Annotated in this window: 33 protein-coding genes and 2 pseudogenes; 22 read left to right on the top strand and 13 right to left on the bottom strand. The window is 60.8% G+C overall.

Features of this window, described 5'->3' with window-relative positions:
- Both VIZ63_RS08700 and VIZ63_RS08695 read right to left on the bottom strand, forming a co-directional pair.
- A partial coding sequence (locus tag VIZ63_RS08700; RefSeq protein ID WP_331609172.1) for a molybdopterin cofactor-binding domain-containing protein occupies positions 1 to 649 on the bottom strand: 649 nt, incomplete at its 3' end.
- Positions 646 to 1,119, bottom strand: a complete 474-nt coding sequence (locus VIZ63_RS08695) for a (2Fe-2S)-binding protein (RefSeq protein WP_331609171.1) — start codon at positions 1,117 to 1,119, stop codon at positions 646 to 648. The genes VIZ63_RS08695 and VIZ63_RS08700, both read right to left, overlap by 4 nt.
- 265 nt (positions 1,120 to 1,384) lie before the next feature.
- Between VIZ63_RS08695 and VIZ63_RS08690 the strand changes: the two genes are divergently transcribed.
- The 6 genes from VIZ63_RS08690 (at position 1,385) to VIZ63_RS08665 (ending at position 6,425) form a co-directional block, all read left to right on the top strand.
- Positions 1,385 to 2,227, top strand: coding sequence for a helix-turn-helix domain-containing protein (locus tag VIZ63_RS08690; RefSeq protein ID WP_331609170.1), 843 nt, complete (start codon positions 1,385 to 1,387; stop codon positions 2,225 to 2,227).
- 178 nt (positions 2,228 to 2,405) lie between these two features.
- Positions 2,406 to 3,200: an SDR family NAD(P)-dependent oxidoreductase gene (locus VIZ63_RS08685; protein WP_331609168.1), complete on the top strand. Its 795-nt coding sequence runs from the start codon at positions 2,406 to 2,408 to the stop codon at positions 3,198 to 3,200.
- A 438-nt stretch (positions 3,201 to 3,638) separates the two neighbouring features.
- Positions 3,639 to 4,568, top strand: a complete 930-nt coding sequence (locus tag VIZ63_RS08680; RefSeq protein ID WP_331609167.1) for a polysaccharide deacetylase family protein — start codon at positions 3,639 to 3,641, stop codon at positions 4,566 to 4,568.
- 105 nt (positions 4,569 to 4,673) lie between these two features.
- Complete coding sequence (locus VIZ63_RS08675) at positions 4,674 to 5,153, top strand: TonB-dependent receptor domain-containing protein (protein ID WP_331609166.1); 480 nt, start codon at positions 4,674 to 4,676, stop codon at positions 5,151 to 5,153.
- Positions 5,154 to 5,187: 34 nt separating this feature from the next.
- Entirely contained in the window at positions 5,188 to 5,589 is a 402-nt protein-coding gene (locus VIZ63_RS08670) for an aldo/keto reductase (RefSeq protein WP_331609165.1), read from the top strand.
- Positions 5,590 to 5,702: 113 nt separating this feature from the next.
- Complete coding sequence (locus VIZ63_RS08665) at positions 5,703 to 6,425, top strand: SDR family oxidoreductase (RefSeq protein WP_331609164.1); 723 nt, start codon at positions 5,703 to 5,705, stop codon at positions 6,423 to 6,425.
- Between the two features lie 139 nt (positions 6,426 to 6,564).
- On the opposite strand, the gene VIZ63_RS08660 is transcribed toward VIZ63_RS08665, so the two are convergent.
- Together VIZ63_RS08660 and VIZ63_RS08655 are read right to left on the bottom strand one after the other, a co-directional pair.
- Entirely contained in the window at positions 6,565 to 6,933 is a 369-nt protein-coding gene (locus VIZ63_RS08660) for a hypothetical protein (RefSeq protein WP_331609163.1), read from the bottom strand.
- Between the two features lie 26 nt (positions 6,934 to 6,959).
- The gene (locus tag VIZ63_RS08655) at positions 6,960 to 7,841 is read right to left on the bottom strand and encodes a hypothetical protein (RefSeq protein WP_331609162.1); all 882 of its coding nucleotides are present in this window, start codon (positions 7,839 to 7,841) and stop codon (positions 6,960 to 6,962) included.
- Between the two features lie 490 nt (positions 7,842 to 8,331).
- Between VIZ63_RS08655 and VIZ63_RS08650 the strand changes: the two genes are divergently transcribed.
- The gene (locus VIZ63_RS08650; protein WP_331609173.1) at positions 8,332 to 9,522 is read left to right on the top strand and encodes an alpha/beta hydrolase; all 1,191 of its coding nucleotides are present in this window, start codon (positions 8,332 to 8,334) and stop codon (positions 9,520 to 9,522) included.
- 58 nt (positions 9,523 to 9,580) lie between these two features.
- A pseudogene (locus VIZ63_RS08645) lies at positions 9,581 to 9,864 on the top strand (flagellin); the annotation flags it as partial.
- Positions 9,865 to 10,422: 558 nt separating this feature from the next.
- On the opposite strand, the gene VIZ63_RS08640 reads toward VIZ63_RS08645, so the two are convergent.
- Both VIZ63_RS08640 and VIZ63_RS08635 read right to left on the bottom strand, forming a co-directional pair.
- Complete coding sequence (locus VIZ63_RS08640) at positions 10,423 to 10,773, bottom strand: DUF2490 domain-containing protein (RefSeq protein ID WP_331609160.1); 351 nt, start codon at positions 10,771 to 10,773, stop codon at positions 10,423 to 10,425.
- Between the two features lie 335 nt (positions 10,774 to 11,108).
- Positions 11,109 to 11,297, bottom strand: a complete 189-nt coding sequence (locus VIZ63_RS08635) for a hypothetical protein (RefSeq protein WP_331609159.1) — start codon at positions 11,295 to 11,297, stop codon at positions 11,109 to 11,111.
- On the opposite strand from VIZ63_RS08635, the gene VIZ63_RS08630 reads away from it, so the two are divergent.
- Positions 11,290 to 11,517 (top strand): helix-turn-helix transcriptional regulator, encoded by a 228-nt coding sequence (locus VIZ63_RS08630; protein ID WP_331609158.1) that lies wholly within the window; start codon positions 11,290 to 11,292, stop codon positions 11,515 to 11,517. The genes VIZ63_RS08635 and VIZ63_RS08630 overlap by 8 nt on opposite strands.
- A gap of 167 nt (positions 11,518 to 11,684) precedes the next feature.
- Here VIZ63_RS08630 and bsh read toward each other — a convergent pair whose 3' ends face one another.
- The 4 genes and pseudogenes from bsh to VIZ63_RS08610 all read right to left on the bottom strand — a co-directional run bounded on the left by bsh (position 11,685) and on the right by VIZ63_RS08610 (position 17,387).
- Entirely contained in the window at positions 11,685 to 12,656 is a 972-nt protein-coding gene (bsh, locus tag VIZ63_RS08625; protein ID WP_331609157.1) for a choloylglycine hydrolase, read from the bottom strand.
- A 557-nt stretch (positions 12,657 to 13,213) separates the two neighbouring features.
- Positions 13,214 to 15,196, bottom strand: coding sequence for a TPM domain-containing protein (locus tag VIZ63_RS08620; RefSeq protein WP_331609156.1), 1,983 nt, complete (start codon positions 15,194 to 15,196; stop codon positions 13,214 to 13,216).
- 567 nt (positions 15,197 to 15,763) lie between these two features.
- Positions 15,764 to 16,308: pseudogene (locus tag VIZ63_RS25385) on the bottom strand (AMP-binding enzyme); the annotation flags it as partial.
- 119 nt (positions 16,309 to 16,427) lie between these two features.
- On the bottom strand, positions 16,428 to 17,387 hold the full coding sequence (locus tag VIZ63_RS08610; protein WP_331609155.1) for a hypothetical protein: 960 nt from the start codon (positions 17,385 to 17,387) through the stop codon (positions 16,428 to 16,430).
- A gap of 946 nt (positions 17,388 to 18,333) precedes the next feature.
- Between VIZ63_RS08610 and VIZ63_RS08605 the strand changes: the two genes are divergently transcribed.
- The 7 genes from VIZ63_RS08605 to VIZ63_RS08575 all read left to right on the top strand — a co-directional run bounded on the left by VIZ63_RS08605 (position 18,334) and on the right by VIZ63_RS08575 (position 31,554).
- The gene (locus tag VIZ63_RS08605; protein WP_331609154.1) at positions 18,334 to 20,580 is read left to right on the top strand and encodes a tetratricopeptide repeat protein; all 2,247 of its coding nucleotides are present in this window, start codon (positions 18,334 to 18,336) and stop codon (positions 20,578 to 20,580) included.
- 169 nt (positions 20,581 to 20,749) lie between these two features.
- On the top strand, positions 20,750 to 22,825 hold the full coding sequence (locus tag VIZ63_RS08600) for a sulfatase-like hydrolase/transferase (RefSeq protein ID WP_331609153.1): 2,076 nt from the start codon (positions 20,750 to 20,752) through the stop codon (positions 22,823 to 22,825).
- Between the two features lie 305 nt (positions 22,826 to 23,130).
- The gene (locus VIZ63_RS08595) at positions 23,131 to 24,873 is read left to right on the top strand and encodes a class I SAM-dependent DNA methyltransferase (RefSeq protein ID WP_331609152.1); all 1,743 of its coding nucleotides are present in this window, start codon (positions 23,131 to 23,133) and stop codon (positions 24,871 to 24,873) included.
- Positions 24,874 to 25,030: 157 nt separating this feature from the next.
- Positions 25,031 to 26,566, top strand: coding sequence for a restriction endonuclease subunit S (locus VIZ63_RS08590; RefSeq protein WP_331609151.1), 1,536 nt, complete (start codon positions 25,031 to 25,033; stop codon positions 26,564 to 26,566).
- Between the two features lie 49 nt (positions 26,567 to 26,615).
- Positions 26,616 to 27,863, top strand: coding sequence for an ATP-binding protein (locus VIZ63_RS08585; protein ID WP_331609150.1), 1,248 nt, complete (start codon positions 26,616 to 26,618; stop codon positions 27,861 to 27,863).
- Between the two features lie 123 nt (positions 27,864 to 27,986).
- Complete coding sequence (locus VIZ63_RS08580; protein WP_331609149.1) at positions 27,987 to 31,094, top strand: type I restriction endonuclease subunit R; 3,108 nt, start codon at positions 27,987 to 27,989, stop codon at positions 31,092 to 31,094.
- 268 nt (positions 31,095 to 31,362) lie between these two features.
- The gene (locus tag VIZ63_RS08575) at positions 31,363 to 31,554 is read left to right on the top strand and encodes a hypothetical protein (RefSeq protein ID WP_331609148.1); all 192 of its coding nucleotides are present in this window, start codon (positions 31,363 to 31,365) and stop codon (positions 31,552 to 31,554) included.
- Positions 31,555 to 31,650: 96 nt separating this feature from the next.
- Here the strand turns inward: VIZ63_RS08575 and VIZ63_RS08570 are convergent, their stop codons facing one another.
- Positions 31,651 to 32,115, bottom strand: a complete 465-nt coding sequence (locus tag VIZ63_RS08570; RefSeq protein ID WP_331609147.1) for a hypothetical protein — start codon at positions 32,113 to 32,115, stop codon at positions 31,651 to 31,653.
- A gap of 361 nt (positions 32,116 to 32,476) precedes the next feature.
- On the opposite strand from VIZ63_RS08570, the gene VIZ63_RS08565 reads away from it, so the two are divergent.
- Together VIZ63_RS08565 and bla are read left to right on the top strand one after the other, a co-directional pair.
- Positions 32,477 to 33,034, top strand: coding sequence for a hypothetical protein (locus VIZ63_RS08565; RefSeq protein WP_331609146.1), 558 nt, complete (start codon positions 32,477 to 32,479; stop codon positions 33,032 to 33,034).
- A 328-nt stretch (positions 33,035 to 33,362) separates the two neighbouring features.
- Positions 33,363 to 34,253, top strand: a complete 891-nt coding sequence (gene bla, locus VIZ63_RS08560) for a class A beta-lactamase (protein WP_331609145.1) — start codon at positions 33,363 to 33,365, stop codon at positions 34,251 to 34,253.
- 237 nt (positions 34,254 to 34,490) lie between these two features.
- Here the strand turns inward: bla and VIZ63_RS08555 are convergent, their stop codons facing one another.
- Positions 34,491 to 35,417, bottom strand: coding sequence for a phosphatase domain-containing protein (locus VIZ63_RS08555; protein WP_331609144.1), 927 nt, complete (start codon positions 35,415 to 35,417; stop codon positions 34,491 to 34,493).
- Here VIZ63_RS08555 and VIZ63_RS08550 point away from each other — a divergent pair.
- Positions 35,401 to 36,297, top strand: coding sequence for a lipase family protein (locus VIZ63_RS08550; protein WP_331609143.1), 897 nt, complete (start codon positions 35,401 to 35,403; stop codon positions 36,295 to 36,297). The genes VIZ63_RS08555 and VIZ63_RS08550 overlap by 17 nt on opposite strands.
- Here the strand turns inward: VIZ63_RS08550 and VIZ63_RS08545 are convergent.
- On the bottom strand, positions 36,279 to 37,622 hold the full coding sequence (locus VIZ63_RS08545) for a DUF418 domain-containing protein (RefSeq protein ID WP_331609142.1): 1,344 nt from the start codon (positions 37,620 to 37,622) through the stop codon (positions 36,279 to 36,281). The two genes, VIZ63_RS08550 and VIZ63_RS08545, sit on opposite strands and share 19 nt — an antisense overlap.
- A 169-nt stretch (positions 37,623 to 37,791) precedes the next feature.
- Between VIZ63_RS08545 and VIZ63_RS08540 the strand changes: the two genes are divergently transcribed.
- The 3 genes from VIZ63_RS08540 to VIZ63_RS08530 all read left to right on the top strand — a co-directional run bounded on the left by VIZ63_RS08540 (position 37,792) and on the right by VIZ63_RS08530 (position 45,051).
- On the top strand, positions 37,792 to 43,437 hold the full coding sequence (locus VIZ63_RS08540) for a phospholipase effector Tle1 domain-containing protein (RefSeq protein ID WP_331609141.1): 5,646 nt from the start codon (positions 37,792 to 37,794) through the stop codon (positions 43,435 to 43,437).
- Positions 43,410 to 44,147: a hypothetical protein gene (locus VIZ63_RS08535; protein WP_331609140.1), complete on the top strand. Its 738-nt coding sequence runs from the start codon at positions 43,410 to 43,412 to the stop codon at positions 44,145 to 44,147. Before VIZ63_RS08540 ends, VIZ63_RS08535 begins: the two co-directional genes overlap by 28 nt.
- 181 nt (positions 44,148 to 44,328) lie before the next feature.
- Positions 44,329 to 45,051 carry a glutaredoxin family protein gene (locus VIZ63_RS08530; RefSeq protein ID WP_331609139.1) on the top strand — a complete coding sequence of 241 codons (723 nt, stop codon included), beginning with the start codon at positions 44,329 to 44,331 and terminating at the stop codon, positions 45,049 to 45,051.
- Positions 45,052 to 45,232: the final 181 nt, after the last annotated feature.

The following is a 45,232-nucleotide window of genomic DNA, read 5'->3' as shown; positions in this document are numbered from 1 at the left end:
ACGTGCCGTCGACGATGGAGCGAACATGCAGGCGCGCGGGACTTTGCTTCGTCAGCACTCGCCATTCTTCACGACGCTTGAGTGTCGGCTCCTCGGCCAACTCGACGGAAGCGGCCAGTGCGGCGAACTCGCCATAACGCGATTCGCGCTGTGTCGCGGCATGCGAGAGCACACCTTGGCGAGCAACGACTTCGTTCAAAGGCACGTTCCAGCGTGTAGCGGCGGAGAGTCGCAGGCGTTCTCGCGCGCTCGCACCTGCTTGCAGCATCGTCTGCATGATGCCTGGCTGCGTGCCCCCGCCCGCGAAGGTCGACCAGATGCCCGACTTCTTGATGTAAACGTCTTCGCGTGCGTCTCGAGCGAACGGCACGGGCTCGATACGGATTTTGTGCCAATCACAATGCAGCTCTTCGGCGACGAACATCGCTGCCTGCGTGGTGTTGCCGGTGCCGGCTTCGGGTGCTGGCATTCGAATAGTGACGGAGTCATCGGCCCCGATGACGATCCACGGATTGATCTCGGGCGACGCGGCGGGCGCCTTCGCCATCGCGATCGAACGCGGCAGGACAGTGAGCGCGAAGCCGCCGGCAATGGATGCAGTCGCGACGATGAACTCGCGCCGCGACAGGTTCGGTGTCGAGGCATTCATCGCGACACCTCTTTGCTGCGCAGCTGGGCGGCCGCTTTGTGAATCGCGGTGCGGATTCGCGGGTACGTGCCGCAACGGCAGATGTTGGTGATCGCAGCGTCGATCTGCGCGTCGCTGGGATTCGCATTCTCTTTCAATAGTGCTGCCGCTGCCATGAGCATGCCTGCCTGGCAGTAGCCGCATTGCGGTACGTTGTCCGTCATCCACATCTGCTGCAGCGGATGACTCGCGTCTTGCGACAGTCCCTCGATCGTGGTGATCCGCGCATTGTCGACGGCCGCGAGCGGCAGAAGACAGGATCTCGTCGCGGAGCCGTTGAGGTGAATCGTGCAGGCTCCGCATTGTCCGATGCCGCATCCGAACTTGGTACCCGTCATGCCGAGGTGATCGCGCAACACCCAGAGCAGCGGGGTCTGCGGCTCAGCATCGACGTTCCGTAACTGGCCATTGACGTACAAGGCGGCCTTCATGGGCTGAATCGTCCTGATATTCGGAAGCTCGGAAGATCGACTCGGAAACTATCGAACCGGACAGGCATCGAAGTATCGAAATGGACGGGCAGGGTATCTTGCAAAAAAGTGGACACGCTCGGCACTCAGTCGGAGTATCGAGCTGGGCATGCATCGCGTCTTGGAAAAAACCGACATGCGTGACATACAGGCGAGGGGGCCGGTCGGCTCACGAGGGATCGAAATGCAACCGACGATGGTTCGGGACGGAATGCGGTACTGGTGCATGCGGCCCCATGCACGGTTGCAGCCGTGGGTCGTGTGCTACTACTACGTCGAGCCCGATCCGGAAGTCCCGGCAACATGGATTCTGCCGGTCGATGAGCGGCAGCTGATCCTGCCGGATGGACATTCGGAGATCGTATTCGCGCTGGCGGGCGCGTTCGAGCGCTGGCGTGTCGATGATGCCGTGGTCAGTACCACTATGAGCTCGAGCTATGTCATCGGCGGTCGCTCGCACTCGGTCAATACGCGCTCGATCAGGCGGATCAGGCTCGCCGGTATCAAGCTCCAGCCCGATGCGCTGTGGCATGTCACGCAGACGCCGCTCGGTGAATTCCGCGACGCGACGCTTGCGCTCACGGAGCTCAATCACCGGCCTCTGTTACGTCTCGAGAACGCGGTGGCCGATGCGCGGTCTGTCGCCGCGATCCGGCAGCTATTCGATGACTTTCTGCTGCACGAGTTGCGCGATTCTGTTGCTCAGGATCCACTGGTGAATGCGCTGAGACGCCACGTCGGACGCACGTGCGGATCCTTGCTGATCTCCCAATGGCTGCGCCACCATCAGATCACCGAGCGCACGCTGGAACGTCGGTTCATTGCCAGAATGGGAATCACGCCGAAGCAATATGCACGCGTGGTGCGATTCAAGCACAGCTATCTGCAGTTCATGTCCGACTCACCGCGTGGCGCCAGCAAGCGGTACCTCGAGAGCTATTACGACCAATCGCACTTCGATCGTGAGTTCACCGCTTTCTTTGGAGTGACCCCGGCTGCGATGGCATCCCGAAGCGCGATCTACAGGACGACGGTCTCGGATCATCTGCTGAGTTCCGAGGCGAAGTGACCGCGCTGCGCAAGCGGTCGGCACAGCTTGAGCCAGGTGCATCGGTGCAGCGTTACTTGATTCTGGAAATCGATGCGTGTCCCAAGAGCCGCGCCCACGACTGGCGGTGTCGGTTACCGGCTTCGTCGGGAGGGCGGCTCACCGATGTAGAATACTGCCACACGATCAGGAGCAGCTCATGGAACTAGGACTCACGGCGAAGCGCGCGCTCGTCACCGGCTCGAGCGCAGGGATCGGGTTCGCAACAGCCGTCGCGCTTGCTCGCGAAGGAGCGCATGTCATCGTGAACGGGCGCACGGCCGCGCGCGTCGAAGCGGCGCTCGCTCAATTGCGCAAGGCCGTGCCCGAAGCGCAGGCCTCAGGTATTGCCGCGGACGTGAGCGGGGCCGCTGGTTGCGCCCAGGTCATCGCCGCGCATCCCGAGATCGATGTGCTCGTCAACAACATGGGCATCTTCGAGCCGAAGCCTTTCGCGGAGATTTCCGATGCGGACTGGCTGCGTTTCTTCGAAGCGAACGTCATGAGTGGCATCCGCCTGGCGCGCCATTACGTAAACGGCATGCGTGCCCGCAACTGGGGACGCATCGTGTTTGTTTCGAGCGAGTCGGGCGTACAGATCCCGACGGAGATGATTCACTACGGCGTCACGAAGACGGCGCAGATTGCCGTCGCGCGCGGACTCGCCGAAACGCTCACCGGCACGCAGGTGACGGTGAATACCGTGCTGCCCGGTCCCACGGCATCGGAAGGCGTCGGCAACTTTGTTGCGCAACTCGCGGCGGGCCAGGGTAAGGACGCTGCGACAGTCGAGCGCGAGTTCTTCAGCACCGCACGTCCGTCTTCGATTCTGCAGCGCTTTGCCACTCCGGAAGAGGTGGCAGCGCTCATCGCCTTCGTCTGCAGTGCTCAGGCCTCCGCGACCACGGGAGCGGCTCTGCGTGTCGACGGCGGCGTGGTGCGCGCGATCCTCTAGCGTGCCGTCCAATTGGAAATGAGCGGAGCGTGGCGGCCAATGAATGAGGAGCGCAGAGCGCGGAGTGGGCGCGTGAAAGCGCGCTTGCCGGCAGCCTCTTGCACGATCAAGCCGACCGCATCTTCGGCCTCGCCATGGTCACGAAGCACAATGCAATTCCCCCGACGGAGATGCAGAGGTCCTGGCCGATGCTGACCTGTTCTTGCGAGCGTTCCCGAGTGTCGCACTCTGCTCCTGAGATTTGCGTGCTCGGCGGGATACGCCCTGACGAGACCGTCCGGCTGGCTATCACACAGCCCGCATCTGCCGCTGGCTCGATAACGAAATAGCCCCCTCGGGTATTCGGGTCGCTATCGGTCGTTCTGGCTTTTGCCGACCGCACGCGCAAGGTCGGATCCGAGTAGGATCATGGCCGTGTTCAGCGCTTCGGATACGCTTGTGGCACATAAAATTCTCATGCAATTGCGCTGGTTGGTCGTATCGCTGGCGCTTTTCACGAGTACCGCCTTTGCGGCGGGAGAGGGGAGGCAAGTCGCCATCACCATCGATGACCTGCCTCGTGGGGGCGACGCAGGACCGTACGATCTGGCAGGCGTGCGTGCGATGACGACGAAGCTGTTGCGCCCGTTTCGCGAGCAGCGCATTCCTGTCATTGGGTTCGTGAATGCCGGTCGAGCGAAGTTCGATCCCCAGGGACTTCAGGAGATATTGGATCTGTGGCTGGATGCGGGCGCGGAGCTGGGGAATCACTCCTACTCGCACGCGGACATCAACAGCGTTCCGCTGGATGTCTACACGACCGACATCGTGCGCGGCGAGACCATGATTCGCCAGGCGCTGGCGCCGCGCACCAGGACGCTCGAGTTCTATCGTCATCCATATCTGCACACGGGGCCAACACCGGAAATAAAGAAGGGACTGCAGAATTTTCTCGACCAGCGCGGCTATCGTGTGGCGCCGGTCACCCTGGATAATTCCGACTATGCATTCGCCGTGGCGTATCTTCAGCATGAACTGCGATCGCGCGTGCGACGCGAGCATGTCCCCTACATGGAATCGATAGTCGAGTTCTTCGAGCAGCGATCGGTTCTGTTGATCCACGCTAACGAGATGAATGCAGACTTGATGCCGGAGTTGCTCAGTATGTTCCGGCGTCGCGGTTATCGGTTCGTTACATTGACGGTTGCGCTGGCCGACCCGGCTTACCGGGCGCCTGAAGATTACGCGGGGCGCGCCGGATTATCCTGGATCTACCGCTGGTCGAGCACGAAAGGAATGGCCCCGAAGAATGAGCCGGATCCCGCAGAGTGGGTTATGAAGGCTTTCGAGGCCGGGCGGAGAGCCGGCGCACAGCCACCCTCACATTAAGGCTAACGAGGACACGCACCGTTTTCCGGCGATGGCGGGCAGCGGCTCGGGACACCCAGGTTCCGGTATGCCGGTGGACGCAACACAATCGGCGGCGCGATCAATGTGATCACCTCGCAACCGAAACTCAGCGGTCCTACCGAAGGCGGCGTATCGCTGCGCATCGGTGAAGATGACCGACTCGATGCACAAGGCCACATCAATACAGCGACGGGCAGCGTTGTGAACGTGACGCAGAACGGCGGGGACGCCGAGCTATACGGCTTCGAACTCGAATCCGTGCTGCGTCCGACGTCTGGTCGGACGTTCAACCTGGGCCTCGGTTACACGCACAACGAATTCGTGCGACTGGCCGGCGGTGTGGTCGGTGTCACGTATGACACGAAACTTCCGCACGTCCCCGAGTGGACGGCTTCGCTGGACGGACAGTTCGAGCTGCCGACGAGCATCGGCGACTGGATATTCCGCGCCGATGCCAGCTACCGCAGCGATCAATCCTCACGATCGCCGACCCAACGTCGCTGGAAGAAAGTTACACGCTCGTCAATGCGCGCGTCGCGTTCGAACCGTCTGCTCTGCCACTGACTACGGCAGTTTGTTCGCCACGAATACGCCCGCCTTGTGCGCAGCCTTTGTGCTCGAGGGCGGCATACTCGCCGGACACCTGGATCGGGATCGCGTGAACCCGAGCGACTTCGCCCGCGGCGAACGACCGCGCGAGCGCAACATCGCACGTGACGCCGGTGGGATTCGCGAACAGATCCGCGCTGTGCAGCCGCGGCTGCAGGAGATCGCTGCGGATTTTAGTGCGACCACGGCTCAGCTCGCGATTGCCTTCGCTCTCGCGCATCCCGCTGCTGCGACCGCGCTGATCGGCGTCACGCGACCCGAAGACCTCGAGGAGGATCTGCGCGCAGTCGACTTGCTGTCTTCGCGCTCTGCCTGGCTCCCGCTTCTGGAGAGCGTGCGCGTTCGCGGCGTCGCACATCCGCGTCTGTTCGATCCGGTCAAGCATGAGTGACATGCGGTACCTGCGATTGGGCCGCTCAGGGCCTGTCGTATCGCGGCTATGGGTCGGATCGGCGAGTTTCGCAGCTCTTACGACACAAGCATTGCGAGAGACGGAGATCGCGCGTGAGTGAATTCCGCGATCGTATCGCCGTCGTGACTGGCGGTGCTCATGGCATCGGCGCGAGCGTCGTGCGCGGACTCGCGGGCGAGGGTGCTCGCGTCCATATTCTCGATCTGGACGCGCAAGCAGCAAGCTCGCTCGCAGCGGAAGTGGATGGCGTCGCGCACTGCGTCGATGCGCGTGATGCGAGCGCGTTGCAACGCGCGTTCGTGGCGATCGATCGGGAGGAGCCTGGCATCGATGTGCTCGTCAGCAATGTCGGCGGCGGCGCCCGGCGCACGCTCGAGAACATGTCCGTTGAAGATTGGGATGAAGCGATGGCGCTGAACCTGCGTTCTGCATTTATAGCCACGCGCGAAGTCCTGCCCGGCATGCGGCGACGCGGCGGTGGATCGATTGTCAATGTGTCGTCGATCGCGGCGCACAGTGTTTCTCCCGTGTCCGGTGCCGCTTATGCGGCCGCCAAGGCCGGCCTGCTGGCGCTGACTCGTCAGACCGCCTTCGAGTGGGCTGCGCAGCGCATCCGCGCAAATGCAGTATGTCCAGGCCCGACACGTACCGCACTCACGCATAACTCGCTTCGCAGCGATGCGGACTTTCCGCTCGGCCGCTGGACCGAGGCCGGCGACGTAGCGGCAGCCATTCTGTTTCTCGCATCGTCCCGCGCCAGCATGTGCTCCGGAACAGTAATGACCGTGGACGGCGCATTCAGCCTCAGGACGTAACGCTGCGCGGTGACCGGCGGAGATAGAGCAGCGGGCCTGCGAGGACGGGCCTGCGAGGACCCACCGATCTCAAGCCCTGCACCGGGTAATTGGTCGACTCTTCGGTGCTGCGCCGGAACCGCCGCGTTGCCGCGGCAGATCAATTGCCGGTATTGACCGTCAGGATGACGGTGCCGTTCGAACGCAGAACGGTGACGATGCCACTGGAGGTGTTCACAGACAGCGTCACAGTGGTGGAGCCCATGGAGATGGGGGGACTGGTGACGATATTGCCACTGACAGTCGCGCCGGCAAGGGCACCGATCGCCGTGGCCAGTCCAGAAGCGCCGCCTGAGTTCGTTACGAGGCTGGTTACTGTGGCGGCAGCACTGACGGTGCTCGTCGTGCTGGGCGTGGTCGTAGCCCCGGAAATCTGTGCGCCCGGGCCAGGAGGATTCAGGCCGCCAGCAAAAGCTGGGCTGCACGCGAGTGATAGCGCCGCGGCTGCGGTGAGTGTGCTGGGTGTCATGGGTTCTCCTTGGGTTCGCAGGGCCGTCAAAAGCGATTGGAGTAGCCGAGGCCGAAAGAGAACGTGGAGTCGGCACGCTTCTCCTCGAGGTCGCTCCAGCCGAAGACCGTAGCAATGGGAATGGTGCGCCAGGGCACGATGGACACAGCGACGTTCGTCGTCTCACCGCCGTAGTCGACGATGGTGCTGAACTGCCGCGTCCAGGCGTATCCAACGGAGACGAACGGCGTGACCTGTTTCGGATCGTCCACCTCGCCGAGCCGGCCATCGCCGGCGCCGAGCGTGACCATCAGGCCGCCCGGATTCCGGGGGCTGTTGCGCAGCTGGAAATAATGGCTGTAGGAAACGAACTTCGTGCTGGTGGTCTTTGCCACATAGTCCTTGGCTTCACCCCACGCCAGGTCGTTCTCGGTACCGATGGACAGAGCGCCACGCTCCCCGATGTTGCGATGGACCTTGATCGCCGCCGAACCGGAGTCCCCGAATTCGTTGGTCAGGCTGATGACGTTCACGGCCACCTCGACACCCACGGCGGTGGCGGGATTGCCGATGCCGAAGCCCGCGGCGAACGAGCCATCGATATCCAGATCGCCGATGAAATCGGGCTCGACACCGTCGGCCTTGTTGCCGGAGGTGGTTGCACCATTGACGCCGAAGAAATAGTCGCCGCCACGTGCGCCGAAGCCGACTGGCGAGCCGAATGCGACACCTGGTGATACCCGTGGCTGGGTCATGATGGCCAGCAGCAGTTCGCGTATTTCCGGGGGCAGGTCGGCCACCGTGACCGCTCCCTGGTCCGCTGCGGTTGGCAGGGAGGGCTCCGCGCCCTGCGCTGCAGAGGCGAGGCCGATGAGCGAGGCGGCAATCGAAGCAGCGAGGCCGATGAGCCTCTTCGGATGACATGACATGCGGAAATTCCTCAAACGTGTGGCCGCGACCGAGGGCGACCTGGCGCGCCCCGGTGTCGCGCGAGCAGCAATGCATGGTGCTCGCAGCAGTTTAGAGCTGCCCTATGGAGCCGTGCGGGCGGATGGATTCATCTCGAATCTATCTCCCGTCGCTGATGTGCGGATGTTGCCGTAAGCGCGGGACGCAGCTGGCCGCAGGCTCGTTGGTTCGAAGCGTTCTGCCGGGCGCTACGCGATATCGATCCGGTGAGCATCCAACTCGATCCGCCGTGGTGTCGTGTCACTGCAGTGGGGTTCATCGCGAGGGCCCATGAGGACACGCATCGATCTCCAGCCATAGGACGTCCCGGCTGTCGGTGTTGCCAGCCGTCACACGCTCTGAGAATCTGGGACTCGCGACCCGCCTGACTTTTTCTGGCGGGTAGAGGAGGCGCTCGTGAATCGCCGTCAGATTCTCAGCAGTGTCGGGGCGCTACTGGCGCAGACCGCGATGTCACGAAGCATGGCTCAGTCAGAGAAGGTGGAGTGCGGGAACGGCGACGTCCTCTATGGGCGGGATACACTGCCTGGCGGCATCCGTTCCCGCCAGATCGCCACTCGCACTGGTGTGAATCTGCATATCCTCGAGGCAGGCCACCTGGGCACCGCACGACCCTGCGTGGTGCTACTGCACGGATTCCCCGAGCTTGCCTACTCCTGGAGGAACCAGCTGCTGCCTTTGGCTCACGCGGGGTTCCATGTGGTGGCTCCCGATCTGCGTGGGTACGGCAGAAGCGCTACGCGAGCGGTTGCTTACAGTGATGATCTCTTGCCGTACTCGATGCTCAACCGCGTGAGTGACGTCCTTGGGGTGGTGCGCGCACTTGGGTATGCCGAGGTTGCATCCGTCATTGGTCATGATTGGGGTGCTCCGACCGCGCAATGGTGTGCACGGCTGCGACCGGATGTTTTTCGATCTGTCGTGTCAATGAGCACACCCTTCCTGCCAGCACCCGCGTTACCACGAGGCGCAGATAGTGGTTCCCGATCCGAACCCGACATCGACAACGAACTGGCAGCGCTCAAGCGTCCACGCCAGCACTACTTCTCGGTTAACGCCACAGATCGGGCCAATGAAGATATGTGGCGAGCGCCCCAGGGAGTGCACGATCTCTTACGTGCGCTGTACTACTTCAAGAGCGCGGATTGGGAAGGCAACCAGCCGTTTCCGCTGGCATCCTGGACGGCGTCCGAGCTTGCCAGGATGCCCGAGTACTACATCATGGATTCCCACATGGGAATCGCGGCAACAATGGCTGCGCATATGCCATCGAAGGCGTACATCGATGAATGCAAATGGATGACCGAAGGGGATCTTCGTGTTTACAGCACGGAGTTTTCCCGAACCGGGTTCCAGGGTGGACTCAACTACTACAGACGGGGCAACGATCCGAGGTTCTCGACTGAGCTGAAAGCGTTCTCGGGTCGAACGATCGCCGTCCCCGCTTGCTTCATCGGGGGAGATCGTGATTGGGCGACATATCAATCTCCGGGAGCGTTCGAAGACATGGGGTCCGTGTGTACCAGGCTTCTGGGTGTGCATCTCATAGATCGCGCCGGTCATTCCCTCGCGGAAGAACGGCCGGCGCAGGTCAACGAAGTACTGCTGGAGTTTTTTCGGCGAACGATGCCTGGACGGTGATGAGACGGACGCCTCGCAGTGTCTTTACGTAATCAGGACAGATCGCTGGCAGCGGCAAAGCAGTGCAGGGCAAATCCTTGCCAAGATGGACCGGGCGTTGGACTACATCAATGCGCGTCGCGCAGACTTAGGCGCGCAGCTGAATCGTCTCGATTCCGTCATCCCAATCTGTCGACCGATGGCGAATCGCTGGCGGCGAGCCGCTCGCGCATTCAGGACACCGACTACGCCGCCGAGACTGCGAATCTCACGCGCGCGCAGATCCTGCAGCAGGCCGGCACGGCCATGGTCGCGCAAGCGAACACGTCGCCGCAGATGGTGCTGCAGCTCCTGGGTCGATGACCCTCAGCTTGCAGCGCCGGCCTCTGGGTCCGAGGTGTGCGGCAGGCCCAGAAGGTTGTTCACCGTCAATCCCTCTCCCGCTCAGGTCCGACCGCCAAGACGCGACCAGCGGCCATGCTCGAGCCAGTGCATCCGTGCGCCTTCACTAGATTCTGGAAGTCGATGCGGGTCCCGGGAGCCCAGCCGCCAGCCGCCAGCCGCTATCGACAGGTATTGCTTTGGCTCAAGGAGCCGTTGCAACACGTTTCTTCTGAGAGCAGAGGAGTAGCTCGTTGAGAGCCTCGGCTGGCGTCTTCCATCCGAGCGCCTAGCGCGGTCTGCTGTACAGAGTCAGATACCCGTGTAAAGGGCTGCTCAAATCCTCGTCCTTCGATCAGGGCGCTATCACAGATTCGGCGAGCCGCCGCAGCGGGCCACGAGCATCTCCATCGCAGCGCGCGTGGAGAACGAATTGCTGCTCGAGAGTCGGTCGCCAGGTGTCGACAGGCTCGCTGCGAAGATTCACTGCGTGCCGCCCCTGGTGATCAACGAGGGTCGACCGATCGTTGCAACCGGTAATCAGAACCTCGAGTACAAACCGAATTGAACGATGTGATTCATAGAGTCCACGGTGCGCCCGTTGACGTATTGATTGACGTAGCCGAGCTCCGCGTCCACACCTCGGCTCAAGCGATATCCCGCACCGAGCAGCAATCGGTTCTGGTCGAGCAGTTTGCCGTTGGCGTTCTGCTCATGCTGGACGTTGAAGAGCAACTCATTCTGAAGCGCGACGAACGGTCCCACGGTGAAGCTCGCCTGCGTGTCCTTGAGGGGGATGACGCCGCGGGCGAAGTGGCGTAGGCGTTGCGACAACAATCGATCGCCGCTGTTCTGGCGCTCGACGAATCGCTGCTCCAGGCCCGATAGCATCCGGTGAGATCGCAGGTTGATCCATAAGTGCCTGAGCTGCCGATCGCGAGGCTTCGTCGGTCACGGAGTCGAGCAGATTGCCGGTAATGCTCATACACATCTCCATCGTTCGAGGATCGCGCCTCGCTGACTGCAGGCCTGCAAAGACGTGCGGCACGCTAGCGCGCAGCCCCTTCGGCAAACCGGGAGACTGCGATCCGACAACAAAGACGTCCAAGGCTGAAGGATGCAGTGATAGTCTGAGTTCGTTTCGCGATCATCGGAAGCAAGGATGTTGTGACCTTTGGATTCCGATGCGCTGTATCACGTCACGCGTTCGGGTCCAGCTGCTTGTCTCACTGCGACGCGGTCGCATCCATTCTGCCGCGCTGGATCTCGACCCGCAGCGTAGTGCCCGGCGCCGCCGACTGAAGCTCGCCGATCTGCGCGCGGGTGAGTTCATGCTCGTCGCGCGCGTGCTCGCGGACGCGTACGTCATCGCCGAAGAACATAAGCAGATCATCTAGTGAGCGCTGCATGGCCATCGTCGTCCGTCTCGATGTCATGCTCGCCTTGCGCAAGGTCCGATCGAAGGAGCTGGCCGCGCACCTCGGCATTACCGAGGCGAATGTGTCATTGCTCAAGTCCGGCAAGGTGAAAGGCGTGCGCTTCGATACGCTCGAGCGCATCTGCGAATTCCTGCAATGCCAGCCCGGAGATCCTTTGGAGTACGTTCCGGAAGCCGAAGGCGCGCAGCGTGATTAGCGTGCGCGCCGAACATGGCGCTGGCACTCCAAGTTCTAACATTCTGCACACCACTGTGGATCGTGCAGCGAACCGAGAGCCTCCTTCGGTGAGGTGTCCAAACTGTCCATCGGGATGCCGTGCAGAATGTGGTGCTTGACCTAGACCGCGTTGTCGCAGCTGTCGAGTCAGTTCTGCATGTTGATCTTCTGGCCCTTGATCAGAGGGAAGCTCACGAGCTCGCGGCCGTCGAGATCTGCGTGGTGCATATCGACGCCGGTGATCTGGCTGTTCTCATAGGTCGTGTAGTAGTAGACACCCTTATCGGTGTTGCAGCACGAGGAGTAGATGGTGATCTCGAACTTGTCGCCCACCTTCACCAAGCCTCTCTGCTGAGCGACGGACCCAAGGATGTGGAAAAACTGACTGATGGATTCGGATTCTGAGTCACCGGACAGCGAGTTGCCCTTGGTGAAGGCTGCTTTCACGAAACGGGAAGCGGATGACAGATCTCCTGGCAGTCCCATGGCTCCCATTCCCCTGCTGTAAATATCCAGCTTCAGGTCGGGGAAGAAGTGGTTCTCCGGGGGCTCGATCGACAGACTCATGAAATCGTTCAGGCGGAAACGCTGGATGTCGAAGGGTGGATTGTTCGTCAGAACGCCGATCGGGTTGTCGTAAACCTTCAGCCCCTCCTTCACTGACTCGACGGTGATGGATGCGTTTCTGTCGGAGATGATCCAATGCAGTGGGGACGGGGGAAACTTGTCGCTGAACGCGATATTCACCAAGTTCAGGTCGGCCAGGGCTTGCTTCGCCTCATCCACCGTTGCACATCGGCCGAGTATCCACGGGATGAACTCGAATGATGCGATGTTCGTCTTGCTGGATGCCTCGGGCTTGTAGTCGCAGTTCTCCGGAAAGTTCAGGCCCGCCATGCTGAGCCCACGTTCATTGGTGGCGTCGTAGTAGAGGGGATATCCGTCTGCAACTGTCGCCATGCCGATGATGGCGTAGTGACTCTCCAATGAAGGCACTTTCCGCAGCTCGAAAACGTAGTTCCTCGGCGTGATGCACACTGATTCGTTGTAAGAGAATTCGAGATCGAGATTGCGACCGAAGTAATGATCCTTGGTTGTGTAATTGGCTGCGGTGCACATTGGACGATCTCCGACTTTCTAGCAATCGCGGTTCACAGTTCCTCTTGAGCCTAGGCCTCGACTAGGGCAGTCGCAAGAAGGTCATCGACGACTCTTCGCCAGCGTTTGGCGGTGTGCGGCCTCCTTCCTGGCGCATGGCACCGCGGGCTTTATCGATCATGCCGATCTCGACTCATGCGTGAGCACGTTCATCCTGGGGAAAGTAATTGCTCTTGCGCGCACCGGAGGTAAGCGAGTGGGGTCAGGTCTTGCACGGGCATATCCCAGCAAAGGCCGGTCGAGTGGTTGCAGACCTACCCAAGGCTTGCATGAAGGGAGGACACGCACCGATTTCCGGCAGGCCCAGAAGATGTACTCGCGCTGATCTGATTCGCCATTCCTGGGTGACGTTGTGCACCCGTCAGGCCATCACTCCCTGGTTCACCACCCAGACGCGACCGGCGGCCATGCTCGAACCAGTGCCTCGGCGCAGCTTCACTTGATTCTGGGAGTCGATGCGTGTCCCGGGAGCGGCGCTGCGGCCAGCAAGTGATGATGCTTTGGTCAGCGCTTCGTCCTTACGGCTCCACATCCAGCCATTGTGTCCGGCACTGACGCAACGTCGTGCCAGTGCCGTGCCAGCACACGCGGAACACATAGCGAACGTGCTGGTGGCCGGTGTCGACGACGAAGCCCCAGACCTTCTTGAAGTAGACCGTTTCATCCGGAAGCAGGTGTCCCTGGCCCGCCGGATACTTCCAGTACTTTTTGATGTCACCCAGGCCGCTTGCGGCTGCTGTACCCATGCTGGTCAGCATGATGCTGTCGATATCGACGGGTCGGCTACTGTAGTTGCGCATCTGCACACCGAATTCGCTGTGATCGAAGACCTTGGTGTCTTCGACATCGAGCGTTGATTCCGGGTTGTACTTGGGAGATCGCGGATCGAAGTACAAGTGCACGGGTTGTGCCTTGCGCTCAGGATCGTTCTCGAGCATCTCTATCGTTGCAGCGGCCTCCAGCATGTCTGCCTCACGTCCATCCTTCTTCGCGAGAAATTGCTGCCAGCGCAGTGCATACAGGTCGTATGGGTTTTCCTCGAGCGCAACTGATACCCAGCGCTGCGCGCCTGCCGTGTCACCCAGATCGCTGTATGCCTGCGCGAGTTTCCACTCGATACCGCGTCCGATCTTTTCGTAAGCAGGGATCGCCAGTTCCGGAAAGCCCAGGTACATCGTGCGATCAGCGTAGATTTCCAACACGATTGGATCGTTGGGTGCGGCTTTGCGCGCCGCTTCGTACTCGAGAAATGCTTTCGGGAATACAAAGGCATTGCGTAGCCACAGCTCTGCTCTCCAAGTGGCGGACAGCGCGTCGGGCTGGTCGCCCAGCTTGACGAGGGCTTGCTCGATGGAGAGTTTCCCCAATGAGTAAGCAGTCAGATTGTTGTAACTGCCCTCACCGAATTGGGTGAGTAGCGGCGCATATGGGGTGTTGGAATTGCGCAGGTAATAATTGCCTTCACCGTTGAAAAACAGGTTCTTCCAGGTCTCGACCAGATCGATCCGCCACAACCCCTTCTCACGATGCAGCAGGATGGGTACGAATCCCTTTACCGGTTTGTCGCTCGTCGCTACGGCGTAGTCGCCGCTGACCTGAGTACGCAACGGCATTGAAGCCTGAATGCGCCGCAACCGCTGCAGTTCTTCGAATCGTGCCAGCGGATAGTAGGTCCGCATCAGCCGCGATCCTTCGGTAAACAGCTCGAGCGTCGGATCGCCGGCCATGTCCTTGGTGGCACGCAGGAAGGCGGCGACTGACTCATCGATATCTGCTGACGGCGCGTACTGCGCGCGCTCTGCTTGCGTCAGCCGGCGTTTCAGATCGATATCCGCAGCGGTCAAGGACAATGCCGCGCGTGCGCCCGCGCCGCCGGAGGTGAATTTTGAGTATTCGAGGTAGGCGGGTCGATTCCTGAAGTCATCGCTGAGTGTCAGTTCATCCAGCGCGGCGGCGACGTAAACGTGATCGCGCAAGTAGTGAACGACGTCCATTACTGCCATTCCGGCGCTGCCGTAGGACACGTAAGGCGCGAGTTGATCGCGGGCGATGCGACCCATATGCAGATCGGTCAATGCGCCTTCGAGCGTGTATCCGACTTCGATTCGCGCACTGCGCAGTTGTGGATTGAGGATGATCAGCAGTCCGCCGGTTGGCGCCTGAGCGCCAATCTTCAGCTTTTGGAAAGTCTGATCGGCCTGTTCCTCGATCGAAGCATCCGTGTCCGTCAGCGTTACGATCCGCAGATCGATGCCGAGGTCATCGTAGAAGGCATCGGCCATGCGACCGACCCGAGGTCCGAATGGATCGAGGATCTGCGCACGATCGTCGATCCGCGGATGGGTGATTCGCTTCGCAGCGGGCGAGGCTTCATGGACAGCGTTCGCTGCCACGACTGCGGCGGGAGTCGGAGCCGATGGTTGTGGCGCTTTGCGATACTGCCATGCGGCTCCCGCCACGACGACCAGTACCAGCATCAGCAGGATTGTGCGTCGGTTCATCCCTGTTTCCCCTGTCGTTATGGATCCCTCACGCCGATGCTAAGGCAAGGATGCGGCAGCGCCCGTGCTCGTGTCACAAGCCGGTATCGGGCTTTTTTATGCCGATGCCCGAGGTTATTCGGACCGCGCAGCCCTGATCTCCGACGCTCCCGCCAATTCCTCCATGGGTGGAGTTGCGATTGTCACCGCCTTGAAATCTCCTGCTGACGTCGCCACTTGTTCACCGATAGAATTCAGGTATCGGCGCGCGGCTTCGGTGGGCGGTGCGTGTCGGCGATAAGCCCACGGCAATTGAAGGAGGTGATCCAATGGCACATTCAAACGTTGGTTCGGTCGCAACTCTGGGTGGTCTGGTTGGCGAGGTTCGTCGCTAGTCGACGATTCGCGCTGGCCGGACGGCCTCAGACGATGCGCGCAGGCTTTCGTCACGCGCGCGACCGAGGTCCCAACGGACGGACGCTCCGATGCAGTTGCCGTGCGGTTGCCTTGTCCGCATGGATTCATGCGCGAGCAGGGAATGGCGGAGTCCGCAAGGGCTCCGCCGTTTTCTTTACTGCACTCTCTGTGTCAGGCGCCGCGCGTCGCCGACCGGTGCTGGTCGCCCAGCATCATTCTTTCTTCGCCAACTTTCGCGCGCCGTTGCTGCCTCAGTACGAAGCGCTGGATTTTCCCTGACGGTGTCTTCGGCAACGCCTCCACGAAGTGGATCGTTCGCGGAAAGGCGTGAGCAGCGTAGTGGGTCTTCACCCATCGCTGAATGTCGGATTCGAGTTCGGGCGAGTCAGAAGTCGGATCCCGAAGCACGACGTACGCCTCCGTGACTTCGCCGCGAATTTCATCAGACACGGCAATGACAGCCGACTCGGCAACGGCCGGTGAGTCGCCATGGCGGACTCGCCTTCGAACGGCCCGATCCGGTAGCCCGCCATGTTGATCACGTCGTCATCGCGCGATGAAAATCTGAAGTAGCCGTCCTCGTCTACGGACCCGGCATCCGCCGTCAGGTACCAGCGTCCGTCTGCGGAAAATTTCTCGGTGCTCTTCACCGAGTGCTCGTGATAGCCACCGAACCATGCCAGGGGACTGGCGGAAAGATCCAGCGCGACCCGACCGCCTCGGCATTACGCCCGTCAATGCGCGAACCAACGGATGGTTCGCTGTCAGTGCGCAGCATCCTTCCTGCGCCGGGCCGGATTCAACGGCGCCGTTTCCGGCACCGATCGCGACTTCGTTACAGCATGTCGCCGAGCGACGATCCGAGCGTGGAGTTCGGCACCACCATGGGCACGCCGCCGCTCAACAGCATCAGTACGTAGGCGAAACGGCTCATGCGTTTGTTGCCGTCGGTGAAGGCCTGTGTGGTGACGACCGAGCCGAGCACATAGAGCGCAAGGTCATACCAGCGGGTGTCGCCGACTGCCGGCATCGCCGAGGTCGACAGATCCACGATGATGTCGTTCAGCACCTTCATGCCGCCGATGTTCGACGGATACTTCTGTTGCGAAGCCACGTTGTTCCAGCCCCGGTAAGCGGGCGCCAGCGGCACCAGTGTTGGCCAGGCAGTCGCAAGCAGGGTGGAATCCGCGCCCAGCGGGAATGAACCATCATGCTTGCTGTGTTGCAGGAGCATGCGCGTGAATGCGGTGGTATCGCCCTGAACACCGTGTGAGAGCCAGGCCAGGCCCTTGCTTTGATTGATCAGGCTGGCGGGTTTCGCTGGCACCGCGGGTGCACCGGGTTTCGGGGCACTGGGCGCTGGCGCCTGGTAGTAGTTGGCTTCCGGCTCTGCGCTTGCCTGCAGGCTCGTGTACAACAGGCCAGTACCGGCCTTGCCCTTGAGGCCGTTCGTGTAGGCCGAGCGCTGGTCCATTTTTTTCGTATCGAAGTCGAACAGACTTTCGACGGCGACGAAGAAGGTCTGCAGTCCGGCATCATCCGCGAAGCGCAATACCGTTGGATTGCCGTGATTGGCGCTGGTGCCGAATGCCCAGAACCCGCCCGCGCTCATGCTGCGCAGATTCTCGGTGTAGGCATTGTCGAGCGCCGTCGCGGCCGGCTGCAGTCCGACATAGCGACTGTATTCGCGGAAGATCGGCCGGGTCCGCATCATCACCTTGAACTGATTCCGGTCGAGCGAGACGGCACCCGTCTGCGGCGTATAGGCAGGTGGCTTCTTCTTGAATAAGGGCATGGATGAGTCGTCCAGGCTGTATTGGTTCTTGTTCGATCGCGATGGTGTGGAAAGTCCGACTGCAGTGCTGTGGACTGCGTCTCAAAGGCGTCATGACGAAAAAGTTGCCATGTCTGGGTGACCGGACGCGGGATCGCGGCGGATAACGGCGCAGCCCGCGCGCGGGAACGACACGACAGCTGCATTACCGCGGTGATACGTTCGTGCAGACAGACATGCAGAATGAATTCGTCTCGCCGCAGGCATGCGGGCTATCTGAATCAACGGGATGGAGCTCTGACCAAAGGAAACTCCGTGGGGCCGCGTTCGCCCCGCGGGATTCCGTTGGTCACCGAAGTGACGGATCAATTCAGAGATGTCATAAGCGCAATCGGGCTCAGGAACGAAGCGGGATAGCAGCAGAGCTTCCGCCCCGCTGCCTCTTTTCGTTCGGCCTCGCCAGTGCATACTCACGTTCGGCGAGCGTTGTACCGATGAACTCGCGCAAGGTCGGCCCGAGGCGCCGTGGCCGCGACTCGAAGAGAAACCCCATCACCCCGCGTTTGGAAAATCATCCTGCAGGGCGCATGACGCGCGTCACTTCGTGGCAGTCGATCGCTGACGGACGCCAATGAGAGCAATCAACGGCAACCGCCGTCACACACTGCGCTGTAAGGCACCCAAGCGTAAGCGCTGCAGTTCTGGCGGTAGGAGGGCGGGCACGAAACTGTGTGCGCTCCTCCAGACAATGCGACGCCCAGATGCGCCGTTCATCGCAAACAGTCTTCACATCATGTGAGCGAGACACTTCCGCGGTGGCTGAGTCTCACTCAAGATGTCACGCGATGATGCTAGGGTGGCGCAATTCCAGCACCGGCCCATTCACCCTGATGCGATAGACCGAGCCTTGTTTCACTCGCTGACGTTCCTCAGACAATCGCTGGGTTCATCTAAACGAATCGTCGGGTTGCTGTTGCTGGTTGCTGGGATCGCGGTGATCGGCTGGCGCTTTACGGTTCCGGAAATTTCGCCGCCTGTTCCCTCGGCGTCGTCGCCGCCGGCGCAATGGGTCGACGAATCCGCCTGCGAAGGTTGCCACGCGGATCAGTACCGCGACTGGCGAGGTTCACACCACCAGCTGGCCATGCAGCCAGCGACCCACGCCACGGTACGCGGCGACTTCAATCAGCGCTCGCTGAATTCCGATGTGGAGATCAGCCGTTTTTTTCGCGAGCCCGACGGCTTTCGCATCACCACGCCGGATGATGAAGGCAAGGCTGCCGACTACCGTGTCGCGTATACGGTGGGTGTCGAACCTCTGCAGCAGTACCTGTTGGCGATGAAGGACGGTCGTTTGCAGGTGCATGGCGCGGCCTGGGATGTTCCTTTGCAGCGCTGGTTTCATCTCTACGACGGCAAAGGCGTGGATCACCGCCATCCGTTGCACTGGACCGGGACGCAGCAGAACGCTGATTTCATGTGCATCGAGTGCCACACCACCGGCTTCCAGCGGGGCTTCGATCCGGTTGCAGCCACGACCGAAAGCCGCTGGCAGGCACTGGGTGTGGGTTGTCAGAGCTGCCATGGTCCGGCGTTCGGCCACGTCGAATGGGCCGCAGCGAAGGCGCCCGCAGCCAGCGCTTCGAAGGGTTTCGAGCGCAGCCTGGCGACGGTCGGTCAATCGGAAGAACCCGAGATCTGCGCACGTTGTCACAGCCGGCGTTCGCCCTTGGGCAACGGTTACACGCATACCAACGCGCTGCTGGACGATTACCTGCCGGCGATCCTCACCGCGGAGTTGTACGAGGTCGACGGCAAGATCAAGGACGAGGTATTCGAGTACGGCTCCTTCCAGCAAAGCCGTATGCACGCCGCCGGCGTGGTCTGCTCCGATTGCCACAATCCCCACAGCGCCCGGCCGCGCGCAGCGGGCAACGCGCTTTGCACCACGTGTCACAACGCAGCGAAGTCGGTCAGGCCCGGCATCGACGGCTCGGCGTTGCAAGGCGGGAACTACGACGACTCGTCCCACCATCACCACGCCGGAGGTTCGCCGGGCGCTCAATGTGTCAGTTGCCACATGCCGGGCAAGCACTACATGGGCAACGACCTGCGTCGCGACCACAGCTTCACTTCGCCCGATCCCGCTCAGGCTCTGGCGCTTTCCCATCCGGACGCCTGTCTGGACTGCCACCGCGAAGATGCGCAGGCGAAGGTGCTCGTGGGATTTCAGCAGTGGTATCCCGACGCCGTGGCGCGCGATGGCGGTTACGCCCGCGATTTGTTCGCGGCGCGCCACGGACAAGCGGGCGCCGCCGACGCGCTGTTCCGTCAGCTGGCGCGCAGCGACCTGCCTGATATCCGGCGGGCAACGTTGCTGAGTGAGTTGCCGAACTACCCGTCGACCGCGGCTCAGCGACAGGCCGTCGAGGCGCTGACCGCCAAGTCTGCGTTGGTGCGTCACACCGCCGTGGACGTGACTGCATCGCTGTTGACGCCGGCTCAGCAGGCGGCGGCGCTTGCGCGTCTGCGACAAGACCCGGTGCGCGCAGTGCGCCTGGCCGCCACCTGGCAGCTGATGCAATTGCCATCCGGGATTCATCCGGCTGCGATCGACCGGGTGCGTTTGATCCAGGAGTATGAGAACGCACAGAACGCCATGCTCGAACGGGCCGAATCCCACTACAACCTTGCTGGCGTCTATCAGTTGACCGGGCGTGAAGCAGAGGTTCTGCCGGCGCTGCAGCGGGCGCAGGCCATGGACCCGACGTTCTTCCCGGCGCTCATCATGCTCGCGCAGGTGCAGGAGCAGACGAACGAGCCGCAGGCGGCGCTGCGGCTGCTTCAGGAAACCATCGAACGCCATCCGCAAGACGCATCGCTTCGGCATGCCCTCGGTTTGATGCAGGTGCGGCAGGGCGAGCATGAGCAGGCGCTGCAGTCTTTGCGCAAGGCCAGCCTGCTGGCGCCGGAGCGACCCACCTACGGCTACGTTCTGGCGGTGGCGCTGCATGACGCCGGACAGAAGCGGCCAGCCCTCGACTTGCTCGAAACTCTGTTGAAGCAGCATCCGTCCGACCGGAGGCTGCGCCTGGCGCTGGTCAGCTATCTACGCAATGCCGGCGATGACTCTCGCGCAGAGGCATTGATCGCGGAACTCGCAGCCCAGAACCCTTGGGATCCTCTGCTGCAACAAATTAAAACCCGTCACTAACGAACCCGCATCGAAGACATCACACAGAAACACCCATGAATATCGTCAATTGGAAGAAGAAGAAACCGTGAAGCTCGTATCCCTGCTCCCCAGATCCCTGATCGTGTGCGCCTCACTGGCCGCCCTCTCGGCGTGTGATTCAGGTTCATCCTGGACCGCTCCGCCGCCAGTGAGTGAACCATCCACCCCGAACATCCTGTTCGTCATCATGGATGACGTGGGCGTGGATCAGATTCCCGCGATGGGATACGGCGGCCTCGTGGCGCCCGAGATGCCCAGCATCGAGGCCATCGCCGATGGCGGCCTCCGCTTTCGCAATACGTGGTCCATGCCCGAGTGCTCTCCGGGTCGATCAGCGCTGATGACCGGGCGTTATCCGATGCGCAACAACATCAACCAGGCGATCGGTCCCAACGACCTGGCCAATTCACAGATCGATCCGTGGGAAATGACCGTCCCCAAACTTCTGACCGCCGCCGGCTATGCCAACGCCATGTTCGGCAAATTTCATCTGGCCGGGCCGGAGCACAACGAGGCCGGCAACGGCACACCGGCCACGCTGGGCTGGGATCACTTTTTCGGCTGGACCGGCGGCTTGCCTGGCTCCATCGACACCACTGCGGGTGGCGTGGCGCCAGCGGGCACCTACTCCTGCGGCTTCGTGCCTGACGAAACCCGTGCCAATGGCGCCTATTCCGGCGCCTGCTACGTAGCGACTGCTCATGGTGCGAGCTGCACGGTCATCGCCGGCGCGAACGCTGCGGGCGACTCCGCCGGACTGCAGTGCCTGACGCGGGGCGGTGTTCTGAACCCGGGTGCAGTCTGCGAGGCTTCACCGCCGCCGGGTCTGATCTTCAATCGGGAGAACGCGCATTACGTCTCGCCGCTGGTTGTGAATCGGAACGGCGCGGTGGAAGAAGCGGACCTCCGCGATGCACGAGGTCGGGGCTATCGCTCGACCATCGAAGTGAACGCCGCCATCGACTGGATCAAGGGCCGGTCCGCCTCGAACACGCCCTGGATGGCCACGGTGAGTTTCAGTTCGGCCCACACGCCGCTGCAACATCCACCGGGGAGCCTCGTGCCCTCTGGGGCCAACAGCCGGCTGAGCGACGACTGCAAGGATCCGGTCAACCAACGTCTGCTGTCGGACGCGATGATCGAAGCCATGGACACCGAACTGGGTCGCCTGCTGGTGGAAACCGGCATCGCCACGCGAGCCGTCGACGGCAGCCTCATCTACGACCCATCCGCTTCCGACACGATGGTGGTCGTGGTCGGTGACAACGGTTCCTTCGGCCCCCTGGTCAAGCTGCCGTTCGATGCGGGCCGCGCCAAGGGCACCGCCTACCAGAGCGGAGTCTGGGTACCGCTGATCGTTGCCGGCCCGCTGGTCACCAGCCCCGATCGCAATGTCGAACACATGGTCAATGCCACCGACGTGTTCCGGCTGTTCGGCGAGATCGCCGGGATCGACGTGACCCAGGCAGTACCGCGCGGCGTGGACGCGGAACAAATGATGCCGTACCTCACCAACCCGGCGCAGGCGAGCATCCGCGATATCAACTTCACGCAGGGCGGCCTGAACATTCAGGCCAACGGTGGTCGCAACGGCCCCTGCGTGTTCTACGGCAACTCCTGTTCCCACACTCCGGTGAGCAAGGGCGTCTGCGAAGACAATGGTGGCGCGTGGTGGGGCGTCGGCGCCGACGACCCGTCGGTCCTGAAGCCGGGCCTGCAGCAGTGCTGGCAAGTGAACCAGGCCATCTACGCCAACGACAGCGCGAACTACGACACCAACCGGATCACGATGGGAGCGACCCACTATCAGGCTGTGCGCAACGATGAGTACAAGCTGGTCGTCAACAGGGCGCTGGACTATCACATCGCCACCGACAGCGGCGTGGAAGTGGTGACCGAGGAGATCTACCGCATCGACCAGGACAGGACCGCGCCGCGGCTCGACCGCGAAGGCGAGAATCTCCTGGCGGGCGTCCTCACCACCGTCGAGCAAGCCAACTACGACGCCTTGAAGACTCAGCTGAATGGTCTTCTCGCCTCGCAGATTGCCTGCCCCGGCGATGGCGACGGCAATGGCGTGGTCGACGCGAAGGACGTGACCAACTACACCGCGATCAATGGCTCGTGGGGATTGTCGAGCGCCTACGACTTCAACTTCGACGGCGTGACCGACGCGCAGGATCTGCAGATCATCAATGACAACATAGGAGCGTGCCCGCAGTAAGGGACGCATCATCGGTGCCGGGCGGGAAGCGGAAAAGCTTCAGAAGCTGCGAGAGGCTTTACGTTTTTCGTTTTCCCGGCCTGGCATTGCGAGTCACGCACGTCGCTGAGTGTCGACCTCTTCGCTTTCGAGTCCGGCGCTGGTGTTCAGCGACGCGAACTGGTGGCGCGTCCGACAACGGCTTTATCTTCGGATCAGATTGGTAGCTGCCGGGATCGACATCTCTGGCGCGACACCCTATCGTCGCGCATTCGAAACAGACATCCTCCAGGATGCATTCGAGTCGTTGCGATAGCTGAGTTCTGATGGCCAATACCAATCTCTCCTCCTTCATCTGGTCCGTCGCCGATCTTCTGCGCGGTGACTACAAACAATCGGACTACGGCAAGGTCATCCTGCCGTTCACGGTGCTGCGTCGGCTAGATTGCGTGCTGGAGCCCACCAAGGCAGCGGTGCTGGCAGAGAAAGAGAAGCGCGAGAAGGCGGGGGTGAATCCGGAGCCGTTCCTGCTCAAGAAGACCGGCACGTTCTTCTACAACACCTCGCCGCTGGATCTGAAGACGCTGATGGGCGATCAGGACCACATCGCGGAGAACCTGCGCAAGTACATGGAGGGCTTCTCGCCAGCGGTGCGGGATATCTTCGAGCGGTTTGAATTTCACACGCAGATCGACCGGCTGGACAAGGCGCGGCTGCTGTACCTGGTCACAGAGAAATTCACGAACGTCGATCTACACCCGAAGGTAGTGAGCAATGCCGAAATGGGGCAGGTGTTCGAGGAACTGATCCGGCGCTTCGCGGAACTCTCGAACGAAACGGCGGGTGAGCACTTCACGCCGCGTGAAGTCATCCGGCTGATGGTGAATCTGCTGTTCGTCGAGGATGGCGATGTACTGAGCAAGCCCGGCGTGGTGCGCACGATTTATGACCCGACAGCGGGCACGGGCGGCATGCTCAGTGTTGCAGACGAGCATCTCAAGGAGCACAACCCCCAAGCCAGCCTCGTCATGCACGGGCAGGAGCTGAACCCCGAGTCCTACGCCATCTGCAAAGCCGACATGCTCATCAAGGAGCAGGACATCGGCAACATCGTGTTCGGCAACACGCTCTCCGCCGACGGGCTGTTCGGCAAGCGCTTCGACTACATGCTCTCCAACCCGCCGTTCGGCGTGGAATGGAAAAAGATCGAGAAGGAGATCCGCAAGGAAGCCGAGGACAAAGGGTTCGATGGCCGCTTCGGTCCGGGCCTGCCACGCGTAAGCGACGGGTCGCTGCTGTTCCTGCTGCACCTGATTTCCAAGATGCGCGCCGCGAAGGACGGCGGCAGCCGCTTCGGCATCGTGCTCAATGGCTCGCCGCTATTCACCGGCGGTGCCGGTTCGGGCGAAAGCGAGATCCGTCGCTACGTGCTGGAGAACGATCTGGTCGAAGCCATCATCGGCCTGCCGACCGACATGTTCTACAACACCGGCATCAGCACTTATGTCTGGATCGTCAGCAACCGCAAGCCCGCCGCGCGCAAGGGCAAGCTGCAGCTCATCGACGCCAGCGCCTTCTGGCAGAAGATGCGCAAGAGCCTTGGCAGCAAGCGCAAGGAACTGAGCCCGGCACACATCGAGGACATCACTCGGCTGTTCGGAAATTTCGTAGAAGAAACGCGTGACGGAGTACCGATCAGCCGCATCTTCCGGAACGAAGACTTCGGCTATCGCACTATCACTGTCGAGCGACCGCAGAGAGATGAGCACGGCAACGTTCTGCTCGGCGCGAAAGGGAAGGGCAAGGGCAAGCCCGTGCCCGATGCCAACCTGCGCGACACGGAGAACGTGCCGCTGAACGAAGATGTCAAAACCTACTTCAAGCGCGAAGTGTTGCCGCATGCGCCGGATGCGTGGATCGATCACGAGAAGACGAAAGTCGGGTATGAGATTCCGTTCAACCGGCACTTCTATGTGTTCAAGCCGCCGCGGCCGTTGAGCGAGATTGATGCGGAGTTGAAGGGGGTGACGGATCGCATCCTCACCATGATCGGGGAACTCTCGAAGTGATCCGCATCGTGTTCTCGTTTTCTGTTCGCACTTCCGCTGCTGGCTCTTCCTCCGTTCGCCCTGAGCCTGTCGAAGGGTTCTTCATTCCAGGATGCGCTTCCATGGACGAACCATTCTCTGCGGTCACACGCTCAGCGCGAACGAAAGGGGAGTGCGCATGAGCTTTCCGCGGTATCCGAAGTACAAGGACAGCGGGGTGGAGTGGCTGGGAGAGGTGCCGGAGCATTGGCAAATCGCTCCTATTAAGTATCTGGTTCAGATCAGAAGCGGCGGAACTCCTAGCAAGGAGAATCTGAGCTATTGGAATGGTGATGTACCGTGGGCGTCATCCAAGGATCTAAAGGCAGAGGTGCTATCAGATACGCAGGATCACATCTCGCAGCGCGCGGTGGATGAAGGTGTAGCGGAGTTAACACGTCGAGGCAGTGTGCTGATTGTTGTGCGAGGGATGATTTTGGGTCACACCTTTCCTGTGGTGAAAGCTGGCGTGCCGATGGCCATCAATCAAGATCTTAAAGCATTGACGCCGCACGCAGGGCTAAATGAGTCCTTCCTCGCGTGGATGCTCAGAGGTTCTGCCCACGAGTCACTTGCAAGAACAGATGAAGCGGCGCATGGAACGAAGGTCATACGAATGGACGCATGGACTTCGATGGAAATCCCTACGCCACCAAAGGGTGAGCAATTAGCCATCGCCTCCTTCCTCGACCGCGAAACCTCCAAGATCGACGCGCTGGTGTTAGAGCAACGGCGCCTGATGGATCTGCTGAAAGAAAAGCGCCAAGCCGTCATCTCCCACGCGGTAACGAAAGGCCTGAACCCTCACGCCCCCATGAAGGATTCCGAGATCGAATGGCTCGGCGAGGTGCCGTCGCATTGGGTAGCTAGACGACTGTCTACGATCTGCGAGTTCGAGTCTGGAAGAGCTCACGAGCCCTATATCGATGACGAGGGAGAGTTCATTTGTGTGAACTCGCGCTTCGTTTCGACGGAAGGTCAATCGCGGAAGTTCTGCACAAGGAACCTGAGTCCGGCTCAGAGAAATGACATCCTTATGGTGATGAGTGATCTTCCTAACGGCAGAGCGCTCGCCAAGGCCTTTCTAGTGCAGGACGATGTGCGCTACGCAGTCAATCAGCGTGTTTGCATCTTGCGGCCAATAAGTGGAAAGCCGAGGTTCCTGTACTACCTGTTGGATCGCAATCCGCTCTTCTTGGTACACGATGACGGTGTAAATCAGACTCATCTTCCAAACGACGTGTTTACTAAATTTCCAATATTCGAACCACCCGCTGGAGAGCAGGGAGGCAATTGGCGAGTACTTGGATGTTCAAATTTCTCTATTCGACGATCTGTCGCGCGAGGCCCAACGCGCCATCGACCTCCTCCTCGAACGCCGCACCGCCCTGATCTCCGCCGCAGTCACCGGCCAAATCGACGTGCGCGACCTTGCGGGAGAATCGGCGGCCGCTTGATTTCTTGTCTGCGCGGGCTTCAAAACGCCGGCCGTCTGGCGCACTTCGTTCTCAAACAAGCGACGATCGTTCTCAATATGAGAGCAGTCCGTCGCAAGCCAGGCATCGGGCGGATCATTCATAGGGAGGGTGATCATCAACCAACCGATGCCGTTCCTCTGCCACGGTTCGTCGGCGTGATGCTTCCTCTCGCTCGTCCCCGCCAGCCTTTCTTTTAGACACCCCTAACCTTTCATTTGGCCGGCCCCAGGGTTACATTTGGTCGCGATGTCAGATCAGGCGTTACACAAGCGCTTACTGTTGCCGCGTCTCGTGGAGGCGTTGGCGGATACGCCCGTGGTGCTGGTTCACGGGCCGCGTCAGTGCGGCAAGACCACGCTGGCTCGACAGGTGGGCGATGCCGGCCGTTATGCCTATGTCAGTTTCGATGACGATGTGCAGCGCGCCGCGGCACAGGCCGATCCGGTGGGCTTCGTCGCCGACTTACCCGACAAGGCGGTGCTGGATGAAGTGCAGCGCGTGCCAACGCTGTTCACTTCGCTGAAGGCAGCAGTCGACAAGCAGCGCCGACCCGGCCGATTCATATTGACCGGCTCTGCCAATGTGCTGCTCGTGCCGACGCTGGCCGATTCACTGGCAGGGCGGATGGAGGTGCTGCGCCTGCATCCACTGGCGCAGTCGGAGCTGGCGGGTACTGAACCGACATTCCTCGACACGCTGTTTGGCAAGGGCTTCAAGGCTGCAGCGGCAGGACGGCGACTGGGAAAGACGCTCGCGACCCATGTGACTGCCGGGGGATTTCCCGCGGCATTGGCGCGTTCCACGGCGCGACGCAGGGCAGCCTGGTATCGCGACTACGCGGATACATTGGTGCAGCGTGACGTGCGCGACCTGGCACGCATCGGCGCCCTCGACGCGCTGCCACGCCTGCTCACCCTGGCGGCCGGACAGACGGCACGGCTCATCAATGTGGCCGAACTGGCCGCGCCGTTTCAGCTCAGTCGTCCGACCATTCGCGACTACATGACGTTGCTGGCGCGAGTCTTTCTGCTGGAGGAGCTTCCACCCTGGCATAGCAATCGGCTGAGTCGTCTGATCAAGACGCCGAAGCTGCATCTGTGCGATACCGGTCTGGCCTGCGCGTTGCTCGGCCTCGACGCCGCGGCGCTTTGGGATGACCGCGCTCTATATGGGCAATTGCTGGAAACGTTCGTCTATCAGGAGTTGCGCCGTCAGGCGAGTTGGCAGGAGGAGCCGCACTCGTTTCATCACTATCGCGACAAGGACGGATCCGAAGTCGATGTGGTGCTCGAATACACTGGCAGGATCGCCGGTATCGAGATCAAAGCCGCGGCGACTGTCACGGCAGCCGACTTCAAGGGCTTGCAGAAGCTCAAGGCTGCGACGGGCAAACGGTTTGTCCGCGGCGTCGTTCTTTACGATGGCGACGCCGTTGCTTCTTTCGGCGATGGCCTGCAAGCCGTGCCGATCTCGATGTTGTGGGAGACGAAGTGAGGCCATTACAAGAAGGCCGCCTCACCCGGCGAATCGCCGCCGGTATCGACAAGCGGTACCACCGGCGATCCCGATAACCGATCTGATGCGCCGCCTGGCCGATGGCGCGAGGGACTGATTGCAATGAGTCTGCATAAAGAGATCAACCTCGAGCTAGAGATCTGCCAGCACCTCGCGACACACGACTGGCTCTACGCCGAAGGTGACGCCGCAAACTACGACCGGGCGCGGGCAGTGTTTCCCGCGGACGTGATCTCCTGGGTGCAGACAGCGCATCCCCAGGCGTGGCAGACGCTCGTGAAAAATCACGGCGCCAGCGCCAACGAAACCCTGCTGACGCGGCTGCGCGATCAGCTCGATCAACGCGGCACGCTCGATGTGCTGCGTTATGGCATTGAGTTGCTGGGGCTACGGCAGCCGCTGAAGCTCGCGGAGTTCAAACCCGCCCTGGCGATGAATCCGGACATTCTCGTTCGCTATGACGCCAACCGGCAGCGCGTTGTCCGACAGGTACGCTATTCGCTGCACAACGAAAACTGCATTGATCTGGTGCTGTTCCTCAACGGCATCCCGGTGGCGACCGTCGAACTGAAGACGGATTTCACGCAGAGCATCGACGATGCGATCGATCAGTATCGTTTCGATCGGGTGCCGCGACCCAAGGGCCAGGCTGCCGAGCCTTTGCTGTCATTTCCCAGCGGCGCCCTGGTGCACTTCGCGGTCAGCAACCATGAAGTGCAGATGGTGACGAAACTCGCGGGGCCGGCGACGGACTTCCTGCCCTTCAACAAGGGCGACAACGGTGGCAAGGGCAATCCCGTCAATCCAGTGAGCGGACATCGCACCGCCTATCTGTGGGAGGAGATCTGGGAGCGCCACAGTTGGCTGGAAATACTTGGACGCTACCTGGTCACACAGCGCAATGACCGCAAGCAGATCGAGAAGATCCTGTTTCCGCGGTTTCACCAGCTCGATGTCACCCGCAAGCTGCAGACCGCAGTCCTCGGGCAGGGCGCGGCCGGTAAATATCTGGTGCAGCACTCGGCGGGCTCCGGCAAGACCAACTCGATTGCATGGACTGCACACTTCCTCGCAGAACTGCACGATGCGCGGAATCAGAAGGTGTTCGACAGCGTGCTGGTGGTCTCGGACCGCACGGTCATCGATTCGCAGCTGCAGGAAGCGCTGTTCGATTTTCAGCGCCAGACTGGTGTGGTCGCGAAAATCGAAGGTCGCGAAGCCAGCAAGAGCAGCGAACTCGCAGAGGCATTGTCTGGCGACAAGAAGATCGTGGTCTGCACCATTCAGACCTTCCCGTTCGCGCTCGAAGCCGTTCGCGATCTGGCAGCGACGCAAGGCAAGCGTTTTGCCGTGATTGCCGACGAAGCGCACAGCTCGCAGACGGGCGAGGCGGCCAGCAAGCTCAAGGCGGTGCTTTCTCCGGAAGAGCTGGAGGATGCAAAGGAAGGCCTGGAGGTCAGTGCGGAAGACATCCTTGCCGCGCAGATGGCGGCGCGCGCCAGCGATGCCGGCATCACCTATGTTGCATTCACGGCGACACCGAAAGCGAAAACGCTCGAGCTGTTCGGCACGCGGCCAGATCCTTCGCAGCCGGCCGGCCCGGACAATCTGCCGGCGCCGTTTCACGTCTATTCCATGCGCCAGGCCATCGAGGAGAAATTCATCCTCGATGTGCTGCAGAACTATGTCTCGTACAAGCTGGCCTTCCGACTGGCGCATGAAGGCAAGGACTACGAGCAGCGCGAGGTCGAGCACAGCGAGGCGATGAAGGGCATCATGGGGTGGGTTCGCCTGCACCCTTACAACATCGCGCAGAAGGTGCAGATCGTCATCGAGCACTTCCGCGAGTTCGTTGCGCCGCTGCTTGGGGGCAAAGGCAAAGCAATGGTCGTCGTGGCCAGCCGGGTGGAGGCTGTGCGCTGGAAGCTGGCGATCGAAACGTACATCAAGGATCGCGGCTATCCCATCGGGACGCTCGTGGCTTTCTCCGGCGAAGTAAACGACAAAACGTCGGGGCCGGAGCCCTTCACTGAGACGAACAAGACACTGAATCCGAGCCTGAAGGGTCGCGACATTCGCGAAGCCTTCAAGAGGGACGAGTACCAGATCCTGCTGGTCGCGAACAAATTCCAGACCGGCTTCGACCAGCCGCTGCTGTGTGGAATGTATGTAGACAAGCGTCTTGCCGGCATTCAGGCAGTGCAAACGCTGTCGCGCCTGAACCGTGCCCATCCCGGCAAGGACACGACTTACGTTGTGGACTTCGTTAACGATGCGGAAGAGGTTCTTGAGGCGTTCAAAACCTACTATTCCACGGCGCATCTCGCCGCAACGACCGACCCGAACCTGGTCTACAACCTGCGCGCCAAGCTCGATGCCGCCGGGCATTACGATGACTTCGAGGTCGATCGCGTCGTGGCCGTCCAGTTGAATCCCAACGCCACCCAGGCCGAACTGTTGAAGGCCATCGAACCGGTGGCGGACCGGCTGACGAAGCGATTCAAGTCAGTTCAGATGGCTTTGCAATCCGCGCAGGAAAGGGAACACGCGGCCGACATCAAGGCGGCGCGCGAGGGACTCGACGCCCTGATTCTGTTCAAGGGCGACATGGGCGCCTACCTGCGGCTGTACACGTTCCTGTCGCAGATCTTCGATTACGGCAATACCGCGATCGAGAGACGCTCGGTCTTCTACAAGGTGCTGCTGCCGCTGCTGGAGTTCGGGCGCGAACGTGAGGGCATCGACCTGTCGAAGGTCGTGCTCACGCATCACAGGCTGAAGAACCTCGGCAAGCGCCCGATGCCTTTGAATGGCGGGGAAGCGCCGCCGCTGGAATCCGTGACCGAGGCGGGCAGCGGAGCCGTGCGGGAGCAGAAAAAGGGATACCTGGATGAGATCATCGAGCAGCTCAACAATCTGTTCGGTGGCGATACGACCGATCAGGACCAGATCACCTATGTGACCCAGGTCATCAAGAACAAGATGCTCGAGTCGGGCAAGCTACGGCAGCAGGCCAGCAACAATGCGAAAGAACAGTTTGCGAACTCTCCAGACCTCGATGCCGAACTCGTGGGTGCAATCATGGCCGCTCTCGATGCACATACATCGCTCAGCACACGCGCGCTGAATTCAGTGGATATTCGCCACGGAATCAAGCGATTTCTTCTGGACCACGGGGGATTGTGGGAGTCGTTGCGCGAGCAGCTTTAAGGAACCTCTGATTAATTCTCCGTTCGCCCTGAGCACCGTGACCGCAGGGAATGGTTCACCCATCGAAGGTGAACGCCATGACATTGAAACTGAGCACTATTTCGGGAGACGCTTCGACAGGCTCAGCGCGAACGGAGTTAATCAGACCTTCCTTTAACGTGTGTGTCGCAGCCCCGTGGGGATAGTCGCAATCATCCCAACCAACTCCCGCCGTTCTTCAATTGCTCGAGCGTGCGGACCCGTTCGACGACCTGCCGGGCGCGCGTGCATGCAAGGGCTCATACCAGAACCTTATTCGCCGTTTGCGCAACGCGTCTTTGCGGCGTTTGCGAAACCCGCTGCGGTGACGAAGGTGTCAGACCTGGCCGAGGTCGTCTGGCAGGCAGCCAATGATGAATCCGGCCGACTGCATTTTCCCGCAGGTGCCGATGCTGTGGCGCTGGTGCAGGCCGGCTCATGAGCACATGAGTGTCTCGAGCGTGGAGTCTTGGTTCGATTTGCAGTGAGACGGGTGTCGAGACAGCCAGGAAAGGCTGTCGATGCTGGCGAACATTCCTCAGCTCATGACCGCCTGGGCCATCACGCCGAGGGTCACGAACAATGCGAAGAGAATGACGGCGGTAAACGGGAAGATCAGGAAGACATACGGGTCCGCCAGCGTATCGGCGTTCGCTGCGGTATGTACACGTCGCTGACTGTGGAAGGCGACGTACAGTCCTGCGAACAACGTTGCCGCAGCGACGATCACACCTGCGCTTCCGAGCAGCGCGTGAACCGAGCGCTGTCCCGCGGCGATCAACCTCACTTGCACGATCAGCAGTACGACCCAGGCGCTGCACAATGCGCCGTGCACATGCAGCCACGGAGTGAGTACGGGCGTGGGAGCATCCTGGAAACCAGCGAGGTAGTAGGTGTGCGCGAAACCCGCGAAGGCCACCGCTGCCATGCTCACCGCCATGCCGGTGAAGAATCGTCGCTCGCTGACGATACGTTCTTGTGCTGCCGCTACGCTGATCGCCATGGTCGCCTCCCGTCGGACAGCTGCGGATATGACGGACGTTACCAAAGCGTTCTCGATTGCGCACTCGTACGGATGGGTGGCGGGAGCGCTGGTCATGAAGCTCGCGCCGCAGCATTTCTACGGGATCGCTGATTTTATTTCCGTGCGACTCGAGTGCGTTCTCTTCGGACGATGCGGCAGTGCGGGGAGAAGCCATGACTGTCGTCAAGGGGCGAATACGGCCGAATGATCCTGACGAATGATCAATATTCGTAATGACTTTCGGCAGTTCTGACGGCGGCGCAATCCTTGGTAGGTTTGCCCTTTTCGTGCATGACGGTCGCTTCTACTTTGTCCTCACACTCATCCGCAGGAGACGACAATGAAGACACTGCAACGAGTCGTTTTGAGCATGGGTCTCGTGGCGCTGCCGCTGGCGGCACTGGCCGTCGATCAGTTCGGGCATCCATCGAAACCGGGGCGAGACTTTGCGCCGCTGGTTGAGAAGGTGCGCAGAGCGACTTGGCAGTTCCGCGACATCAACACAGCGACAGCGGAAGGCTGGGTTCGCGGCACTCCGTGCGTCAGTGGACCCAACTCCGGTGCGATGGGCGTTCACTTCATCCTGCCTGCACGTGTAGGCGATGGTGTGCTCGATGGTGATGAGCCGGAGGCGCTGATCTACGAACCGATGCCCAACGGCGGACTGCGTCTCGTCGGCGTCGAGTTCATCGTGATCGCAGCAGACTGGACCGCAAAGAATCCCAGTGGCGGTGCACCGTCGCTGGACGGACACCTGCTCAACTACGTTGGCGAACCGAACCGTTACGGCCTGCCTGCGTTCTATGAAATTCATGTCTGGGCCTGGGAGCGCAATCCGAACGGCAACTTCGCCGACTGGAATACACAGGTGACATGCGATCAGCAGCCGGGAGAGTGAGGCAAGTCTGCTCCGTCCGTCCTGAGCTTGTCGGGGGCGCTGGACCGAAGAGTGCTTCGATACGCTCAGCACGAGCGGAGAAGACGGAGCGTGGCCGCTCTTTTGGATCCGACTTCAGTCGGACTCACAGGCGAAGGCAGCGCGCATCCTCGCTTGCATCGAACCATAGAATCTCGGCACGAGCGCAGTCCAGGAACAGGTGTTACAGACCGGAGGCTGTGTGCGCTGCCTCTGTGGGCTCCAGCCGCCATCGCGATGCCATATTTCGTCCTGACGTTGCCCGATTCATCTACGAAGCTATGCTGATGCAGACAAGTGGAGATCGGGCATGCGGGATCGAATCGGTCGGCGTTCACTGTTACTGGGAATGCTGGGCGCGAGCTTCGCGCCCGGTAACGCATTAGTCGCTGCGGAATCTACACTCGCGCAGCGACTCGCGGACCTCGAGATCGAGGCGGGCGGTCGTCTCGGTGTCTGCGCGCTCGACACGGCGTCGGGTCGTTCAGTCGGCCTGCGAGAGCATGAGCGGTTCGCGATGTGTTCGACGTTCAAGCTGTTGCTGGCTGCAGCGGTGCTGCGCAGGGCCGACATGGCGCAGCTCGATCTCGATCGCCAGATCACGTTCGGTTCGAGCGACATGCTGAGTCATGCGCCGGTCACCTCGGCGAAGCTCGCTGCCGGTTCGATGTCGATCCGCCAACTTTGCGCAGCGGCCGTTGAGATGAGCGACAACCCCGCAGCCAACTTGCTGCTGGCACAGATCGGCGGACCGGCGGGACTGACTCGCGATCTGCGCAATCTCGGCGATGCCATCACGAGACTCGACCGTATCGAACTCGCGCTCAACACCAACGTGCGAGGCGATGAACGCGATACGACCACGCCGCACGCGATGGCGCAGACGTTTGGCAGAATCCTCACGGGTGACGCGCTGGGTGAGTCATCCCGACAGCTGCTCATTACGTGGCTGAAAGCCTCACCGACCGGTGCGCGTCGCATTCGCGCGGGCCTGCCGGAAAACTGGGTGGTTGGAGACAAGACGGGTACGGGCGTAAACGGCGCGGTTAACGACGTGGCCGTCGTCTGGCCGCCGGGCCGGGCGCCCCTGATCCTGGCTATATATATGAGTGAGTCCAGCCGGCCGACCGCCGAGTTGGAATCAGTGCATGCGAGGGTGGCGGGTCTGGTGGCCGAGGCAGTGACGGCGCGACAGCTCTGATCATGGTCAGAGGGCGCAACTCCAGTGGGCTGTAAAGCCAAAATTGGTAGTGCAGTTCAATCTCTGTGGGTCCGGCTTTAGCCGGCTTTAGCCGGACGTCACGTCATAAGCGGTGCTTCGCCAACGTTCGACTACGACCGGAGGAAGTCCCGCGGTGACCGAAAGGGAATCCCACGGGGGAAAGTCGAACCCACAGGAAGCCTGAGACAAGCACTACCGGATCTTCGTTACAGGCCGCTAGTTCGGATTCAACTGTTCCTGCAGGTCGCCCTGGCCTTCGATCCTCACGCGTTGCGGATCTGGATGAACGCGCCGGATCCAGATGGCTTTCACGCGAGCCGGGTAACGTTGCTGCAGCGCCTGGTAAATCTCCGGATCGCTTTCGCCGTCGTCGCCGATCAACGTGAAACTTACGTGCGGCAGGCGTTCGAAGATATCCACCAGTTTCCCGGTCTTGTAGGCGATCTGGTCGTGCAATGAATCGCCGCTCGAATCGTTCGTGATCTTCTTGGTGAGCAGTACGCCGCGTGGAAAGCGGTGGTGGTCGAGGAACGATTGAATGGCTGACTGCAGTTGCCGCGGAGAAGCGGAGAGATAGAACAACGTGCCCGGGTTGTTCTCCGCGATGCGCGCATAGAGTTCAGGCGCTCCCGGCACGGCTTCGCGCTGCATGAAATTGCGCATCAGCGAGTGCTGCAGCAGCTTGCGTTTATTGTTCACTTCCGACACGACGACGGTGTCATCGAAGTCGGAGACGATGCCGTGTACGTCGCCTGCGGGCACGAGCAGGAGCGAGCCGACGCCGCGGAAGGATCCTGACATCGCCGTGACTTCATGCCAGCCGGGTGTCATCGCATCGAGTTCGACAATCGAGAGCTGGAAGTATCCTTCCGCATCCGTCGTGGCGGACCAGCGTTGACGACCGATCCCGACGGTGACGGGCACGAACGCCTGTTCATCGTTCATGAGCGATTTCAGACTACGGCGCAGGTTGGTTGCGCCACTGTCATCCGCCGCAGCTTCGCTGCGTGCTTCGATCGCGATGACCCGGCCTTCGATTGCCGTTCGCGCGCCCGTGCCGAAGGCGGGATAGACGATGACTTCGATCGACGCCGTGGCCGGGATCGCCACCAGCAGCAGGAGCAGAATGCCAAGCGGTCGCATGGTGGATGTCAGTGTTCGCGACGAGTTGCGCCGCCTGCGATATTCTGCCGCGCGAGCATCGCAGCAGGAAGCGCCCGTGACGAGAGTTGTGACCTGGAACGATCTGTTGAAGCCTGGCCATGCCAGTGCCTTCTTCTCGCGTGATCCCATGCCGCCCTTCGAGATTGCGGCGACGAGCTATTCGGCCGCCAATGCCTGGTGGCTGGCGGAGCTGAGCCGACTCGTCTATCGGCGCGATCCCAGCGGTCCCCGATCCCGCCGGGATTTCCTGCAACAAGCGGGGTTCGAGGAAATCAGCTTCTTTGGTTCCGAGGTGACTGGCACCGGAGCGCTGCTGGCAATGAATCGATCGCCTGCGCCGTTTGCCGTGCTCGTCTTTCGCGGTACGGAACAGAAGATCCAGGACTTTCTGCATGACGCAGATACCTGGCCGGTGCCCGCGTTCGGGGGCTCGGTGCTGGTGCACCGGGGTTTCAAGCGCGCACTCAACAGCGTGTGGACGCAGATCGCGGCGGCGCTCGACAAGCTCGATTGCCCGGTGTTCTACACGGGACATAGCCTGGGCGCTGCGCTCGCGACACTTGCCGCCGTCAGAAGGGCGCCCCAGGCGGTTTACGCCTACGGATCACCCCGCGTCGGCGATTCGCGGTTCGTCGCGAAGCTGCGGGGTGTGCAGGTCTATCGCGTCGTTCACGGCGATGACATCGTCGCGTCAGTGCCGATCGAATCCTTCGGATTCAGGCACGCGGGCGTCGAACACAGAATAGGGACGCGCAGTCGGCTCACGGACTTCAATGTCGCGACGGTCTGGGATCAGTTGCTCGCACCGCCACGGGCGCTGGCCGATCACGCGCCGATCAACTACGTCGACGGCCTGTGATCGACGGTAACGGCGGCGTGCGGTGCGATGCGCATGGGTTGACGACGTCCGTACGTCAACGAACGCCACAGCCATTCGGCCGGACCGAACTGAAACCGGTTCAGCCACCACGGACTCCACAGCAGTTGCACGACCCAGATCGCTACCACGAAGTAGTAGAGCTCATAGCGCTGGAACTGTCCGAACAGTCCAAGGCCCGCGCCGGTGAAGAGCAAGCCGCAGATGATGCTCTGGGTCAGGTAGTTGGTGAGAGCCATCTGTCCAACGCGAGCGAGCACGCGCTTGGCGCTGTGGAGTATCGGCAGCTGCCAGAGCCAGCCGATCAGTCCCAGATGTGCAAGCGTCAGAGGCACCCGACCGAGGTCGTAGGTGAGGTAGGTGACTGTGACCGCATCGATCGAGAACGCGGAGTTCTCCAGCGTCCTGGTCTCCCACAGATTCACGCCGAGACCGATGGCGTAGCCTGCCGCCATCATTCCTGCATAGACGTGGCGTGGAGCGCTGCCGGAAAGGATGCCGAGCTTCAGCAGCGCCATGCCGATCAGCATCATGCCGAGGCATTCCGCGAAGCCATACCGGATGAAGAATGTCGTCTCCCAGTAGAACGTGCGGTTGCGCAGATAGTGAAACGCGCTCGCATAGCTCTCCTTCACCCTCGCGATGGCATTCTCCATCTCCTGTTGCGCAGGGGAGCGGTCGGCTTGCGTCTCATGAAGTTCGTTGATGGCCGCGAGCTGCTCGTCCGTCAATTCGGCGCCTGACTCCAGCGCGATCGTGGCTGCTTCCGCGCGCGATTTCACGTCGGTGTATTCGACACGCTCCATGAGATTCATGATCGTCGGGACAGTCAGGACCGCGAGACCGATCAGGATCAGCGTCGGCGTGCGCAGGTTGCGGAAGAAGTACAGGAACAGCCCGGTGACGCCGTAGTAGAAAAGAATGTCGCCTTCCCACAGGAACACGTACGCGTTGATCAGCCCGAACAGGATCAGTAACCCGGTGCGACGAAAGTAGAGTGCGGTGCCGCTGAGTTCGCGCGTGCCGGTTGCATCGTGCGTTGACTGTCGTTGCAGGAAGAGCAGCGCACCGGCGCCGAACAACAATGTGAACAGGCCGCGCATCGTGCCTTCGAAGAACCAGGCGTTGATGCGCCAGGCCCAGAGATTCGCGCCCTCGTGCCCGCCCCAGTTGATCGGGATCTCGTAGGCCTCCGGCAGGCCGAAACCAACGATATTCATCAGCAGGATGCCCAGCACCGCGATGCCGCGGTTGGTATCGAGCATTCCGATACGTTCGGCGCGTGGCGTGGGGAGGGTGGGGCTCACGGTGTTTCCCGTTGGGATCGGGGTATGAGTGTGCATCTCCACCGGCTGCCTGTCACCGGCGGGCGAACCGGCTGTCGCGCATTTCTGCGCCTGGCGCATAGAAATTCATGGCCATGTGAGGCGTTGACCTCCACAGACTGATTCGCGTAGTCCCGGAACGGAAACTCGCATGGAACGCGTGGCCTGCTCGTTGCGACACTCTTCGGCGCACACCAGGGGACGGCTCGGGCGCCCGTCGCGGCAATGTCGGCAGCAAGGGCGGGTGTGTCGCGGGCGACAACGTGGCGCTGCGATCGTCGAGGCAGTGATTGCATTGCCGATCCTGCTGGCCGTAATCCTGGGCGCCATTCAGTTCGGTCTGATTTACCAGGCCAAGGCCACGCTGAATTTCGCAGGGCTGCAGGCGGCGCGTGCCGGCGCAGTCAGCAACGCCCAGCCGGAGGCGATTCGCGGCGGTCTGGCACGGGGACTCGCGCCCCTGTACTCACCGGATGCATCCGTCGACGGTGTCGTGAATACCATCGCGCGAATCAATGCGTCGCTGCTGCAGGATGCGCGCATCCGCATTCTCAACCCGACCCGGGAAGCCTTCGAAGATTTCGCCGAAGAAGTCGACGGCGTGCGGGAAATTCCCAACGATCGTCTGCACTCGCGCAGCACCAGCGTCGGCACGCTGAGCGGCATGAACATCCAGGACGCGAACCTGCTGCGCGTCGAAGTGACCTATGGCTATGAACTGAATGTGCCGCTGGTCAACTGGTTCATCTCGCGCGTGTTGCTGTCGACGCGTCGTGCCGGAAGCGGGATGGATGCGTTTCAGCAGCAACTGCTGCGTCGCGGCCGTCTTCCCATCGTCACCACGGCGACGGTGCGAATGCAAAGCCCCGCTAGAATGAGCGACGCAGTGATGGCCCGTGGCGACTTGCCTGAAGTCGATCGCATTCCCGCAGATGCCCGTCCACCGGACGACACTGACGAGGACGAAGGTGACGAAGACGAGGAGGGCCGAAGCAGCGGATCGGGCGACGGCGGCAGCAACCTCGGCGACGGATTTCTCGGTTTCGGCGGCGGCTCCGGCGACGGCAGCGGTGGCGGGTCATCGCCCGGTGGTGGGAGCGGCGGTGGAGGCTCCGGTTCAGGTGGAGGCGGCGGTGGGAACAGCGGTTCCCCCGCGGAATGTCCCGGCAACGGTGGTGATGGCAGTCCCTTCCCATCGACCCCGCCGCCACCCGGCGATTCGTCACCCGTGCCGCCACGCACCGATCCCTTTCCGTTTCCCGCGTTGCAGTCTGGAGGCGCAGAGGGCGCTACGTTACCAAACATCGGCCTGCCGTCATTGAGCGTGGGCAATCCGATCCACGTCGTTACGGGCAACAAGTACCAGAGGGAAGTCGACCTGGCCGCACTACCCGGGCAGCTCGGCCTGTCCTTCGTGCGTCACTACAACAGCGACGCGGTTGGACAGGCCGGAGTCATGGGAGCGGGATGGCGACATGGATATGAGGCGTCGGTCCGCGCCAGTACTGATGGTGGGACGCTGGACTTGTGGCAGGCGGACGGGCGGCGTCTGCGATTCGTGCGCGAAGACAAGTCAGATCGCTTTCCCGGTCAGCGGGCCAGCGATGGCAACGTCACGCAGTCGGAAACGGGTTACGTCTGGCAGTGGCCGTCAGGACGTGAACTCGACTTCGATCGTTCAGGGCGCCTTACGGCGATTCGCGAGCGATCGCGAACGATCGATTTTGTCTACGATGCGGATAACCGACTCGAGCGTGTCGTCGATCCGCAGCGCCGTGAACTGAGTTTCGAGTACTACGCAAACGGACGCGTTGCACGCATTCGTGCGGCAGGCGAGATGTCATGGCGTTACTTTTATGACGACAGCGGCAATCTATCGATGGTGGTTTCCGCCAGCGGTCGCGCAAGACGCTACGATTACACCGATTCGCGTCATCCGCATCACTTGACCGACCTCAGCGCGGGCGACGCGAAGCTGGCGCAGTACGGCGGAGTGAATCGCTTTCAGACCATTGCGCACTGGGCATATGACACAGCCGGGCGCGGAATCCTGTCGTCCCATCCCGATGACGCTGGCAAGATCAGTCTCGAGTACGGCGATGGCTACACGGATGTCACCGATGCTTTTGGCCGCGTGAGTCGTTACGTAACGCAGAACCGCAACGAAATCGCGCTGGTCACGGAGGTGCGTGGACCAGGGTGCGGCGCGTGCGGCGTCGGCGACGCTCGTTACGAGTTCGACGAGTCATTCCAACTCACGATGATCGCCGCAAAGGGCGTGCCCTCGCAGCGCTACGGCTATGACGCGCAGCGACGTCTGGTGTCTGTAGAGCGCGAGCGCGGTTCCGGCTACGAGCTCGCCACGCGCTATATCTATGATGCAGATGCATTGCGGCCTGCATCGATCGAGCTGCCAAGCGTCAAGCCCGCTGCGAGGCATTCGATCCACATGGCTTATGCACCGGATGGTTCGGTGCTGTCGGTGCGAGAGACAGGCTACTCGCCGACGCAGCAAGGTGACTTCTCACGCATCGAGCGAACGGTTCGTTTCCACTACGACCGAAGTGGTGTGTTGTCGTCGATCAACGGTCCGCGCAGCGACGTCGCCGATATCACTCGTATCGAGTACGACCAGTCAGGGCACATCACCGCTGTCCGATCGCCGACCGGCAACGAAGTACGGCTCAGCGAGTTCGATGCCGCAGGCCGGCCGCGATTCATCAGCCAGACCGGCTCGCCGTCGAGACGCGTCGACTACGATTCAGAAGGTCGATTGACTCGTGTGACTGATCTGCGCTCCGGCGGAGAACGCAGCACCCGGTATTCGTACGACGTCTTGGGACGTTTGCAGGAAGTCATCGACGCCGATGGCAGGGTGCAGCGAATCGGATACGACGCGGCCAGCCGGCCGGATCGATTTGCGATAGACGACTCCGGGATTGCAGCGGCACTGAAGTACGCGCCCGATGGCAACGTGATCGGAGCGGCGATCCTCATGCCGGGCAGCATTCCGCCCCGGCTGGTTCGCTACGTCTATGACGAGCAACGCCGACTCCTGGAGGTACGCGACGGCGAGGGCCCGCCACTGCGTCAGCTGGCCTATGTGGGGGAAAGCCTTCAGCCATTCCAGATCACCGGTCCGATGGGCGAAGCGACCGAGTTTGCCTACGGCGTCTCGGGATCCATCGAATCCATACTGGCGCCCGACGGCGGCATCACTCGCTTCGGTCACGATCGTGTCGGCAGATTGATCGATGTTGTGGCTCCGAACGGTGCTGGCACGTCGTACAGCTACGACGATTTCGGTCGCCGCGTGTCAGAGAAGAGCGCAGATAGTGGCGTCACTTACTGTTCGTACGATGCGTCAGGCAACCTGATAGAGAGGATCACCGGCACAGGCGCCCGGAGTGGCTACGGCTACGACGCCGACAGTCGTCTGGTGAAAGTCTCGCGCCGCGAAGGGCCAACGACCCTCGAATATCGATCGTCGCAACTGACCGGGATCGTGTCTCCAGATCATAAGGAGCACTTCGACTACGACACCGAAGGCCGTCCTGTCAGGCACGTACGCGAGATCGCTGGCCGCTCGTTCGAAACTACGCAAACGTACAACGCGCACGGGCGCATTGAAACCCGGACGCTGCCGTCAGGTCAGCGACTGCGCTATCACTACACACCGACCGGCTCGCTTCGCGCCATCACTCGCGAGTCCATGCTTCGCACTGAACTGATCGTCGGCAATCTGGAAACTGGCGATGGCGCCAGTGCGAAGCCCGCAGACGCAATGGGTCGACTCGCCTACGGCAACGGCTTGCAGCTGCAGAACCTGTACGGCGCCAAAACCGGCTACCTGCAAAGCCGCTCACTCCTGGGCCTCGCCGCTCTCAGCTACGAGTACGACGAATCCGGTCGCATGATTGCCATCAAAGACGGTCCCGAAGCCCGATCTTACGAATACGACGCCATGGGTCGACTCACCAACGCGCGGCTGCCGGCGGGTGACTTCAACTACAGCTACGACACCAGCGGGCACCGTATCGCGGAGTCCAGAGACACCGATCGGAAAGCACCGTCCTCGCTTGAATACCACCCCGAGTCGAACCGCCTTGCGAGCAATGGCCTTGTCGACTACGACGCCGCCGGCCATCCCGTCGTACTGGGAAACAAGCGCTACGACTACAACAGCGACGGACGTCCTATCCACCTCTACGTCGATGGAAAGTTGACCGCTACGTATCGCTACAACTTCTCGGGTGAGCGCGTAAGCAAGACGCTGCATGTAGACGGCAGAACTCAAACGACTTTCTACCTCTACGAACGTCATCAACTTATCGCTGAGGCGGACGAGAAGGGCAAGGTCACGCGCGAGTACCTGTATCTGGGCGCCCATCCCGTCGCGATTCTGGAATCTGGAAAGACCTACTGGATCCACACCGATCATCTCGGCACTCCGCACACGGTCACCGATGCCACGCGCCGTATTGTCTGGAACGCTGAATACGAACCTTTTGGTGCTGCGCAAGTCGACGATGATCCTGACGCCGACGCACGTTCATTCACGCTGAATCTGCGTTTCCCCGGCCAATATGCCGATGCCGAATCAGGCACGCACTACAACATCATGCGTGACTACGACCCGCAGACGGGTCGCTATCTCACGCCCGATCCGATCGGGCTGTATGGCGGCGTCAACCCATACGCGTACGTGCACGGCAACCCCGTGAGTGGTATCGACCCACTGGGGCTGTTCCTGTTTTCGTTTGATGGAACATGGATAAATTCGGATGACGGTGACAGCAGTAACGTTCGGTTGTTTGGTCAGTACTACCAAGACGCGAATGGTGAGAATTCTGAGTTCTATAGGAGGGGTGCAGGGGCTAGCATTCCGGACAGAAACTGGTTTGTTGACTATGCGGATCGCATTGTTGGAGGACTATCAGGGTTTGGGACAAGTTCGCGCATCGATGAAGCACTTCGCCGGCTTGATCTGCTAATAGATAGTGCAGTACAGAACCCATCCGCGTTCGATGGGACGATTGATGTCGTTGGATTCAGCCGCGGTGCTGCCGCGGCACGAGCATTTGCGAACGAGGTCTATCGAAAACTGGATCGCGGCGACTACGATCGTATGCCGGCATGTTCACCTATCCGCATCAGATTCATTGGATTGTTCGACAGTGTTGGATCTATGGGTATACCCGGCAACTCAACGGATGTGGGTTTCGACTTCCGCATCGATACTCGTGTTGGCTATGTAGCTCAGGCTGTTGCGCTCAACGAGCACCGTGCCTTTTTTGATTTGTCATCCATAGAGGCTGATGAGCACCGCTCGGGGTCACAGTCCAACAGAGTAGAACAAGGGTTTATCGGCGCACATTCGGACATCGGAGGGGCATATACTGACGGTGATTTATCCGATATAGCATTGCAGTGGATGCACGCTCAGGCTCGGAGCGCAGGTGTCTTACTCGGGGATCTTAGTGCGGATCACTTGGCCGTTAATAGGCCGATCATTCATGATGAGAGATTGATACGGTCTTCATCATTTGATCGCGAGGTTTTCTATCCCAACGATCCAGATTGGCGCCCGGAATCCTGCACCCCACCACCAGGTCCCAGGCCGCCTCCAAATCCATGTAGAAATTGGGTGCCGCCAGCGACGCAGAGGCAACGAACCGCCCCGCAGTTTCCGGACCTATCTCGATTGATACTGGAAAATCGGGGCCGCGACTCGATTCGTGGCACAGTCGACATGGAGGGTTATCTAACGTGGCTCAGAGAAAACGGTATTCTCTAATTTTGTCACTGGCCGGGGTCGCGCTATCAAGTGATTTGATAGCGCAATCGTCACTTGGTGTTCCCACAGTCGAAGGGTTCTACACCATCAATCTCGGTTTCCAGCCTGTCACCAATTACCACATGACAGGTTGGCCCAACAGAGTTGCGGGACGGCACTACGTTGCTGGCGATCTACTGCATGGTTTGAATGGCGGGATGGACGGGCAGGTGCTCTACGATTTTTATTGGCAGCTAACAGATGGACGCATCTACGCCGAGAGAGTCGATGTCCGCAAGCGTTTGCCGGGGGGCTTTCGGGGTGACGTGATATTTAGTATTCAAGATGATCACATCGAACTTAGTTGGGCAAATGAAAATCCCGCATGGAGACGCGCTTCCAAGAAAGGGGATATGGATAAGGTAATTGCCCTTCCCGCTTTCGATAAATGTGGCGGTCCATTTTTCGACCATCCAGTCATGAAAGACGCATGGGCGGTGACCGTAAAGAATGTTAACGCGAATCCGCGCGTGGCGAATGTGGACAGCGCATTGAGCGACCTGCGCTGCACTATGAGCAGCTATTTTCCAAAGTTTTCTCCTAAGCCGAGTCTGACTCTCGAGCAGCAAAATGCGCGGTCACGTGCCATGGACGAATGGTCGACGATTACTAAGGATCTTATGAAAAGGAAAGTTGTGGAGTCGTCCGATGGTGCGGTACAGATTCGTTGAGTATCTCTAGCTCCCGGTGCTACGGCGAGATTGGCAAGAGAATAATCCATGACTCCCAACTGGTGCGCCGACAGAGGGCGTTCGTCATTGATGGTCACAAACCGCAACAGCGGTCTACGTTTGTAAGGGTGTCAGGCCCTAGCCGTGAGTTTTGAAATGGAAGCTTCACACGGAGGTGGAGATGTTTATCCGACGTTTCTTTTCTGCGCTTCTGATTTCTCTCGTCGTTTCTTCTTCTGCTCTCGCTGACGGCATCAGCGATGTCCTCAGAAGCGTTCGAGATGTGAATCGAACTGCTCGTCAGGGAACGGATCTGTACAAGGAAGTTAAATCGATCGCTGTGCCTGTGATTGCCGCCCGCCAGGATCCCATGGAGATCGACCCGAACAGAGTCGTGTTCTACAGCGCGACCTGGTGTGGCTATTGCACCCGGGCGCGAAAGTTCATGCAGTCTCGTCAAGTCGCATTCGTCGAGTACGACATCGAACAAAGTCCGCGTGGCTACGCTGATTACCGGGCGCTGAAGGGCACTGGTGTCCCAATTCTCCTGGTGGGCGATCAACGCATGAATGGCTGGAGCGCCTCCCAGTTCGACCAGATGCTGAAGAAGTTCAAGGCAGCGTCGGCGCAGACGGAGAATGGCGGAGCGAAGTCACCGTCCAAAGAGAGTACTGGTTCGGGCAGTGCGGTGGCAGAGCCTACGGTCGGAGATGTGCTCGTTACCAAGATATCAAATGTGCCTCTCTTCTCGTCCGCGACGAAGGATGCGGATATCGTCGCCAAGTTGGCAAAGGATGAGGAACTGGTCGCTTTGCAGACACCCGTCGGTGATTTCGTTGAAGTGCAGGCTGCCGGCGGTATTGGCTATGTGGATAAAAGAATGGTGAAAATTCTCCCGAAATAAGCCAGTCGGGCCCCATCTCCGCGTTCGGATTGCGGGCATAGGACCTGTCTGAAATTTTGTGTTCGAGGCATATCATGACCTACAGGAGTCGATATGCCGAGAAAGAAGAAGTACGAGACACAGAGGGCTGCTCAGCCTGCCGCTGAGCCGAAGATCCCTAGGGAGCTGCTGGACCAACTGG

The sequence above is a fragment of the Povalibacter sp. genome, from assembly GCF_036520495.1.
Lineage (GTDB): Bacteria > Pseudomonadota > Gammaproteobacteria > Steroidobacterales > Steroidobacteraceae > Steroidobacter.
Note: the sequence above shows the minus strand (reverse complement) of the source record. Positions and strands in the feature narration are given on the sequence as shown.

Bases quoted from the DNA above. Each gene is read 5' to 3' on its own strand.
- VIZ63_RS08695 (WP_331609171.1), bottom strand. From the start codon at position 1,119: ATGAAGGCCGCCTTGTACGTCAATGGCCAGTTACGGAACGTCGATGCT.
- VIZ63_RS08690 (WP_331609170.1), top strand. From the start codon at position 1,385: ATGCGGCCCCATGCACGGTTGCAGCCGTGGGTCGTGTGCTACTACTAC.
- VIZ63_RS08685 (WP_331609168.1), top strand. From the start codon at position 2,406: ATGGAACTAGGACTCACGGCGAAGCGCGCGCTCGTCACCGGCTCGAGC.
- VIZ63_RS08660 (WP_331609163.1), bottom strand. From the start codon at position 6,933: ATGACACCCAGCACACTCACCGCAGCCGCGGCGCTATCACTCGCGTGC.
- VIZ63_RS08655 (WP_331609162.1), bottom strand. From the start codon at position 7,841: ATGTCATGTCATCCGAAGAGGCTCATCGGCCTCGCTGCTTCGATTGCC.
- VIZ63_RS08650 (WP_331609173.1), top strand. From the start codon at position 8,332: ATGTCACGAAGCATGGCTCAGTCAGAGAAGGTGGAGTGCGGGAACGGC.
- VIZ63_RS08640 (WP_331609160.1), bottom strand. From the start codon at position 10,773: ATGCTATCGGGCCTGGAGCAGCGATTCGTCGAGCGCCAGAACAGCGGC.
- VIZ63_RS08630 (WP_331609158.1), top strand. From the start codon at position 11,290: ATGGCCATCGTCGTCCGTCTCGATGTCATGCTCGCCTTGCGCAAGGTC.
- VIZ63_RS08635 (WP_331609159.1), bottom strand. From the start codon at position 11,297: ATGGCCATGCAGCGCTCACTAGATGATCTGCTTATGTTCTTCGGCGAT.
- bsh (WP_331609157.1), bottom strand. From the start codon at position 12,656: ATGTGCACCGCAGCCAATTACACAACCAAGGATCATTACTTCGGTCGC.
- VIZ63_RS08620 (WP_331609156.1), bottom strand. From the start codon at position 15,196: ATGAACCGACGCACAATCCTGCTGATGCTGGTACTGGTCGTCGTGGCG.
- VIZ63_RS08610 (WP_331609155.1), bottom strand. From the start codon at position 17,387: ATGCCCTTATTCAAGAAGAAGCCACCTGCCTATACGCCGCAGACGGGT.
- VIZ63_RS08595 (WP_331609152.1), top strand. From the start codon at position 23,131: ATGGCCAATACCAATCTCTCCTCCTTCATCTGGTCCGTCGCCGATCTT.
- VIZ63_RS08590 (WP_331609151.1), top strand. From the start codon at position 25,031: ATGAGCTTTCCGCGGTATCCGAAGTACAAGGACAGCGGGGTGGAGTGG.
- VIZ63_RS08585 (WP_331609150.1), top strand. From the start codon at position 26,616: ATGTCAGATCAGGCGTTACACAAGCGCTTACTGTTGCCGCGTCTCGTG.
- VIZ63_RS08580 (WP_331609149.1), top strand. From the start codon at position 27,987: ATGAGTCTGCATAAAGAGATCAACCTCGAGCTAGAGATCTGCCAGCAC.
- VIZ63_RS08575 (WP_331609148.1), top strand. From the start codon at position 31,363: ATGCAAGGGCTCATACCAGAACCTTATTCGCCGTTTGCGCAACGCGTC.
- VIZ63_RS08570 (WP_331609147.1), bottom strand. From the start codon at position 32,115: ATGGCGATCAGCGTAGCGGCAGCACAAGAACGTATCGTCAGCGAGCGA.
- VIZ63_RS08565 (WP_331609146.1), top strand. From the start codon at position 32,477: ATGAAGACACTGCAACGAGTCGTTTTGAGCATGGGTCTCGTGGCGCTG.
- bla (WP_331609145.1), top strand. From the start codon at position 33,363: ATGCGGGATCGAATCGGTCGGCGTTCACTGTTACTGGGAATGCTGGGC.
- VIZ63_RS08550 (WP_331609143.1), top strand. From the start codon at position 35,401: ATGCCAAGCGGTCGCATGGTGGATGTCAGTGTTCGCGACGAGTTGCGC.
- VIZ63_RS08555 (WP_331609144.1), bottom strand. From the start codon at position 35,417: ATGCGACCGCTTGGCATTCTGCTCCTGCTGCTGGTGGCGATCCCGGCC.
- VIZ63_RS08540 (WP_331609141.1), top strand. From the start codon at position 37,792: ATGGAACGCGTGGCCTGCTCGTTGCGACACTCTTCGGCGCACACCAGG.
- VIZ63_RS08530 (WP_331609139.1), top strand. From the start codon at position 44,329: ATGTTTATCCGACGTTTCTTTTCTGCGCTTCTGATTTCTCTCGTCGTT.